The following is a 56568-nucleotide window of genomic DNA, read 5'->3' as shown; positions in this document are numbered from 1 at the left end:
AGTCGAAGAAGGCACCAAGAACACAGTGTTGCGCCAGTAGCCAGCAGGCTGCTCACTTCGCCGCCGCGCTCACCCGGTCCGCGGCAGCGGCCAGCACGGCGCGGTCGCCCTCCTCGTACAGGCGGCGGACGGCGATGGCGCTGACGCGCCAACCTTCGGGCGTCCGCACCAGCCGGTGGAGATAGCTGGCGCCGACCGTCCAGACCCGTGCGTCGATCCAGTGGCTGGCGCGGACATGGCTGCGCGCAACCGCATCGTTGCCCCCGCCTTCGACAACGATGTTGGTGATGAGGTGCTGGGTGGCGTCGAAGCCCGGCAGCAGGCCTTGCCACTGAGCAATCAACGAGTCGCGGTCGCTGGTCGCCGCCTCGCCACCGAAAAGGCTCGTATAGTCGGTCGTGACGCGGGCCGCGAGATAGGATTTGACCCGGTTCCATTCGCGCAAATCGGCATAAAGGCCGATCCCCGCCACTGCCTCGGCGATGGCGGTCCCGTCTTCGACCGTCAGCGCAGCCGTGGACTGCGTGGTGCTTAAGGCCGGCGCACAGGTGGCGGTAGACGTCGCGGCGAAAACTGCCGAGGCCAAGACCTGCCGGCGGGTGACGGGGCTCATTGTCCTGCCTCCCCTGCACTGCTCAGCGTGGCGCGGAAATGCGCGGCGACGGCATCGGTCGCCGCCTCCACCGGCGCGGCGCCGTCGTAGAAATCGAACTGGGTCACATTGTCGAGCCACAGTTCCTGCTTCGGCCCAGTCAGTCGCGCGTAAAATTTGTGCGCACCCTGCGGGATGGCAGCCGCCTCGCTATGCACCATCAGGAAGGGCTGATGCAGGCGCGGAGCAGCCTGGATCGCGTCGAATGTCAGCCAGCCGCGCCAGAAGGCCGGATCGGCCTCGTTGCGCCAGGCCGGGATCATGCCGCGATCGGGCTCGGTGTAGTAAGGCACCTTGAACATGATCGCCCGCTGGTCGGTCAGGCTGGCGGCGGGCAGGAATGCCGGCTTGCCGGTGCTGCGATACGCAGCCTCGGCCGCATTGCCCGCGGCTTCAAGCCTGGCGACCCCGTCCTTGCCGCCATAGGTCTGCTCGACCACCTCGGCATCGTGCAGCCAGGGCGCAACGAGGGCGACCGACTTGATCGCGGCATCTTTAGCGGCGGCAGTGACCATATAGCCGGAGCTGGCGCAAATGCCGAGCCCGCCGATGCGGTCCTTGCTGACCTCGGGCCGGGTTGCGAGATAGGCGACCGCCGCTTCGATCTCGGCGATCTTGGCGCTGGGGTCCTCGTATTGGCGACGTGCGCCGCCGCTTTCGCCCCAGCCGCGGAAGTCGAAGGTCAAGGCAACGAACCCACGGTCGGCCATCTCGCGGGCGTAGCGGGCCGGCATCTGTTCCTTCACCGTCATCCATGCGCCGGTCACGACCAGCGCGGGCCGAGCTTTCGCCGGGTCCATATCCTCGGGCAGATAGAGATCGCCGACGATCTGCTCACCGTGCGAGGCGAAAGTGACGCGCTCGACGCGCGGTGCGGCGAAGGCGCTGGAGCCGAGCGCGACGGCGGTTGCCGCGGCTAGCGTCAGGATTTTCAACATCGCAAGTCTCCTTTTGCTTGGAGCGAGAAACGCGGCGCGACGGATTTAGGAAGGCCGCCGTCTCAGCGGTCGTCCGCCAGTCTGCCGGGCAGTGGCTTCAGCGGGTAGTGCGTCCAGTAGAAGGCGTCCGACTGGTACATGTCGGTCAAGAAATTCTGTGCCTCGGCGATCTTGCCGTCCTTGATGCGAAACATCAGGGCGTAGAGCTGGTCGATCTCGGGACCTGAGCCGACGTTCGACCAGCCGCGATGGATGTCGACGACGAGATCGCCTTGCGCCTGGAAGAAGATCGGCTCAGCCCTAAATTTGCCGTCGGCCAGGCCGCGAAAGAAGGCGACCACTTCCTCCGGCCCGCGCTTGTCGCCGGCCAGCGGATGATGGCCGGGAATGCGCCACACGATGTCGGGCGCGAGGAAAGGCCGGACGGCCTGCGGGTTCCCGGTCGCGTAAGCTGCGTAATAGTCCTTGATCAGCTGGATGTTGCGGTCTTCCTGAGGACCGCCGCTCGCGGGGGCGGCGGACACCGCCAGGAGAGCGCCGGCGGCGAGCGAAGCGAGCCTGGTCATCAGTCCTGTCTCCCTTGCCTGTTCGAGCCGTCGCAACAGCGATGCCCATTCGTCGGAGCCAACATGAGGCTTTTTGTTCACCGGAAAAACCCGTATAGTTCGACAAGGCTATTTGGAATAACCTCACAATGCGCCTCGACCAGTTCAGTGGCATCGTCGCCTTCGTGAAGGTCGCTGAGGCCAAGAGCTTCACCCGCGCCGCGGCCGAACTCGGCGTCGCCCCTGCCTCTTTGAGCGAGGCGGTCAAAGGGCTTGAGGAGCGTCTGGGGGTGCGGCTCCTCAACCGCACGACCCGCAGCGTTGGCTTGACCGAAGCCGGCGCCCATTATTTCGACCATGTGCGCCCAGCGGCCGAAGAAATCCGGGCGGTTGGCGCGGCGCTGCGCGAGACCCGCGATCGCCCCGCCGGCACGCTGCGCCTGAGCCTGCCGTGGATCGCCGCGCCGCTGCTGATCGAGCCGCTGATGGGGCCGTTCATGGACGCTTACCCGGAAGTGCGGCTTAGCCTGATCTTCGACGACAGCTTCGTCGATATCGCCGCTCAGGGCTTCGATGCCGGCCTGCGGATCGGCGAACTTCTCGAGAAGGATATGGTCGGGGCGCGTCTGGGCGGGCCGCTGCAAACGGTCGTGTTGGGGAGCCCGGACTATCTGGCGCGTAACGGCACGCCGAAGCGACCCGCCGACCTCGCCGCCCACCGCTGCATCGCCTTCGCCTTCGCCCGCACCCGCGCCATCTCGCCCTGGGAGTTCGTCGTGGACGGACGCCAAGTCGAGTTGACGCCCGACGCACGCCTGGTCGTGAACACACTTCCGCTCTGCATCACCGCCGCCGCGCAAGGGCTTGGCCTAGCCTTTGCCGTCGAAGGCCTCGCTGCGCCGCTTCTCGCCTCAGGCGCGCTGGTCAAGGTGCTGGAGCCTTTCTGTCCCACCTACGAACCGCTCCACCTCTATTATCCCAGCCGCCGCCTCGTCCCGCCCAAGCTGCGAGCCTTCATCGACTTCGTGCGCGCGAACGCCCACAATTTGCGGATCTGATGCGCCGCCGCGAAAACCGACATATCGGCGAGCCGGCTCATCCCCAGGCGCCGACCATCTGCCTGGTGGCGGCGTTGAGGCGGTTGAAGGCGTTGATCAAGGCAATCTGGACCACCAGTGCGGCAAGCGCCTTCTCGTCATAATGCCGGGCGGCCTCGTCCCAGATCGCGTCCGGCACCGGGTCCGGCCGGTCGCAGAGCCGGGTTGTTGCCTCGGCAAGCGCAAGAGCCACGCGTTCAGCGTCGGTGAAGTAAGGCGTCTCCCGCCAGGCGGACACGTTGAAGATGCGCTCGTCCTTTTCGCCGGCCTTCTTCAATTCGCGCGCATGCATGTCGATACAGACGCTGCATCCGTTGATCTGGCTGGCGCGCAAATGGACGAGCTTGCGCGTCACATAGGGCAGGTCAGCCGTTTCCGTCGACTTGTCCAGCGCGAGCAGCGCCTGCAGGGCGCCGGGAATGAGAAGCACCGGGTTTTTCAGTCTTGCTTGCATGGCGGTCTCCTTGTTTTGCCGATTCCGGATGCCAATCATCCGGGTTTTTGGTTTTACTGTTCCGTTCGTCCTGCGGATCGGATCGGAGAGGGTTCGAAGAAATCATCGGCCGCGCTGTCCACGCCAAAACCCATAACTCGCTAGCTATTGATTGACCCATAACTCGTTGGTTATGAGTGTGTCAAGAGGGAAATTGGCGGCAATGCAAACGGCAGCGACCCGACGCGTTGAGCCGATAATTCCAGCTTTCGCGGCAAGGAGCCCGATGCTAGGGCTGCACGTCATGAATCCGCAACGGATCGCCCTGTGACCGACACCGAACGCCCTCGCCTGCCGCTGATCGAAATCTGTGTCGAAGGCATAGATGGCCTTCTGGCCGCGCAAGCCGCCGGCGCCGACCGGGTCGAGCTGTGCGCCAGCCTGGTCGAGGGCGGCATCACGCCGAGTTTTGGCACGGTGCGCGCAGCCCTCGAACTGGCGACGGTCCCGTTCCACGTCATCGTGCGGCCGCGCGGCGGCGACTTTCTCTACAGTGACGCCGAGTACGGTTCGATGCTCACCGATGTGCGCGCGCTGAGCGAGCTTGGCGTGGCCGGCGTCGTAGTCGGCTGCCTGAATGCCGACGGTACCATCGACGAAAAGCGCATGAGCGAATTGGTGCAGGCGGCAGGGTCCTTGAACATCACCTGCCATCGTGCCTTCGACATGACGCGCGATCCGGCCGAGGCGCTGGAAGCGCTGATCCGCAGCAAGGTCGGCCGCGTGCTGACCAGCGGCCAGCGCGACACCGCATTGGACGGCGTGGCCCTGCTGGCGGAACTCGTCCGGCAGGCGGGGAAGCGCATCATCATTCTCGGTTGCGGCGGGCTCGATCCCACGAACATCGCCGAGGTGCGGGAAAGAACCGGGCTGACTGAAATGCACTTCGCCGCACTCAAGGACGTGCCGAGCGCCATGCGCTACCGCAATCCTCAGGTTGGGATGGGCGGCACCGACCTTGACCGCGAATACCGCAACACGGTGACCAACGCGGCGCTTGTGGCTGCGACGATTGCGGCGGCGCGAGCATGATCCCGAAGGAAGCAAACATTTGACGCAAGCACGGTTGCCGATCGAAAAAGTCTCGCCGCAGGACGAGCCCGCCGTCCTCGCCCTCAATAACGAGCACGCGACCGAGCTGTCGTGGCTTGGGCCGGAACGCCTGTCCTTCTTGCTCGGCGAAGCGTTTTATGCGCGCCGCATCGGCGCACTCGAAGCCTTCATCATGACCTTCGACCAGGACGCCCGCTACGACAGTCCGAACTTCCTGTGGTTTCGCGAGCGCTACCAGCGCTTCGTCTATGTCGACCGTGTCGTCGTTGCGGAAGAAGCGCGTGGCCGCGGTCATGCCCGACGGCTCTATGAGGATCTATTCGACCATGCCTTGCGTGCCGGCCAGACCATCGTCACTTGCGAGGTGAATGCCGACCCACCCAACCCGGCCTCGGATGCCTTTCACGCAGCACTCGGCTTCGTCGAGGTCGGCGACGCGGTGATCCACGGCGGCAAGAAGGCGGTGCGCTACTATACCAGGCAGATCACCGGCTGAGACGACAGCCCTACCAGTTGCGGTTCAGCCAGCCACGGGCCGGCTTTTCGACGATGTAATAGCTGCACAAAGCGCAAGCGAACGCTCCGGCCAGCATCAGCAGCGGCGCACTGCCCTGCGAATAGACGAATTTGTAGAACGGCTGCTGCCACAGATAGAGCGAGTACGACCACAGCCCCAGCGTCGACATCGGCCAGGAGGACAGGAAACCGGTCAGGTACCGCGTACTGAAATCGAGCGAATTGACGGCGAGCGCCAACAGCGGCACCGCGACCAGATAATGGATCGGCGTCGGCACCGCATCCATGAACAGAAGAACCGCACCGGCAGACGCCGCAACCGCGACATGCGGCCCCTTGAACAAGGCCGGCAGCCTGCCGTCGGCCTTGAGCAGGCATATCACCGCCGACAGCAGGATCGAGGCGATGTGCACGTCGGTCCGCCAATAGGTGCTTTCGTAGTCCATTCCGAAGGCCCAGTACGAGATCGCGCCATTCGCCATGGCCAGCACCGACAGCGCGCCGAGCAGCATGACGACGCGGGTACGCCCCGAAACCACAAAGCTGATCAGCGCCAGGATTACATAGGCATGTTCTTCCACGCATAGCGACCAGATATGGTCGAGCGCGCCGGCGCGGCTGACGAGAATCCCGGCATAGTTGTAGGTGAATGTCAGCGCCGTCAGCGCCGCTTTCCATGCGAAGCCGACAAACGTGCCGGACAAGGCAGCCATCGAAGCGACGACGAAAACCAGCAGCGCCGGATAGATGCGGGAGAACCGGCGCTTGAAGAACGCCTTGAGCGGATAGCGTTCGACAAAGAGGATCTCGGCCATCAGCCGGCCGCTGAGCACGAAGAAGAACTCGACGCCCATGACACCGAGGTTGATACCGGGGACGGGAAAGAAGTGGCCGATCAGCACCAGCGCGATCGACAGGCCGCGCCATCCGTCGAGATAGGCGAGCCTTGTTCTCGACGATGTGTCGGCGGCAGACCGAGGCACGACAAGCTGCGTCGCGGAGATATCCGTCATACCGGTCCCTTCGCATTTGAACGATGCGAAGGGCTGCAGACTATGACTGTCCGCTCCGAGCCCCAGCCCGCATTCCTGCGCTCATATTGCAGTGCAATAGAGCGCTGTGCAAGTGCGAGATAACCACACCCTGGCACGGGCGGCGATCATACCCGAGAGCGACGAAAAAGGGCCGCGAAGGTCCCTTCTCCAAATGCCGACAATCCCAAGACCCGGCAATCGATACCTTCAGGCGTTGGCGGCAGCCACTGCGCGCTTGGCCATCACCGCGATCAGATTGGCCCGGTAGTCGGCCGAGGCGTGGATGTCGCTCATCAAATTCTTCGCCGAGATCTCCATGCCGTCGAGTGCGGCTGCCGTGAAACTCTTGGTCAGCGCCGCCTCGATTTCCTTCGAACGGAAGACGCCGTCATCCCCGGCCCCGGTGACGGCGACCCTGACGCCGTCCTTGCCCTTGGCCACGAACACCCCGACGATCGCATAGCGCGAAGCGGGATTGCGGAACTTTTCATAGGCCGCCTTGGCCGGCGCGGTGAAGGTCACGGCGGTGATGATCTCGCCGTCTTTCAGCGCCGTCTCGAACAGGCCTGTGAAGAACTTGCCGGCGGCGATCTCGCGCTTGTTGGTGACGATGGTAGCGTCGAGCGCCAGCAGTGCTGCCGGATAGTCGGCCGCCGGATCGTTGTTGGCGATCGAGCCGCCGATCGTGCCCTTGTAGCGTACCGCCGGATCGCCGATCCGGGACGCCATATGGGCGAGCGCCGGACACGCCTTCTTCAGCTTCTCGTCGCTGGCGACATCGTGATGCGTGGTGGCGGCGCCGATGGTGACGGTTTTGCCCGACACCTTGACGCCTTGCAGTTCCTTGATCCGCGACAGGTCGACCAGGTCGGAAGGCGCGGCAAGCCGCGTCTTCATCGCGGGGATCAGCGTCATGCCGCCCGACAAGAGCTTTGCATCGCCGCTCTTGAGCAGCTTGGCGGCCTCAGTGACGGAGGCGGCGCGGTGATAGTTGACTGAGTACATGGGATTCTCCCGTGAAATAAATACTTGGTAGTGAGTAGCGAGATAGTGAGTAGTGAGTAGTGAGTAGCTAGGTGCCGCCTTAGCGAAGCGCTTTTCTATTCACTATTCACTACTCACTACTCACTCCTTTCAGTGTTTCGTCGCCCGGATCGCAGCCCAGACCGTGGACGGCGATGCCGGCATGGCGATATCGGTGATGCCGATGGCGTCGGTGATGGCATTGATCACTGCCGGCGGTGAGCCGATGGCGCCGGCCTCGCCGCAGCCCTTGATGCCGAGCGGATTGCCCGGGCACGGCGTGTTCGAGGTCGAGACCTTGAACGACGGCAGGTCGTCGGCGCGCGGCATGGTGTAGTCCATATAGCTCGCCGTCAAAAGCTGCCCGCTGGCGTCGTAGCGAGTGCCCTCCAGCAAGGCTTGGCCGATGCCTTGTGCGACGCCGCCATGCACCTGGCCTTCGACGATCATCGGGTTGATGATGTTGCCGAAATCGTCGGCCGCGACGAACTGGACGATCTCGGTCACGCCGGTCTCCGGATCGATTTCAACCTCGCAGACATAGCAGCCGGCCGGGAAGGTGAAGTTTGACGGATCGTAGAATGAGGTCTCCTTCAGCCCCGGCTCCATGCCGCCTGGCAGGTTGTGGGCCGTGTAGGCGGCAAGCGCCATCTGGAACCATGGCACGCTCTTATCGGTGCCGGTGACCTTCAACGCGCCGTTTTCGATGACGATGTCACCCTCGTCGGCCTCGAGCAGATGGGCGGCGATCTTCTTGGCCTTGGCCTCGACCTTATCGAGCGCCTTGGCGACGGCCGACATGCCGACGGCGCCCGAGCGCGAACCGTAGCTTCCCATGCCCATCTGCACCTTGTCGGTATCGCCATGGACGATCGAGACGCTGTCTATCGGCACGCCAAAGCGCTGGCTGACCAGCTGCGCGAAGGTCGTCTCATGGCCCTGGCCGTGGCTGTGCGAGCCGGTCAGCACCTCGATGGTGCCGACGGCGTTGACGCGCACCTCGGCACTTTCCCAAAGGCCGACACCCGCTCCAAGACTGCCGACCGCCGCCGACGGCGCCAGGCCGCAGGCCTCGATATAGTTGCTCATGCCGATGCCGCGCAGCTTGCCTTTCTTGGCGGCGGCGGCCTTGCGCTCGGCAAAGCCGGCATAGTCGGCAGCCGCCATCGCCGCGTCGAGCGAAGCGGCATAATCGCCGGCGTCATAGTTCATGATGACCGGCGTCTGGTGCGGAAACGACGTGATGAAGTTCTTTCGGCGAAGCTCCGCCGGCGACACGCCCAACTCGCGTGCGGCGGTCTCCATGGTGCGTTCGAGCAGATAGGTGGCTTCCGGCCGCCCTGCCCCGCGATAGGCGTCGACCGGCGCGGTGTTGGTATAGACGGCACGCACATTGGCGTGGATCGCCGGAATATCGTACTGGCCCGATAACAGCGTCGCGTAGAGATAGGTCGGCACGCAGGACGAGAACAGCGACATGTAGGCGCCGAGATTGGCGATGGTGTCGACCTTCAGCCCGGTGATCCTGTTGTCTTTGTCGAAGGCCATCTCCACTGTCGAGACATGGTCACGGCCATGGGCGTCGGTGAGAAAACTCTCGGTGCGGTCAGCAACCCATTTGACCGGCACGCCGGTCTTCTTCGAGGCCCACAGGCAGATGATTTCTTCCGGATAGATGTAGATCTTCGAGCCGAAGCCGCCGCCGACATCCGGCGCGATGACGCGCAGCTTGTTTTCAGGCGCGACATTGTAGAAGGCGCTCATCACCAGGCGCGCAAGATGCGGGTTCTGCGAAGTCGTCCAGCACGTGTAGTGATCCTCGGCCTTGTCGTAATAGCCTAGTGCCGCACGCGGCTCCATGGCGTTGGGCACCAGCCGGTTGTTGACGATCTTCATGCGGGTGACGTGGGCAGCGGCCTTGATCGCCGCATTGGTCGCGGTGCTGTCGCCGAGCTCCCAGTCGAAAATCAGATTGCCTTCGGCTTCCGGATGGATCTGTGGTGCGCTCCTTTCGAGCGCCTTCGGAGCATCGACGACTGCCTTCAGTTCTTTGTAGGTGATGTCGACTGCTTCGGCCGCGTCGCGCGCCTGGCCCTTGGTTTCGGCAACCACCACGACCACCGCGTCGCCGACGTAGCGGACCCTGTCGAAGGCCAGCGGCGACCACGCCCCCATCTTCATCGGCGAGCCGTCCTTGGAATGGATCATCCACCCGCAGATGAGATTGCCGATGCCGTCGGCCTTGAGCTCCTTGCCGGTCAGCACACCGATGACGCCCGGCATCGCCTGGGCCTTTTTGACATCGATCTTCTTGATCTGTGCATGCGCGTACGGGCTGCGCACGAAGGCCGCATGCTTCATGCCGGGAACCACCATGTCATCAACATAGCGGCCGGCGCCGGTAATGAACCGCTTGTCTTCCTTGCGCGCTACACGAGCGCCAACACCTTCAATGCCCATCGCAGAAATTCCTCCCGAATTGCCGAAATAGTGAGTAGCAAAGTAGTGAGTAGTGAAAGGAAACCGGCAGTGAGCCATTCAGGCCGAACTACTCACTACTGACTACTCACTCTTCATCTCACGCAGCTTGCCTAGCCTTGCCCTTGGCGGCTCCCTTGGCCATCGTCTTCGATGCGGCGAGGATCGCTTTCACGATGTTGTGGTAGCCGGTGCAGCGGCAGATATTGCCTTCGAGCTCGGCGCGCACCGTGGCCTCGTCGAGGCCTTCGGGGTGACGGGCAATCATGTCGGTCGCCGCCATGATCATGCCCGGCGTGCAGAAACCGCACTGCAGCCCATGATGCTCCTTGAACGCCGCCTGCACCGGATGCAGGTCGGCGCCGTCCGCCAAGCCTTCGATCGTCACGATGGTCGATCCGGAGGCTTGCACCGCAAGCATCGTGCAGGATTTTACCGCCTTGCCATCGACATGGATCACACAGGCGCCGCATTGCGAGGTGTCGCAGCCGACATGCGTCCCGGTCAGGCCGAGATTCTCCCTCAAGAAATGAACCAGAAGCGTACGGTCTTCGGCAGTGCCGCTGACCCGCTTTCCGTTCACCGTCAACGATATGTCCGACATGAAACCTCCCTGGGTGCTACCTTGGTCGTTCTGGCGTCGGTGGTGCCCGAGCCCTCCATCTGTCCGCTATTCTTATACTGCATAAAGCACGGGGAAAAAGTGCCGCGGAATGCCGAGATTGCGAGAATGCAGTTCGTCCAAAAATCCGCCTATTGTACTTTCGGTCACGCAAAGACAGGAAACGGCGCAACGAAGCGAACCACGATCGCCGTGGCTGCCGCCTTTCGGCCATGCGCGGCCGAGGCTGGCCAAGCCGATTTCAGCCGACGCCGTGTTTTCTGAGAACCTCCTGCTCGTCGCCTGACACCCAGCCAAATATTTTAGGCTCTCCGCCCAGGTTCTGCACGAGGTAGTGGACGTCGAAATCGATCGTGACGTCCGGTCGGTCTTTGCGAGCGTAGGACGACGTCCAGGCGACGTGGGCAACGCAATGATGCCCGTCAATCGGCGAGATGCGAACATCGCGTATTCGCATCGCCTTCGTGCCGATCGCTCGATAGCGAGCATAGCCTTGTTCCATAACCTGCTTGAGCTGGTCGTCGTTCTTCCGACCATGACGCCGGCAGGCGACGCTGCAATGAAGGCGGAGGCATAGACGGTTGTGGCTTCGTCCATGTCGGCATCGCCGGCGAGGGATTTCTCGAAAAGCTGCTCGTACCTTTCGAATAGCTTCCTGACCTGCGCTTCCACGGATCACGCTACCTTCCGGTGTGGTTTGGATTCGAAGTTTCTCAGCGCTGATGCCGTCAAAATAGCAGAAACTTCAAATCCATCATGTTGGCTCATTGCCAAAGCAGCACTTGAAGACAACAATGACTTCGACGCCGGCGCGCCAGGAGCACAAAAAAGAGCCGCGCACAAAAAGAGCGTCGGAGGAATCGAGGAGGAAGCCGCTGGCCAGTTCAAGCACGCGCTATGCATGCGGCCTATCGGTGCTCACCACGGATGAGCCTGACGCCGATGCGTTCACCCGGGCGGTCGCGGCCGAAGCCGCAGCCATCGATGCCGGCTTCGCCCTGCTGTTTTTCTCCCAGAGCCTTGTCGATGCGGCGGCCCTGTCGGATGCGCTGAAGATCAACGCGCCGGCACTTGCCTATGCCGGCTGCTCCACCGCCGGCGAAATCACGCCGCGCGGTCTGGAGGAAGGCCAGATCCTCGCCTTGCTGCTTCCGTCAGCAGCGTTTTCGGTCGCAAGCACCATGGTCGACAGTCTCTCTTCGTCGGGCATGGACAGGATCACCGGTGAAGTCGGGGCGCTGCGGCGCTCGCTGCAGGGCCGCGTCGGGTACGAACGGTCCAACACCACCTTCGCGCTCTGCTTCATCGACGGGCTGTCCTATGCCGAGGAAGCGGTGACCTCCGCCATCCATTGGGGGCTCGACGATATTCCACTGATCGGCGGGTCGGCCGGCGATGATCTGAAATTCGAGACGACGCGGCTGATCTCGAACGGCAAGGTTACCTCCGACAGCGCCATCATCGTGCTGATCACCACGGAAATTCCTTTCCACGTGTTCAAGACCGACAATTTTGTCCCCACCGACGAGAAGCTGGTGGTGACCGCGTCCGATCCCGATCACCGCACCGTGCGCGAATTCAACGCCACCAATGCCGCCGAGGAATATGCCGCCTCGGTCGGCGTCATCCCGCAGATGCTGACGCCGCTGAGTTTCGCTTCGCACCCGGTGGTGGTGAAAGTCGGCGGCGAATTTTACTGCCGCTCGATCCAGAAGATGCGCGCGGACGGCTCGCTGTCGTTCTTCTGCGCCATCGACGATGGCGTCGTCCTGTCCATCGCCCGACCCAAGAACATGGTTGAATCGACGCGTGCCGCCTTCAGGGATGTCGAGGAAAGGCTTGGCGGCATCGACATGATCCTCGCCTTTGACTGCGTGCTGCGCAGGCTCGATGCGCGCAACCGCCAGGTCTTCCGGGAGATTTCGGAACTTTACAAGGTCAACAACGTCATCGGCTTCGGCACCTATGGCGAGCAGTACCGGTCGATGCATCTGAACCAGACGTTCACCGGCATCGCCTTCGGAGAGCGGCAGGCGGCGGAGTAGGAGGTTTTATGCCGCTCAGGGACATCAATGACCTGGAGAAGCTGAAGAAGATCAACGCAGCCCTTGTCAGCCGCGTCGAGCGATCGATGGATCAGCAAGGCAACGCGTTCTCGCTGTTCCAGACCGCGATTTCGCTCGAGAATCGAGTGCGTACGCGCACCGAGGAACTGCACTCGACACTGCGTAGATTGGAACAATCCAACATCGATTTGAGCGCGGCCAAGGAAAACGCCGAACTGGCGAACCTGTCCAAGACAAGGTTCCTGGCAGCCGCCAGCCACGACGTGTTGCAACCGCTGAACGCCGCGCATCTCTCCGTCTCGGCGTTGGCTGAAGTGCAGACCAGCGACGAAGGCAAAAAACTGGTCCGGCAGGTCGAGCGGTCGCTGGAGACGATGGAGGATCTGCTCCGCACCCTGCTCGACATCTCCAAGCTCGACGCCGGCGTCGTGCAGCCCGATATCGGCGACGTCAGCCTGGAGATGCTGTTTTCGTCGCTGCGCTCGGATTTCCTGCCGGTCGCCGAGTTGAAGGGCCTGACGCTAAAATTCCGGCCGGTCAACGCCGTCGTGCGTTCGGACCGCACCTTGCTGCGCCGCATCCTGCAGAACATCCTTTCCAACGCGCTGCGCTACACCCGCTCCGGTGGCGTGCTGGTTGGCACCAGGCATCGCGGCGACACGATCCGCATCGATGTCGCCGATACCGGCTGCGGTATCCCCGACGACCAGCGCGAGGCGGTGTTCGAGGAATTCCACCGCGGCACGATCCCCACCGATGCCGGGCTTGCCGGCGCCGGGCTGGGACTGGGCCTGGCCATCGTGCGCCGCATCGCCGCCGCACTCGGACATCCCGTGACGTTTTCGTCGAAGGTCGGGCACGGCACGATTTTCCACATCGACGTTCCGGTCGGGATCGGCGCCAGCGTCGATGCCATTGCCAGCAGCGCCGACATGGAGCGGCCGCGCGGCTACGGTCTGTTCGGCACAAAGGTGCTGCTGGTCGAGAACGACGTCGAGGTGCTGCAGGCGATGACATCCCTGCTCGAGCGCTGGCAATGCCTGGTGCGCCCCGCCACCTCGACCGATGCTGCGCTCGAGATGCTTGGCGATACGGACTGGGTGCCGGACATCGTCATCGCCGACCAGCATCTCGACGGCGGCGACCTCGGCACCACGACCATCGCCGAGGTCCGCGAGTATCTCAGCCGTGCCGTGCCGGCGCTGATCGTCACTGCCGACGGTTCGGAGACCGTCGCCAAAGCCGCCCGCGCGGCCGGCATCGAGCTGATGCGCAAGCCGCTGAAACCGGCGCAACTGCGCGCACTGCTGGCGCATCTCCTGGCTTGATGTCAACGACACGGCAGACGACCGCGAGCGACAAGGAAATGGGACTAAGTGAGAAGTATTTCTCTAACAGTCATCTGATCCGACGCGCGACTTTGACCAATCCAATAAAAAATCATTGCCTCTCGAACATCATCATCCTGCCTAAGGACAGCTTTAGCGTACTTGAGAATTTTGGGATTGGCTTCGCCTGCTTCGACCATTTCCTCGATCGAGGCGATCGTCAGCAAAGCCAAGGCACACTTCTCATCATAATTCAGACGGCTAATTGAGGCAGCTTTCAGCATTTCCTCGATGCGATTAGGATCGGCAAACTCGATCTCCCAATCCTGCTCCCGGCCAGAAGCCGGAAGCGACAAGAGTTTGTTTATTGAGCGCTGGGCCTCCCCTGTCGCCCCATAAAATTCCCGCGTCATCTCAAACTCCGAATGCACTGTCGCAGCCGCCGCTAAAACCCCGCCTGGCCGCGAAACAGCTCGGCGCTGTCGAGCTTGGAAACCTCGATGACGGCTTGCGTCCGGCTGTAGACGTTGAGCTTGCGCAGGATCTCGGAGACATGCGCCTTGACGGTGGTTTCGCCGACCTGCAACTCGTAGGCGATCTGCTTGTTGAGCAGGCCCTGGCGCAGCATCTGCAGCACCCGCAATTGCTGCGGCGTCAGTTTGGCAAGCCGCTGCACCATCTCGGCGCGGTCGGTGCTGTCGGCGTCGGGCGGCTGGCCTTCATAGGTTTCAGGCACGTAGATCGCACCTTCCATCACCGAGCGGATGGCGGCGGCCAGGTCGCTCTTGCGCGCCGATTTCGGGATGAAGCCGGCCGCGCCGTAGGACAGCGCCTCGGAAATGATCTTGGGCTCCTCATGCCCCGAAACGATGACCACCGGCAGGCGCGGATAGCGGGTCCGAAGCTGCAGCAGCCCGTCGAAGCCATGCACATCAGGCATGCTGAGGTCGAGCAGCGCGAGATCGAATGGCTTCGCATCCGCCAGAAGCTCAAATGCCTCGGTGATCGAACGTGCCTCGACAGTATCGACGTCCGGATAGGCCATTTGCACAGCGCTGTGCAGCGCCTCGCGAAACAGCGGGTGGTCGTCGATGATTAGAAACCTAGCGCTATCGTTGACTGCGGTCATTGGCGTTCGTTTCGGTTCAGGCAGGATAGAATAGCCCAGCAACCATGGCCAGATTATTGGCAAATAGTACATCCATGCCTTGCCCGGTCGTCCAAATCGGCCGAATGTGCCGCAATGAGCGACCTCGTCCTTCATAACTACTACCGCTCCTCCACCTCCTACCGGGTGCGGATCGCGCTGGAGATGAAGGGCCTGACCTACCAATATGTGCCGCATCATCTGCGCCACGGCGAGCATCTCGAGCCCGCCTATCTCTCAGTCAATCCGCAAGGACTGGTGCCGGCGCTGATCCTGGGCGACGGTACGCTGCTGACGCAATCGCTGGCGATCATCGAATTTCTCGACGAGACCAGGCCCGAACCGCCGCTTTTGCCGCAGGACGCACTTGGCCGGGCCCGCGTCAGGATGCTGGCGCAGATGATCGCCTGCGACATTCATCCGGTGAACAATCTGCGCGTGCTGACCTCACTGCGCACGCTGTTCGGCGCCGGCGACGAGGACGTCGCCAACTGGTTCCGGCACTGGGTGAACGAAGGTTTCCAGCCGCTTGAAAAGATTCTGGCTTCCTCCCCCGAAACAAAGACATTCTGCCATGGCGAAGCGCCGGGACTGGCCGACATCTGCCTGGTCGCACAGGTCACCAGCAACGCCCGGTTCGGCGTCGACATGGCGCCCTACCCGACGATCACACGCATCCACGCCGCCTGCATGGCGCTGCCGGCCTTCCAAAAGGCAGCACCCGAGAACCAGATCGATGCCGAATAGAGCAAGTTGGACAAAAGCATGAGGAATTGCCGATGAAAGCCGTCGTCTTCGAAAAGTTCGGCGAGGTGCCGACGATCCAGACCGTTGCCGATCCGGAGCCGGCACTGGGCGGCGTTGTCATCAAGGTCGAGGCGACCGGGCTCTGCCGCAGCGACTGGCATGGCTGGATGGGCCATGACGATGGTATCCGCCTGCCGCATGTGCCTGGCCACGAGCTTGCCGGCGTCGTCGTGGCCGCCGGCAAGCAGGTGACCCGCTGGAAGGCCGACGAGCGTGTCACTGTGCCGTTCGCCGTCGGCTGCGGCCGTTGCTTCGAATGCAGCTCCGGCAACCATCAGGTCTGCGAACACCAGTCCCAGCCCGGCTTCACCGGCTGGGGCTCGTTCGCCGAATTTGTCGCCATCGACCATGCCGACACCAATCTGGTCCGCTTGCCGGACGAGATGGAATTCGCCACCGCCGCCAGCCTTGGCTGCCGCTTCGTCACCTCGTTCCGCGCCATTGTCGACCAGGGCCGGGTGACGCCCGGCGAATGGGTGGCCGTGCATGGCTGCGGCGGCGTCGGCCTGTCGGCGATCATGATCGCCAGCGCCATGGGCGCCAACGTGATTGCCATCGACCTGACCGACGAGAAGCTGGACTTCGCCAGCAAGATCGGCGCGGTGGCGACCATCAACGCGGCCAAGACGCCGAACGTGGTCAAGGCGGTCAAGCAGATCACCAATGGCGGCGCGCATATGTCGATGGACGCGCTCGGCCACCCCACCACCTCGTTCAACTCGATCGCGAATCTGCGCCGGCGCGGCCGCCATGTGCAGGTCGGCCTGATGCTCGGCGATCACGCCAGGCCGCAGATACCGATGGACAAGGTGATCGCCTTCGAGCTCGAAATCCGCGGCAGCCACGGCATGCAGGCCCACCGCTACCAGGCGATGATGGAGATGATCCGCACCGGCAAACTCAAACCCGAACTGCTGGTCGGCAAGAAAATCAGCCTCGAAGAGGCGCCAGCCGCACTAATGGCGATGGGCGGCTTCGAAGGCATCGGCATTGGCGTGGTGACCAAGTTCTAGCCAAGTCGGCTCTCCCTTCTCCCCTTGTGGGAGAAGGTGGCCGCGAAGCGGTCGGATGAGGGGTGTTCCAGCTTGGCACGAGGGCGTTCCGGCCAGCACCCCGCTGCGCGCCAATCCACCTTCTCCCACAAGGGGAGAAGGAAGAAGGGCCGGCGCCTATCTCGCATATCTCTTCGCACCGACCACGCAAAGCACGACGGCAGCGGTGACGGCAATCATGGCGGGACTGACCGGCTCATGCAGCAGCGTTGCCGCCAGCCCAAGGCCGAAGAACGGCTGGAGAAGCTGCAACTGCCCGACCGCAGCGATGCCGCCTTGCGCCAGCCCGCGATACCAGAACACAAAACCGATCAGCATGCTGAACAGCGAGACATAGGCCAGGCCGATCCAGGCGGCGTTGCCGACGGGTTCGAGCGACGGTGGCATGGTGATGAGCGTCAGGGCCAGCATGACCGGCAGCGACAACACCAGCGCCCATGAGATCACCTGCCAGCCGCCGAGTTTGCGGGACAGCGTGGCGCCTTCCGCATAGCCCAGTCCGCACAGGATAATGGCGGCCAGCATCAGCATGTCGCCAAGCGGCGCGGCCGCCACACCTTGCGTCACTGCAAAACCGGCAACAAGGGCGCTGCCAAGGCATGAAAACAGCCAGAAAGCCGGTTTGGGGCGATCGCCGCCGCGAATGACGCCGAAGATTGCGGTCGCCAGCGGCAACAGGCCGACGAAGATGATGGAATGGGCCGAGGTGATGTGCTTGAGCGCCAGCGCGGTCAGCAGCGGAAAGCCGACCACGACGCCAAGCGCCACGATGGCCAGCGACAGCAGATCGCGCCGCTCCGGACGCTTCTGGCGAAAAGCGAGCAGGAGCGCGAGGCCCAGAATGCCTGCCGTGGCAGCACGGGCGACGGTTAGGAACGTCGGATCGAAATCCATCACCGCGACGCGCGTTGCCGGAAGCGATCCGCTGAAAATCAGCACGCCTACGAATCCGTTGATCCAGCCGCCCGCCGTCTTATCCATCGCACGCTCCTGATGTTCTCGCCCTCTATCGGGCCGGACATGTGGCGCCACCAGGGACAATGAGGTACAGTTTGATAAAACTGTTATGGTAGATTGAGCAGTACGGATGGACGAGCAGGCGACGGCAAATGAGGGCAGCGGGACGCTTGTCGAAAGCGTCATGGCGACGATCAGGCACAGGATCGCCGCGCGCAGCCTGACACCGGGAACCCGGCTGCCTTCGATCCGGGCTTTTGCGAAAACCATGCAGGTTTCGAAATCCACCGTGGTCGAAGCCTATGAGCGGCTTGCGGCGGAAGGCATCATCCGCTCGCGTCCAGGTTCGGGCTTTTATGCCGCCGGACCGCTGGCTCCTTTGTCGCTGGCCGAGATCGGCCCCAGGCTTGATCGAGCTGTCGATCCGCTCTGGGTTTCGCGCCAATCGCTAGAAGCCGGCGACGGCGTGCTCAAACCCGGCTGCGGCTGGCTGCCTGCCTCCTGGATGCCCGAGGCTGGATTGCGCCGGGCCCTGCGGACAATGGCACGCGGCGATGATGTCACGCTCACGGATTACGGCACCCCGCTCGGGCTGCCGCCGCTGCGTCATCTGCTCGCACGGCGCATGGCAGAGCACGGCATCGAGGCATCTCCCGACCAGATCATGCTGACGGAATCGGGCACCCAGGCCATCGACCTCCTCTGCCGGTTCCTGCTCGAGCCGGGCGACACGGTGCTGGTGGACGATCCCTGCTATTTCAACTTCCATGCCCTGCTGCGCGCTCACCGGGCCAAGGTGGTCGGCGTTCCCTATACGCCGTCGGGACCGGATATCGAGCTGTTTGGGCAGGCGCTGATCGAGCACCGGCCGCGCCTCTACATCACCAATTCCGCGATTCACAATCCAACGGGTGCAATTCTGTCGCCGGTCGTCGCCCATCGATTGCTCAAGCTCGCCGACCAATCGGATCTGACGATCATCGAAGACGATATCTTTGCCGACTTTGAACACACGCCCGCGCCCAGGCTGGCGGCGTTCGACGGTCTTAGTCGCGTCGTCCATATTGGCAGCTTCTCCAAGACGCTTTCGGCGTCGGTGCGCTGCGGCTTCATCGCGGCTCCGCGCGACTGGATGGAAGGGCTGACCGACCTCAAGATCGCCACGTCCTTCGGCAGCGGCAGGCTTGCCTCCGAACTGGTGCTGACGCTGCTGAAGGACGGCAGCTATCGCAAGCACGTCGATTTGCTGCGCACGCGGCTTTCACGCGCCATGGCTGAGACAAGCACCCGCCTGAGGGCGATCGGCATCATTCCGTGGATCGACCAGCCGACCGGCATGTTCTTATGGTGCAGCCTGCGGGAACGCTTGGATGCAGCTGAAATAGCCCGCCGCGCCTTGTCGGCCAATGTCGTGCTGGCGCCCGGCAACGCGTTCAGCCTGTCCCAAACTGCCAGCCGTTTCTTGCGCTTCAACGTCGCGCAGTCGGGCGACGAGAGAATTTTCAGGACACTCGAAGAGGCGATGTCGCGTTGATTTCGCTTTCAGGGAAATGCAGGCCTTGGCGCTTCGCCCCTCACGCCCCTGCCCGCCTGCGCCGCCGCTCATAGAGCATAACCAGCGTTTCGGCGGTCAGCGCCGGCTTCTGCTCACCTTCGATCTCGACGATGTTGGCGGCCTTCATCAGATACTGGCCGGGGCCTTTGTCCTCCATGGACAAAAGCGTGATGCGCAGCCTGATGCGCGCGCCGGCCCTGACCGGCGCCAGGAATCTCACCTTGTCGAAGCCATAGTTGAAGACGGCTTGCGTGTTTTCGGGCACGATGCCCATGTCGAGCGCCAGCGCGCCGATGATCGACAGCGTTAGATAGCCATGCGCAATGGTGGCGCGGAACGGGCTCTGCCGCTTCGCCCGCTCCGGATCGACATGAATCCATTGGCGGTCGCCCGTGCATTCGGCGAACTGGTTGATGCGGCTCTGGTCGACCGTCGTCCACTCCGACACGCCAAGCTCCTGCCCTGTCATCGTCCTGAGCTGTTCGTAGGTCGGCGGCGTCCTCAGCCGTGTTTGCGTCATTCCTGCTTTCCCGATCGCTTGCCCTGCCTCCGGACCACGAACCGGCCGCCTCTGTCAATTCGCTCCGCGCCTTCCGCTGCGGTATCCTCGGCCGGATCGCTTCGGTGCCGGTGTCCAGCGCCGGAAACAGCTTCATCCGGGCAAGCGGAACCCTGTGCGCCAGCGCCAAGGATCAAAAATACGGCTTTCAGGAGCCGGAAATGACGGGAGAAAAGTCCGCCTGCTTTGGCTTGGCAACAGCTTACTTCTTATCGTAGCTGCTGCGGATTTCCGCCATTGCCTCCTTGATACGCTCGCGCAGGATCTCGACCGATTCGGTCCCGGATTTCCTGGTCAGTTCGGCCACCTCGCCGGCATTCTTCAATGCGGTCTCGAAGGATTTCCTGGCGAACGCCGCTTGCTTGGCCATCAACTCCCGAGGATCGCCCGGCGCCCTGTAGTTCCGCGCCATGTCGGCGATTTCGTGCAGCGTGTCCTGCAGCATCTCACGTTGCCTGGAGAGCAGCGACGACGCTCCGGCGGCACTTGCCCTGGCTGATTTTTCCAGTGCCTCGATGTTCTTGCGATGATGGTTGAGGATCGCCTCGACATCGACGTTCGGCAGCTTCAGGTCGCGGCCGAACCTGCCGAAAATGTCCATGAAGGTGTCGGATTCCGGTCGCTTTGCCATGGTCGTCTCTCCCCTATTGCTGCGAATGCGGCAGCTGAAGAGAACAATAGGGCACTGGAGCCTCACGGTCCATTCGGCCGCGCAACACACCGCGCCTCAGCCGACGAGGAACAGCCGTTCCACCGTATGGAGCACCACGCCGGCAAGGCCGCCGATGACCATGCCGTTGAAGCGGATATATTGCAGGTCCCTGCCGATGTTCATCTCGATCAGCCTGGTGAGCTGGGCAAGGTCCCAGCGCTTGACCTGATCGGCGGCGTGTCAGTCGCTAGAGGGTCGTCGGATTTCGATTCGTCCGATTGGCTGACTTGCATTTCGGGGCCGGAGCCGGACAGCTGCCTGACGACGAACGCATAGAAGAGGAGGGATGATGCCGATCCCGCCCATCGGCCCCTTGTCAATTGCAGAATTCCAAGGCCGCCAAAGACGAGCGCAATGAATGGATTCTTGAGAATTTGTAGCGCACCGAACGCATTCCAGAAGTTTTCGGTGGCGGGACCCAATCCATGGCCTCGCGTCGCCCGGTAGGCGGCTAGACCCAACAGGCCGATTACGGTCGCTCTGCCCCCTTCCAACGCGGGGTTCCTGTCGTCCGCCTTGTCTCCGCTCGGAACGGGCGGCTCTCGGCGAGGCGGCGGCGAAAATGTCTCCTGCAGGTCGAACACTTCGCCGTCGGCCGCAATTTTGCGAAGCGAGGGCAGATCCGTCTTGTGCTCGATGATAAAGCTTCCGGTCATCGGGTTCGCCCTCAAACCGGCAATCTCCGGATAGTTCGAGAGCTTCTCGATTGCCGAGCGGAAATAGGAGATGTCGCCGCGGAAATCGGAAACTTTCACCCGAAGGCGCCCCGGCATGGTGTGTTCGACTGTCGCTTTGGGAAGCATGACTCGCCTGCTCGTTGGAACCCTGTTTGCGCCCCCGATGCCAGCTGGTCTTTTCGCCGCACTCCTTTGTATTGCCTTCAGCCTCGCATATCGAGGAGTCTTGCACCAGAGCACTGTGCTCACTGATTATACAGGAGTCTCGGTATGCCGGTAGATTCGTCCTCTCCCCTTTCAATCTCCGAACAAGCCACTGACGCGAGCGCCGGGGACGACCAAATCGCCGTCCGGCGCCAGCGTCGCAACCGCGCCTTCGCCAACGGTCTCCTTGGCTCAATGGCAGCAATCGTCGTAAGCACGCATTGGGTCGATAATCCGGGCTTCGCCACATTGCTGCTGCGGTCAGGCGCTGAGGCTGGCCTGGTCGGAGGGCTGGCGGACTGGTTTGCCGTCACGGCGCTGTTTCGCCACCCTTTAGGTGTCCCGATTCCGCATACCGCTATCATCCCGAACAGCAGGGATCGCATTGCCACAACGCTCGGGCGCTTCATAGAGCGGCATTTCCTTACGGCGGACACTGTCCTTGCCAAGTTGCGCAGTGTTGGCGTCGGACACCGCTTCGCCACCTGGATTGCTCTTCCTTCCAGTGCCGATGCGATCGCCGATACGATCGTCGACGCACTACCATACCTGATCCGATCTGCGGGAAGCCCCGACCTGCTGAATTTCGCCCATCGCACGCTTGGCGAGCAGCTTCGGCAAGCCAACTTTACGCCTGTCCTCGGTCGCGTTCTTCATGCGCTGACGGTCAGCGGAGAAGCCGACGTCGTATTCGACCGCGCCATCCAAGTTGCCGAGAAATTACTCCAGGAGAACAGCGGCCAGATCGAAAAACTTGTGCAGGAACGCAGTCGCTGGTGGATTCCGAAAGCCATAGACCGTCGGATAGCTGCTGCGCTTATTTCAGGTGTGATCGAAGTATTGCACAAGCTGCAGGAGCCAGAAGGTGACGCGCGGCTGAAATTCCGGAAAGCAATTTTGGACCTTGTTCACACCCTGCAAACATCTCCCGAGCAGCGGGAACAGATAAATGCAGCCAAAAACCGTTTGCTCGAGCATCCCGGCATTCAGGCATGGCTCGGTTCAATTTGGACCGAGCTGTCAGAGCTTGCTCTACAGGATTTGCAAACGCCATCGTCGAAGACGCGCGCCAGCCTTCAGCGTGGGCTTTCCCTGTTCGGACAGGCGCTTGCAACCGATGAGGCAATGCAGAAACACCTCGACTCTGCGCTGGAACGCTTGGCGCTTTATATCGTCACGTGGCGCGGCGAGATCAGCTCCTTCTTCAGCGACGTCGTCAGGAACTGGGACACGAAAGCTCTATCGGACCGCCTCGAACTGGTTGTCGGGAGCGATCTCCAATACATCCGCATGAATGGAACCATTGTAGGCGCGCTCGTCGGATGCCTCCTCTATCTCGGAACATGGGCGATTTCCTAAGAAATCGCGCCGCCCAGCAAAGCCTGCGACTGTCATCAAGCTTTTGTAAAAATCTCCTATCTCGCTCGCGAATGGTCGCCTTGGCGGCATGAAAGTGAGCGAATCGAGATGCGTCTTCAAAAAACCGCCCGTGTCGTTCACCGCACAGCGGGCCGTCTACGGATCAAAATTCCCGCTGCGCGCTATCAGGTCGCGTTTTTCGCCAATCTGCAGCGAGAGCTTCTCGGCGCGGAGGGCATATCCAGCGTCACCGTCAATCCCACGGCCGCAAGCCTGGTGATCGTGCACGATAATAGTATCGATCCGTTGGCTGCCTGCCGTGGCATTCCGTATCTGACGGTCGAATCGACTTTTCATCCGCTCGTCGTGACGAACGGTCGGGCTGACGGCATGAGCGGGCGCGAACTGGACCTGGTGTTCCTGCTGGCAAAGTTTCTGCCTCTCGTCTTCGCGAGGCATCCTGCTGCCCAACTGGCAGAGGTCCTGGCCGAACCGGTACTTCGTGCGGTTGTCGGCACCATGATGCGACCTCAGTCGCATCGATCGTCGACTGTAGCGCATGAGCAAGCCGAAGAACCTATGCCGATCGCAGCATAAGGCCGGGGGGCTGCAATTACACCGGTGCCGGAAGGTTCGTCTGCTCCTTTGCACGGGTCCAGACCAACTCGCCGTCGGCGGCATCACGTCGCGATTTCATCCATTCCATTGCCAGGAAGGGAAGAGTTCCACCGGCGAGGGTAATGATGGCGTCTGTTCCTGTGATCGGTGCTATCCCAAGAAGCCTTCTGAAAAACGGTATTAAGAGGCAGCCGGCCTGAACGGCCATCGACCCACCAATGATCAGCGAGAGCGCGTGATTGGGCGGTCGCGGGCTGCGATCAAAGATGCTGTGCCTATCGGAACGCGATGTAATGGCATGAAGAAGCTGGGCCATCACCAGGCTTTCGAAAGTCATAGTCCTCGTGATTGGAGAATCCAATCCATAGCGCGTGGCGCCGAGAAGGCTCACCGCCATCGCTCCGCCGCTTATGATCGCAGATTGAGCGGCAAGCCGCCCGATTTCACCGCGCCGCAATATCGCCGTGTGGTCTTCTTTCGGTGCCTGCCGAAGAATGTCGGGTTCAGGCGCTTCCATCGCCAATCCGATGCCGGGCAGCACGTCCGAGATCAGGTTTATCCAGAGGAGCTGCATCGGCGAGAGCGGTGCTCCGATGCCGACCGAAGTACCTGCCAAGACCAGCAGCACCTCGCTGAGATTAGTGCTAACCAGGTAGCGAATGGTTTTCCGAATGTTGCGGTGGGTCGTGCGGCCTGTTTCGATGGCGGTGGCGAGACCGCCGAGGCCACCAGTGTGGATGATGACATCCGCGATTTCCCTTGCGGCATTCATGCTCTGCTGCTGGCCGATCGCAACGCCCACGTCTGCAGCCTTCAACGCAGGGCCGTCGTTCACTCCGTCACCAACCATTGCTACGGTTACACCTGCTTCCTGAAGGGAGCGAACGATTTGCAGCTTTTGCGCCGGGCTGACCCGACTGAACGCATGCGCGCGACGAGCGGTCTGGGCAAGCTCGCCCGAAGACATTTCTTCGAGGTCCGCGCCATCGACGATTTCCACCTCGCCTCGACCGTTCAGCCCGATAAGCTCGCTAACGGCAGCCGCCGTTGCCTTCTGATCACCCGTGAGCATAATCGTCTGAATGCCCGCCTCGTGCAGCTGGCTCAGCAGTTCGCTGGTACCCGGACGCACCTGATCCGCCATCCCAATAAGCCCGAGCCAGGCAAGATCTCGACCATTGTGCCCATTCGGCTTGGAACCTGTGGCCTGTCCACGCGCGACACCCAGTACGCGAAGAGCCTGAGATGCCATTTCGAGATTTACTTTCCCGATGGCGCCGCGCCGCTCCGGAGTGAGTTCTCGCTCGGTGCCGTCCGGCAAGATTTCGATGCGGCAACGCGCCAGGACCTCCTTAGGGCTCCCTTTCATGGCAGTCAGCGTCCCATCTTCCATTGCATGTTGCGTCACCATGAAGCGATACGTTTCGCTCCTGCGCTGCACCGATATCCGTGCAAAGCGCTTACGCAGAGATGCAACGTCCACGCCACGGTCGAGGGCGGCCTGGACGAGGCAGCTGTCGGTAGGCGAGCCGTTCAAACGCAATCCTTCTTCCGTCTGAGCAATCTCGGCATCGTTGCACAGGCAGCACACTTCCAGCAGACTGCGCAACGCGTTCTGCGCGCCCCAATCCTCACTGATCGAGTAGGAATTGTCGCCAATCCTGATCGTATCGACATCGATGTGGCCGAGGGTCAGCGTTCCCGTCTTGTCGAAGCAAACAACCCGCGCTGCCGCAAGCGTCTCGACAGCATCCAGCTTGCGGATCAGAACACCTTCACGACGCAGTTTCTCGATGCCAAGAGCAAAGGTGGTCGTCGCCACCATCGGCAGACCTTCAGGGACTGCTGCGACGGCAACGGACATCGACGAGCGGGCCATCTGGAGAAGACCGATGCCGCGCAGCCAGCCTAGAGAGAACAGGACTGCGCAAGTGCCCAATGTCAGCCAGCCGAGCCGCTGTCCGAGGTTCTTGAGTTCCCTTTGGAGCGGCGTTTCAGGGGCGAAGGTTGCGCCGACCAGCCGCTGTATTCGTCCCGCTTGCGTGAGCGAACCTGTTGCCACCACGATCGCGCGCCCGCCGCCTCCTGTTACGATCGTTCCGCGATAGATCATGTTTGAACGGGACCCAAGAGGCACGTTCACCCGTTCGATAGCACCGACAGTCTTCTGAATGGGTGCGCTTTCGCCCGTCAGCAGGGCTTCACTAATTGTCAAAGCCTCCTCATTCAGCAGACGCGCATCGGCCGGAACAACGTCTCCCCGTTGCACCGTAAGAACGTCCCCGGGAACGATCTGCTGAACTGGGACAGTGGCAATGACGCCTTCGCGCATAATCTGGGCGGTTCGGGGCCCCTTCGCTCCCAAACTTTGGATCGTCCGTTCCGCACGGCTTTCGGTTTGGTAGCCGATGACGGCGTTCAAGCCGACAACTGCGAGAATCACGGCGGCTTCGAATGCGCCGCCGGTGAGAATGGAGACCGATGCGGCACCAAGAAGCATCGCGACCGGCAGGCTTTGAAATTGGTCCGCAAGAATGCTCGCGCGCGACCGTGGCTGAATGGTTTCGAGGATGTTGGGGCCGGTGCTTGCCAACCGCCGCAGAGCTTCATCTCCCGGCAGGCCGGCGTCTGCCGAAGCCTCCAGCTTGAAACACGATTGTTTTGGCGAAAGCGTATGCCACTCCGGCCCGGCATCGGGCATCTCGCCCGGTGCGATGATCTCACCTCGCAATAAAGCTGCGAGATAGTCGATGATGGAATCAAGGCCTGACGTAACGTCAAATTGGACGACGACATTTCCGGTCAGATCGCTGGCGGTGATGCTGGACACGCCAGGCGCCGCGTAGCCTCCCCGCTCCAGCAGAGTCTTGACTGAACTTGAGCCTTGCAATCCGCCGATTTTCAGCCTGGCCCGACCCGGGACTGATGTATGGATCCGGGTAATGGACACGGCGCTGCGACTATTGGACGACTCGGGATTCCCCGACTCGGCATGCATCCCACGGCACCCTTAAGCTGACTGTTGTACCGAACTCCACCGCAAGAGCTTGCTGGGCAAAACGACTGTGCCCGCGGTGGAATCCTTTGAGGCGACGGGTGGATGGCTTGGCGTGATGCAAAGCCCTCACGCCGGTCATGACCCGTTTCAGACGAGTATTGATGCTTAGCTGCTGGGAGACTTTTCTGCAGCTTCGCTCTTACGGGCGCGACGCGCGCCGGTTTCGCTGCTGCCTCCATTGCCCGTTTCCTTGGTCGCTTCGGCCATCTCTGTTCTGGCTTCAGCAACCAAGTCGGACGTCATTTCATTCATCTCAGCAACGGCAACTCGGCCTTGGTCGTAAGCAATCAGACCGGCCTTGAGGACCGCTTTCGAAACAGGGCGCAGCACGGATACGGCAAGCGGGGCCAAGAAGGCCGCTCCAACTCCGAAGGCCAGACCCGTTGCTAAGTTGCCGCCTTTAAATGCGTCTTCGAGTATCGCCATTGAACTTGCTCCTTGTTGGTGCCCCCATTTTTGTTACAGGTACAAACGAACTCCCAAGACTCGCAAACCTCCCAAGACTCGAGCCCCAAGACTCCAATTCGACAGCCGCATGTGGATGTCAGGATTGGTCCGCGGATTTCGGTTGCTCAGCCGCGGCTTTACGCGCTTCTTCCACTTCAGCCCGAGCCTCGGCCATGACGTCGCCGGTTCGCTCATTGAGTTCGGCGAAGGCAACTCGCGCTTGATCGTAAGCCACCAATCCAGCCTTGATAGCCGATTTGGCAAATGGCTTGAGAATGGGCGCAAGCATGGGGGCAATGACACCTGCTCCAATGCCAATCGCCAAACCCGTGACGATATTGCCACCCTTCAACAACGCCATGGTCCTACTCCTTGGAGCTTTGTCACGACGCGACTGGAGCGCGTAAGGATGGTCCAACGATTTGCCACCGGGATGGTTCCGCGCGAATATCGAAAATTGTCATCAATTTGTCACCCTCCCGTTACATTCAAGACGGTCCTGCAAAACGGTCTCTGCAACGAGGGCGGCGACGAAGCCCAGCCAGGCAAAACCGCCGTCGAACGACTCGGCGAGAGCAAGATGAGGACACAGAGCCCAGCGCCGCGGTAGCCACGAACTTGGTGCGCCTTGGCATCGTATCAGCATCGAATCGGGCGGCGGTCATGGCGGAACCGATTGTGACATGAGATCGCTACTGATCGGTCTCGCGTCTTTTATTACGACCACTTCCGGCCAAATGCCCGCCCACTGGCTGCCGCCTCACGCTTTCCGCGGTCACGCATGCAAAGTTGACGAGTTTATTCAGCTATTATGCGCTGCCAGTCTGGAATTATTCCAAGGTATAGGCCATATTAGGCCTAAGCTACTGCTTCGTGAGGACACAATGCGGCTGACACGCCAGACCAACTACGCCATGCGCATCCTGATGTATTGCGCCGCGAATACCGACCGGCTGAGCCGCATCCCGGAGATCGCGGCCGCCTACTCGGTGTCTGAACTTTTTCTCTTCAAGATCCTGCAGCCTTTGGTCGAGCATGGTCTGGTCGCGACGGTGCGCGGCAGGAACGGCGGTGTCAGGCTCGGCCGCCCGGCCGAATCGATCACCCTGTTCGACGTCGTGCGCGTGACCGAAGAGAGCTTCGCCATGGCCGAATGCTTCGAGAACGAGGCCGCCGAATGTCCGCTGGTCGACAGTTGCGCACTGAATTCGGCGCTGCGCGAGGCGCTCAATGCGTTCTTCGCCGTGCTCGAGCGCCATACGATCGCCGACATGGTGGCGGCGCGCCCGAACGTGCGCCATCTGCTCGGCATCGACATGCTGGTGCAACGAGCGCCGGCCGCCTGAATTTGCCCTTTACGCTCTCCGAGCGTTTGCGCTGCCCCTCACCTGCCTGCCGGCATCCTCTCCCCGTATAGTGACGGGGAGAGGGACGATGTCATCGACGGTTTCGCCAATCTCCATCGTTGCAAAAAGGCCGGCAGGGCGATGAGGGGCAGCGCCGACCTTGCAAGTTGGAACTTACGCCGATGACTGCGGCAGGACGAACGGCATGTCTCCGGCCGGCAGCATGCCGACCCTCAGCCGGCAATCGAATACTTTTTCGATCAGATCGTCGCTCAGCACGTTCTGCGGCGAGCCGGTGGCGGCAAGCCTGCCGCGGTGCATGACGAAAATTCGGTCGGCATACATGGCCGTCAAATTAAGGTCGTGCAGGATAGCGACCACGCCGCCGCCCCTTCTGGCGAAATCGCGGGCGATGTTCATGATGATCAATTGGTGCTTGATGTCGAGGCTGGAAACCGGCTCGTCGAGGAAGAGATAGCGCGGTTTTCCGTCGAGGACCGGCGCCCAGACCTGGCAGAGCACACGGGCCAGCTGCACGCGCTGCTGTTCGCCGCCCGAAAGCTCGTGGTAGAAACGGTCGGCAAAGCCATCGAGATCGACCCGCGCCAGCGCCCGTTCGGGCAGGCGCTCGTCCTCGCCGGGCAGCGCGCCCGAGCGCCCGCCGAGCAGGCCGAGCCTGACGATCTCGCGCACCGTGAAGGGAAAGGACAGCGTCGTCGCCTGCGGCAGCACGGCGCGCAGCATGGCTGCCTCGACCGGCTTCATCACCGACAGGTCGCGGCCGTTGATGGTGACCTCTCCCGAATAGGCAAGATCGCCGGATAACGCTTTCAGGAAGGTCGTCTTGCCCGAACCGTTTGGGCCGACGATGGCCGCGATTTCGCCAGGCTGCACCTTGCCGCCGATCGCCACCGAGACATCCCGCGCTTCGATCATGCCCGCACTTCGATCATGAAAAGTCCTCTCACAGGTCCCCCTCTCCCAGGTCAATGACGCCACGCTTGCGCAGCAGGATCCAGAGGAAGAAGGGAGCGCCGGCGATCGCGGTGACGATGCCGATCGGCAGCTCGGCCGGCGCCACGATGGTGCGGGCGACGGCATCGGCCAGAAGCAGCAGGCAAGCGCCAAGCAAAGCCGAGGCCGGCAGCAAATAACGGTTGTCGGGGCCGATAGCCAGGCGCAGCAGATGCGGCACGACGATGCCGACAAAGCCGATGCCGCCGCTGACGGCAACAGACGCCCCGACCGCCGCCGAAACGCCGATAATGGCCGTGTATTTCAGCCGCTGCACCGGGATGCCGAGATGGCCGGCGGTGGCTTCGCCGAGCGCCAGCGCGTTGAGGCCGCGCGCCAGGAACGGCATCGCCGCCAGCGCCAGCACGATCACAGGCCCGACGGAACCGATCTTTTGCCAGGTCGCGCCGGCGAGCGAGCCGAGTTGCCAGAAGGTCAGGTCGCGCAACTGCCGGTCGTCGGCCATGAAGATCAGGATACCGGTCAGCGCCATGGCAAGGGCCGCCAGCGCAATGCCGGCAAGCAGCATGGTGGCGACCGAGGTTCGGCCGTGCCTGGTGGCGACCTGATAGAGCACCAATGTCGTCGCCAGCCCGCCGCAGAACGCCGCCAGCGGCAGGGCGAGTGTGCCCAGCACCGCAATTACCGGCGCCAGCACCGTGGCGCCAAGCACGATGACGGCCACCGCGCCGAGGCTCGCTCCCGCCGAAACACCGATGAGACCGGGATCTGCCAGCGGATTGCGGAACAGCCCTTGCATCACCGCGCCGGAGACGGCAAGCGCTGCGCCGATCAGCACACCGAGGGTGACGCGCGGCAGGCGGATATCGTAGACGATCAGGCGGTCGCGTGCGCTCAGCGCCTCGTTGCCGGGTGCTGCACCCAACAGCCAGTCGCCAACGACGCTGACGGCCGAGGCATCGGATGCGCCTGAGGTCAGCGACAACAGGACGGCAACGGCAAGCCCCAGGCACAAAAGCAGGATGGCGATACGCGCGCGCCCCGAACGGTCACCGTCGGATGCTGCCGCCATAGTGCCCGCACCAGCGATCGATTGATCCACCATTGGGCGCCCGCTCAGTCCGCGGCCTGCCCGCCATAAAGCGAGGCGGCAAGATCGCGGATGACGTCGGCGGTGCGCGGCCCGAAGCCGAGCAGATAGCCGCCATCCATGCGGATCACCTTGCGCGCCGCACCCGCCGGTGTCGACAATATGGCCGGGTTCGCGAACAATTCATCATCCGATGCGGCAGGGCCGGCGTTGTTCATCATCAGGATCACGTCGGGCTTGGCGGTGATAACAGCCTCGTCGGACAATTGCTTGTAGCCGGAGAAGCCGTCAACCGCGTTGACGCCGCCCGAAAGCTTGATGATGCCGTCAGCGGCAGTCTTGCTGCCGGAAGCGAGGATCTTGCCGCCCTGCATCGACAGCACGAACAGGACGCGCTTGCGGTCCTTGATCGAAACGGTCTGCTTTTCGGCGGCCTTCAGCTTGGCATCGATCTCGGCTGCCAGCGCATCGGCCTTGGCGTCGGCGCCAAGCGCCTTGCCGACGATGCGGATCTTTTCGAGAATGCCTTCATGGTCGTAGCGCTCGGGCACCTCGATGAACGGGATGCTCGTCTTCTTCAGCACATCGACGGTTTCCTTCGGCCCGCTGCCGTGCAGTGCCAGGATGCCCGACGGATTGACCGACAGCACACCTTCCGGCGACAACTGGCGCATGTAGCCGACGTCAGGCAGCTTGAGCGCCGCCTCGGGATAGCGGCTGGTCGAATCGCGAGCGACCAGCCGATCCTGCTCGCCGAGCGCAAAGACGATCTCGGTGATCGAACCGCCGATGGCCGCTATCTTCGACGGGTCCGCAAAGACCTCCATGCCATCGGTGGCACGGGCCGGCAGCAATGCGGCAAAGGCCAGGGAAAGGCCGATCGCGGCCCCAAGCGCCATTCTGAAAACACCCGCCCGTTTAAGCAAAGGAGCCATTGTCGTTGTCCTCAGGCTGCGGTCGGACTTGGAATGCGCGGCAGGTTCTCTGCCAGAAACCGCCAGTCCTCGCGTTCGCTTTCGCCTTCATGGCGCTTGCCGAAGAACTGGATGATCATCTTGCCGTCGGCGCCATAGGCTTCGAGAGACGTGACATGGCCGTCCTTGGTCGGCTTGCGCACGGCCCAGACCTCTTGGATGTGGTCGGTTCGCAGATGCAGGCGGAAAGTCTCATCCAGCACGTTAATCCATGGCCCCATCGGCTTGATCGACTTGATCGGGCCCGAATGGATCTGGATGCAGCCGCGATTGCCGACAAAGCACATGATCGGCATCTCACCCTCGGCGGCGTGATGAAACATGGCGTTCACGGCATCGTTGTCGAGCAGCCAGGCGTAATCCTGGCCGACCATGCGCATCGCCTGGCGGCGGTCGAGCTTCAGCGTCTTCAGCATGCCGAAGAACTGATGCACATCGGTCAGCCGGCTCCAGCGGTCGCGCAGATCGTCGACATCAGCGGAAGCGTCGGAAGTCTCGGCCTCGTCGGCAAATCCGCCTTCTGAAATCGCAACGGTCGGCTCCTGGTTCGGCGATTCGAGTTCTGCCACCAGCTTCTGATAGGAATAGAGGTTGGACGCGAGCCGCAGATGCACCTTGTGCACCGGCTCGCCTGACGCGTCGAAGAACTGCAGACTGCGCCTGATATCGCCGCCGTCGCGCTGTTCGACGGCAAAGCCGTGCGCCCAGACTTTCGGGAAGATGCGTAGGTCGATGTTCTCGCCAAGCACCATCGCATTGTGGTTGCCGGTGACGACTTTGTCGTAGACGCCGATCTTCTCGTGCACAGCGCTTTCGTTGCGGGTCAGCGCCATGACCTCGCCGACGGCCTCGAGGCCGGTAAGAAGATCGTTGACGCGCGGCTCGACGCGGACGACGCCGTCGCCGCAATGTGCGGCGACCAGCTCGGCCTCCGAAATGCCGAGCTCGGCGGCGAGATCGCGCTCGCGCGTCCTCGGATTGTCTGCCCGCGCCCGCCGGATCTCGTGCGGTGTGGCTTTTACGCGCTGGTCCATATCTTACTACCTACTTGTTGAGGATGAGCTTGCCCTGGCGGGTGATCTTCAGCCGGTAGAGCGCTCCGTGATGCTCGATGCCGATCTCGTGCTCGCCCTGGAACAGCGTGTTGCTGGACAGGGTTCTCACCGTCAACGGGACCCGATCGAAACGAGCTGAATTGTCGTCGGAACGGCGGACGCGATAGCGAAAGTCACTGGGATTGTGCGTGTTCATCTGGTTCGATTCCTTTCCTGGGCCGGGCGTCTGGCTAGGCGTTGCGTAGATGCCGATCTATTTCTTGACTTTAATAATCATGTTTATTAGTCAGTGCAATACAGGACTAAATGAGTCAAGATTGAAGACGCCGGACACCACGAAAAATGCCAGCATGCGCCAAGCCAGCCAGCATCGAACCTGGAATTTTGGAGTTGGGGCATGGGGTGGGCGAATTGGGGACGGCTGGGTCTGGCGCATCGAGGTCCGGCGCATCGATCGATGGCAAAGGGGATAGCCGCATTGCTGGCAGGTGCTGCGGCGATCGCGTTGCTCACCCCGTCGGCCAGTGCTCAGTCGGCCAGTGCTCAGTCGGCCAATGCTCAACAGGCCGCCCAACCGGCAACGGAACAGCAGCAGGCCGAACAAGCGCAGACGCCTGAAGAGGCTGTGCCGGCCCCGGTAGGCGCGACGCTGCTCGACCAGATCCTGGTCATCAGCCGCACCGGCGAGACGGCGATCGATTCCCTGGCTTCGGCCAGCCATGTCGATCAGGAGCAATTGGAACGCCGCATGGCGACGACGCCTAACGAAATGCTGTTCGGTGTGCCAGGTGTAGCGGTCCAGTCAGACGCAAGGCGCGTCAGTTCCTCAATCAACATCCGTGGCCTGCAGGACTTCGGCCGTGTCGCGGTGATCGTCGACGGTGCGCGGCAGAATTTCCAGCGCTCCGACCACGGCACGCAATCGACCTTCTATATCGACCCGGAACTCGTCAACTCCGTCGACGTCATCCGCGGCCCGGTCGCCAACATCTACGGCTCGGGCGCCATTGGCGGCGTCGTCTTGTTCGAGACCAAGGACGCGGACGACTTTCTTCGCGACGGTGAGACATGGGCGGCATCCGCGACCGGGGGCTACGAGAGCAATGGCGAAGGCTGGACGACCAGCGCCGCTGGCGCCTACCGTTTCAACGAGAACTGGGATGTCCTCGGCAACATCGTCTACCGCGACTATGACGACTACAAGGATGGCGGCGGCGATACGGTGAACGGCACCGGCTTCGATGTTTTGAGCGGCCTGCTCAAGACGACCATCCGCCCCAGCGACAACAGCGAGTTGAAGCTTGGCTGGGTGGGCTCAAGCGACGGGTGGAACGAGGTCAGCGGCGGCACGCCGGTGAATGACGTCGACCTGGAGGCGAATACCTTCACGGCGCGCTACAACATCACCGATGAGGACAAGAGCTGGCTCGATCTCCACGTCAACGCCTCTTACAACAAGACCAATTTGGAGATGACAAGCCTCGTTCCGCAAAACCGGTTTGATCCAGTCACCGGTCTTCCCATCGTCCTGCCTGTGGGTTCGATGTCGACTTTCGATATCGGCACTTCGGGCATCGACATCTGGAACACCTCGCGGTTCGAGACCGCCGGCATTGCGCACGAGCTGACCTATGGTGGCGACTGGGTTGGCGACGACGTCGAGACGGGTGGCGCCGCAGGCGGCGCCAGTTTCTACACCCCTTCGGGCAAGCGAAACGTCTCCGGCGCCTACATCCAGGACAAGCTCACCTGGGACTGGCTCGAAGTCATCGCCGGGCTGCGTTACGACAGCTACAAGCTCGAAAGCGATGTCGGCGAAACTTCCGGCGACCGGCTGTCGCCGCGCATCACCGTCGGCGTCTCGCCGTTCGAAACCGCCAGCCTTTCGGGACTGCAATTCTACGGCACCTATGCGGAGGGATATCGCTCTCCGTCGCTGTCGGAAACCCTCATCAGTGGCAACCACCCGGCAGGCGTCAGCTTTCCGTTTCTCCCCAATCCCGATCTGAAGCCTGAAATCGGCAAGACCGTCGAATTCGGTGTCAACTACAAGCAGGACGACATCCTCGACGCCGGCGACGCGTTTCGTTTCAAGGCGGCCTACTTCAACAACGACGTCGAAGACTACATCGACGGCGTCACCCTGTCGGCATTCGACCCGACCAGCGGCTGCCCATTCGGCCCCGGCATCCCGATCTGCTTCCAGTACCAGAATTTTGCAAAAGCCAAGATCCGCGGCTTCGAAATGGAAGGCGTCGTCTATGACGCCAGCTGGGGTTTCGCCGGGCTTTCGGCGTCGATCATCGATGGCTACACCATCTCATATGACGGCGAACGGGCAGACCTCGTCACCGTCCCATCTTCCCAGGTCACCGCGCAGCTCGGCTTCCGCTTTCTGGAGGACAAGCTGACCGTCGGCGGCGAGGTGCAGTACAATGGCAAGCCGAAGGGCAATCCAGTGGCCAAGGACTACACGCTGGTCAACGCCTTCGCCAGCTACCAGGCGACCGACAATTTCAAGGTCGATTTCCGCGCCGACAATTTGTTCGACGTCAAATACACCAACCCGTTGAATGCATCGGCCACGAGTGTAATTTACGAGCCCGGCGTCACGCTCAAGCTGGCGGCGACAATGCGGTTTGGAGGCTGACGACAATGAAACGCTTGACGGCATCGCTTCGCCTGCTGACCTCGGTGCTGGCGATGCCGCTTGTGCTGGGTCCGGCGTGGGCGCAACAGTCCGCGCCGGCCCCTGCTCTCACGCTTGAACTCAATGGCGCACAACCTTCCGACAAGGGCTGCCGTCTGACCTTCGTGGTCAACAACACGCTCGGCGCCGACCTCTCGAAGGCGGCGTTCGAGATCGCGCTGTTCAACGAGGCCGGCGTCGTCGACCGGCTGACCGTGCTCGACTTCAAGGACCTGCCGGCGGGCAAGACCAAGGTGACGCGTTTCGATCTTGCCGGCGCCGACTGCGCCAAGGTCAGCCGCGTGCTGATCAACAGCGCGACCGAATGCGCCGGCACCGGCATCCAGCCGGACGCTTGCATGCGTGGACTGAAGACCGAGACCAGGACCGGCATCGCCTTCGGGGTCTGAGAAGGCAGTGGGACTGGAGCCCGCACCCGCACGAAACATAGTGGTGTGGTCCGCTGCCTGTTGCCGCCAGGGCAAATGATGTTGATTTGACAAGTCCGCGCCGGTTGCGGCAGGTCTCGCCGCGAGCCATGCAGAACATCAGTCCCCTCCCCGACGCCGATGGCGAACTGGCGATTGCGCCGACCGGACCGCTTGCGCCTGCCCGACCGTCAGCCATGAGCCGCAAATGGACGGCGGCGATCGTCGCCTCCTGCCTGTTTCATGCTGCGGTGGCGGCCGCTTTTCTCATCGCACCTGCCGGCACGTTTGATGCCGGGGACGCAATCGAGATGGAAGGCGCCGATCAAACCGGCGCCAACGTGGTCGGCAGCGACTTGGATAGTCAGGTCCCGGGCGCGCTGACCGTCACCCTGGTGCCCGACCCGCGGCCGGCCAAGCCTGAGGTCAAGCCCGAGGCGCGTGCCGAACGGCCCACCGGGGACCGGCCCATCAGGGAAGTGGCCGCACAGCCCCCCGCGCCCTTGCCGCGGATTGTTGAACAATCCACTGCCGCGCCAGACATGTTGATGGCCGACACCCCTGACGAGCAGAGCGTGGCTCCGAAGATCGAAACGCCGGCAGAGCCGGCTGCTCCGGCCGAAAGCACCGAGGCGCCCCCTGTCGATGTCGGACAGCCGCCGATCCCGACGCCAAGGCCGAGCCCGACACCAGGTCCTGGCGGAGCCGACGAAACGAACGAGGCCCGCGGCGCGGCGGATGGCGAGGAACGCGCCGCGGTGGCTTCCAGCAAGGGCAGGGAGCAGGCAGCGGCAGGCAATGCGATAGAATCCCGCTACAGCGGTGAAGTTCAGAAGAAGCTTGCCCGCGCCAACCGTCGTGTTTCGAAAGCGATACAGGCGAGCGCTCGCAACAATGCCAGGGTCGTTTTCGTTGTCATGGCCGACGGCAGCATCAGCGACATACAGCTTGCCGAAAGCTCAGGTTCTGCGGAGCTTGATCAATTCGCGTTGACACTGGTGCGCAAGCAAGCGCCGTTCCCTCCCATTCCAACCGAAACCGGCAAGTCAAGCTGGGTGTTTAAAGCGCGGATTGGTCCATTTTAACACCCTGCGCCTCATCGTTTCAGGCATTCCAACACACATCATAAACTGCAGTCACGAAAGGACGGCCAATGTACATCGCCATGAATCGCTTCAAGGTCCACAATGGCTCGGAAGCCGCTTTCGAGGACGTCTGGAAGAACCGTGATTCCAGCCTGTCGGAAATGAAGGGTTTCAAGGAATTTCATCTGCTGCGCGGTCCGGTCAACGAGGCCGAAGGCTACACGCTGTTCGCCTCGCACACCCTGTGGGCAAGCCATGAGGATTTTGTCGCCTGGACCAAATCCGAGAACTTTCGCGCCGCGCACCGCAACGCCGGCTCCACCAAGGTGCACTATCTCGGCCATCCGCAGTTCGAAGGCTTTTCGGTCGTCGAGGGCGCGTGAGTAGACGCCGTCGGTGAAGCTGCCGATCTCCCCCGCAAGGGGGGAGATCGGCCGTCATCTCGGCCTTCGCCAATCGCGGGAACGCAGGCGAACAAGGGGCAAATTCAAACCTGAAGCGATTGCCACGACGCCTAAGAGCAACGAAGGGTCATGGGCTGGACCTCACGCTGCGGCCAGCAGGCTGGCATTGCCGCCCGCAGCCGTGGTGTCGACGCAGACGGCGCGCTCATGTGCATAGGCCGCCGGGTTGAGCACTTCGCTGACCAGCGGCACGATCGGGCCGGCGCGGTCGGCGATCACCTTGCGCACGATACGCGCGGCCTCGGACGTGCCGGAAAAGGCAACGACGTCGACGCGCAGCGCGCGCGCCTCGACCGGGTCGGGTCGGCCGTCAATGGCCGCCAGCGGCAGGCCCTTGCCGGTCAGCGGCGACAGTGCCGCTGGCGCGCCGGGCGCGACGGCCAGCACCGCATTGCCGGCCGCCAGCGCCTGGATGGTCTGGGCAAGCAGCGTGTCGGCATCCGGTCCGAGGCAGAGCACGCGGCCGCGCGGCGACAGCGACAGCGTGTTGGCCTCGCCGGTCGGTCCGGGCAAATCGACCTGGCCGAAATCGATGCTGGCGGCGGCACCGATGGCCGCAGCACCCTTGCCGCGCAAATGCTTCCTCAGCACCGCCACCCGGTCCGCCCGCGTCGACCAGCCGCCCAGCGCCGGGTTCGGCAGATTGTCGGCGAGTTCGGTCGCCGTCACCTTGCGGCCGTTAGGAATAGGCGTGCCCGCCTGCGGCCCCTTGCGGAACCGCCTGAGATAGTGCGGCCCGCCGGCCTTCGGTCCGGTGCCGGAAAGCCCTTCGCCGCCGAACGGCTGCGAGCCGACGACGGCGCCGATCTGGTTGCGGTTGACATAGATGTTGCCGGCATGGATGCCGTCGACGAAATGCTGGGCGCGGCCTTCGATGCGGGTGTGCAGGCCGAAGGTCAGGCCATAACCCTTGCGGTTGATCGCGGCGATGACCCCGTCGATGTCGTCGGCGTCGAAGCTGGCGACATGCAGCACCGGCCCGAACACCTCGCGCTCCATGTCCTCGATCCCCTTGACCCGAAAGACATGCGGCGCCACGAAGCGGCCATCCTTCGGCGTTTCGAGTTTGGCGATCAGCCGGCCCTGCAGGCCCATGTCAGTGCAATAGTCGCGGATCGATTTTTGTGCCTCGTCGTCGATGACCGGGCCGACATCGGTCGATATCCGCCAGGGATCGCCGAGGCTGAGCGCTTCCATCGCGCCCTTCAGCATCTCCAGCATCTTCTTCTCGACGTCCTTCTGCACATAGAGCACACGCAGGGCCGAGCAGCGCTGGCCGGCACTCTGGAAGGCCGAGGCAAGGATGTCGCGAACCGCTTGTTCGGGAAGCGCGGTGGAATCGACGATCATGGCATTCAACCCGCCGGTCTCGGCGATCAGCATGGCATCGGGCGCTGCAGTCTCGGCCAGTTGCTTTTCGATCAGCTTGGCGACCTCGGTCGAGCCGGTGAAGCAGACGCCGGCAATGCGTGGGTCGGCGGTCAGCGGGCCACCGACCGAGGGGCCGTCGCCGGGCAGAAGCTGGATGACGTCTTCCGGCACACCGGCTTCGCGCAGCAATTCGACCGCGCGGAAGGCGATCAGCGGCGTCTGTTCGGCCGGCTTGGCGATGACCGAATTGCCGGTCACGAGTGCTGCCGCGATCTGCCCGGTGAAGATGGCGAGGGGAAAATTCCATGGCGAGATGCAGGCGATCGCGCCGCGCGCTTCCGTGCCGGGTTCGGCATTGGCAGCCTCGGCGGCATAATAGCGCAAGAAGTCGACCGCTTCGCGCACTTCGGCGACACCGTCGGCCAGCGATTTGCCGGCCTCGCGGCTGGCGAGCGCGAAGAATTCGACGGCATTGGCCTCATAGAGGTCGGCGGCGCGGTTGAGGATGGCGGCGCGCTCGGCGACGGCGCGCTTCGCCCATGCCGGCTGTGCCTCCACCGCGATGCGCACGGCGGTCGCGACCTGCTTGGCGGTGGCCTCGCTGACCGTGCCGACCACTTCGTCGGGCTTTGCCGGATTGACCACCGGACGTTGCTTGCCGTAGCCGGCGGCACGGGTGATCGGCTTGGCGTGCCAGCGGTCCGGGCCGGCAAACTCGGTCTTCGCCTTGTCGATCGCGGCCAGCGTCACCGGATCGGTGATGTCGAACCCCCTCGAGTTGCGGCGGGCAGGACCGAAGATCGCCGACGGGCTGGGGATCGCCGGATTGGCGGCGGGACCCTGTTTCTCGACCGTCTCGAGCGGGTCGCGAGCAATATCCTCCGGCTCGACCTCCTCGTCGGTGAGCTGGTGGACGAAGGAAGAATTGGCGCCGTTTTCGAGCAGCCGGCGGACCAGATAGGCAAGCAGGTCGGAATGGGCGCCGACCGGCGCATAGATGCGGCAGCGCGTACCCTCGGCCCGCCGCACCGTCTCGTGCAGCGCCTCGCCCATGCCGTGCAGGCGCTGGAACTCGAAGGAGTCACGATCCCCGGCCATCGACAGGACGGCGGCGACGGTGTGGGCGTTGTGGGTGGCGAATTGCGGATAGATGCGGTCGGTCATCGACAGCAGCTTTTTCGCGCAGGCGAGGTAGGACACGTCGGTGTTGGTCTTGCGGGTGAACACCGGATAGCCGTCGAGCCCGAGCGTCTGCGCTCGCTTGATCTCGGTGTCCCAATAGGCGCCCTTGACCAGCCGCACCATGATGGTGCGGTCGTGCTTCTTCGCCAGCGCATAGAGCCAGTCGATGACGAAGGCGGCGCGCGGACCATAGGCCTGGACGACAACGCCAAAACCGTCCCAGCCGGCGAGTTCCGGCTCCGCCAGCACCCGCTCGATTACGTCGAGTGACAGGTCGAGGCGGTCGGCCTCCTCGGCGTCGACATTGAGGCCCATGCGCGAATGGCGCGCCGCCAGCGCCAGCGACAAAAGCCGCTCGGCCATCACGGGCAGCATCTTTTCCTTCTGCGTCACTTCATAGCGCGGATGCAGCGCCGAAAGCTTGACCGAGATGCCGTGGTTCTGTCGGATGTCGGGACCATTGGCGCCGGCATCGAGCGACGAGATGGCGTCGGCATAGGCCTTGAGATAGCGCAAGGCGTCGGCCTCGGTGCGAGCCGCTTCGCCCAGCATATCGAAGGAATAGAGATAGCCTTTCTGGGTCATTGGCCGGCCGCGCTTGACGGCCTCGGCAATGGTGCGGCCGAGCACGAACTGCTCGCCCATTTCGCGCATGGCGGCAGCGACCGCCCTGCGGATGACCGGCTCGCCCAGCCGGCGCACCATGGCGCGCAGCGTGCCTTCGATGCCGTCCTCGCCTTCGTCGAGCACTCGACCGGTCAGCATCAGCGCCCAGGTCGACGCATTGACGAAGATCGAGCTCGAGCCGCCCGAATGCGCCGACCAGTCATGCGGCGCGATCTTGTCGGCGATGAGGTCGTCCATCGTCTCGGTGTCGGGTACCCGAAGCAGCGCTTCGGCCAGACACATCAGCGCCACGCCCTCCTTGGTGGAGAGGCCGTAGGCGGACAGGAAGACCTCCATCAACCGCGGATCGGACGAGCCGCGCACCGCCCGCACCAGATCGGCGGCGCGGGCCGAGATTGCCCTCCGCTCTTTCGTCGAAAGCCCTGTCGCCTCGGCCAACCGCTTCACGGCCTCGTCTTCGTCGGGCAAATAATTGGCACGGATCTGCTGGCGGATGGCATCGAGCGCTGGCATGACGGTCCTGTAGAGCGAGCATCAGAGAGCGGTCCGGCGGTCACCGGACCGAATGGCGCAAGCTAGCACAAAGCGTGGTTTCGGTCGGTCCAAAGAAATCGACACGGCAGGTCGATTGAACTATCATGGGCCGGATTTTCCCCCAACTTGACCACAGAATCGATGAACGAAGACCAATTGGACCGCATCGACAGGAACATCCTGTCGGCGCTGGGCAGCGACGGCCGGCTTTCCATGTCGGAACTCGCGGCCAAGGTCGGCCTGTCGAAGACGCCGGTGCAGGCGCGGGTCAAGCGGCTGGAAAAGGACGGTATCATCCGCGGCTACCAGGCGATCATCGATCGCGAGCGCATGGGCGAAGGCCATGTCGCCTTCGTCCAGGTGAAATTGTCCGACACCCGCTCGGCCGCGCTCGACGCCTTCAACCGCGCCGTGCAAACGGTGCCGGAGATCGAGCAATGCCACATGATGGCGTCGAGCTTCGACTATCTCCTGAAAGTCCGCACCACCGACATCGCCGCCTACCGCCGCGTGCTCGGCGAGCGCATCTCGGCCCTGCCCCACGTCGCCCAGACCTCGACCTTCGTGGCGATGGAGACGGTGAAGGATCGGTAGGCATTCACCGAGCTCGTCAGTTCATCCGGCTCGTTCAAGACGCTCCTGAATCTGCCCCTCGATTGCCCTCAGGAAATGGTCGGACGTCGATGTCCATCCAAAGAGTATCTGCACGAGCGTAATCGAGGCGTCATGGTTGCTCCTTGGGGAGTCCAACGCGATGGGCTCGCTCGTGCAATCCGTCAGCAGGATGCAGTGATAGTCCCTGAAAAAGGCGTCCCGAATTGTCGACTCCACACACACGCTGGTCGTGCATCCTGTCACGATCAGCTGTTTGATGCCTGCGGTCTTCAGAACAGCATCGAGTTCGGTCTCGTAGAAGCCGCTGAACCGGGTTTTGTAGAGGACAACATCCCCCGCCTCCGGCTTTAGGTCGCTGACGATATCCGTTCCCCAGGTGTCGCGGATCAGAATCCGGCTCTCGCTGCCGTCCGGCGCTGTCATGCTCTCACCGACCCCAAAGATCTGGAGATGTCGGAGACGATTGGGACTATCCGATGTCCCGAGATCCGAAAGGTCGGAATGATACCCCATCTTCAGATAGATGATGGGCAGTCTCAATTTGCGAGCGGCCGCTATTACGCTTGCAGTAGGGCCGACAGCCCGTTGAATCCCGGAGATATCGATGCCGGCTCTGTCGAACATCCCGCCTTTCGAGCCGAAGTCATTCTGCATGTCCACGACGAGAACTGCAGTCTTGGCCGGATCAATTGAAACAGGTTGAGGCTTTGCGTCGATGACAAATGGCTGCATTTTTATCCTCCCACAGCCTGAGGTGTCGCACTTTGCGCCTTGGTTATCATGATCAGCGACCCTGCATTGTGTCAACAAAAGGGGGCTACATCGGTGCTTGGCGGCCCAGACAGTGGTCCGCTCTTGTCGAAAACAAACCCAACGTCACTCCGCCAGCGTCTTCAAAAACGCCACCAGCGCCGCGAGCTCGCGGTTCGAAAGCTGCAGCGGGTGGACCTCGGATACACCCTCGACACTGGCCGGCGCTTTCGAATAATGCGCCACCACCTCCTCGAGCGAGGAAAATTGCCCGGCATGCATGTAGGGCGCACGGGTGGCGGCGCCGCGCAGCGACGGCGTCTTGTAGGCGCGGACGAGTTCCGGTCCGGCCTTGACCATGAAGCGCAGCTCGCCACAGGCGCTGGCGTCGCCATCGCGAAACGCGCCGAAACAGTTGAACGGATCGGCCTCGACCTGCGCCACCGCGTCTATGCGGCCGCGATCCGGCGGCAGATTCGCCACCGGCGGCACGCCGGTGCTGTGAAAACCGCCGTCGGTGAAACGCGGCCCGGTATGGCACGTCACGCAATTGGCCTTGCCGATGAACAGTTTTAGCCCGAGGATTTCTTCGGGCGACAAGGCATCGTCGCCCTGCGGCGCCTGTATACCGGTATCCAAAGCGGCGGCGAACCGGTCGAAGCGCGTCTGCGGTGGCGCGATCGATCGCTCGAAGGCGGCGATCGCCTTGCCGATATTGGCGAAGACGCGGTTGACGTCCTCGGCTTGCGCATCGGACATGGCATTCCAGGCAGCCTTCTCGGCATCGCTGCCGAGCGGACTGGCATTGGCCGGCACATTTGAAAGATCGGGCAGCGGCCCGAAGATGCGCTCGTAGCGCTCGCCGAATCGCGCCTTGATATAGTGCGCGTAGGCGGCGCGGTTGCCGGCCTGCTCCAGCGGATTTTCCAGCGGCGCCAGCGCCTGCGCCCAGAGACTGTCGCGCCGCCCGTCCCAGAAGAACCATGCGTCATGCGCAACGCTGGCCAGCGGCATGGTGCGCCGGTTGGTGCGGCCGACACCAACCGCTCGCGGCAGATCGTCCTGGAACTGCCGGTCGATCTTGTGGCAGGTCGAGCAGGAAACCTTGCCGTCGCCGCTCAGCCCGACGTCGAAGAACAGTGTCGCGCCGAGCGCGGCGGCGGCCGGCACATCGGCGAAGCGATTGGTGGTGTCGATCTTCAGCGGCGGCAGCGCTGACAGCGCCAGCGAGGCGATGGTCTTCTTTTCGGCATCGGAAAACTCAGGCTTGCCGCAGCCGGCAAGCAGAGCCATCGCCAGCAGCGCAAAAAGTCGCGAAAAGCGGCTCATCTTGCTCCAGCGCTCAGAGCAACACATTGAAGACCACCGTGTCGGATCCGGCCGCCGCGGAAATGGCGAAATGCAGTTGCCACAATCCGCTCATTGTGAATTTCACCCCGCCGATGCGATAGCGGCCATCGCCCAGATAATCGGTCGCATGCGGGCTGGTCGGCAGACCGTGCCTGTGCTGCGGCATGCCGCCGGAAATCGTGATCGCAGCGCCCTCCACCGGGGTTCCCGCACCTGTCTTGAGGGTCAGCAGCCAGGATTGCAGTTCGCCTTGACGGACAACGCCCCGCTCCGGTTCGAAACTGGCCACGAACAATCCGTTCGCCGTCCTTTTCGAGTGGCCAATTTCGGAACCGGCAAGCCGGGGCGCTTGCGGCGCGGTCAGAAAGACGGCGGCGAGAATGCCGGCCAGCAAGGCAGCCAGACCAAGACCTGCCAGAACATAACGCCATAACGATGCCAAACCGTTTCCTCTTCCGGAGATAACGTCTCGCTGCGCAGCTTGCGTCCCGCCGTCCGCATGAGAAAACGCCGCTGGCGCAAAAATCCACCATGGCCAAGCATGGCGCTGCCGCTCACAAAAAGCTACAGCACCGGGTCTTGGTTTTGTGCATGTCGTTATCCCAAAACCGCTGCGCAAGCTTTGGGCGACATGCACCAGGAGAGAGATCCATGACAGGAAACGGCGTCGCCTCGATCGGTGAATGCATGCTCGAACTTTCAGGCCAGGCGGGGCCGAACTGGCGCATGGGTTTTGCCGGCGACACGTTCAATACGCTGTGGGCGCTGCATGCGCTGAGCGGCGACCGGCCGGCGACCTATGTGTCGGCTTTCGGCGACGACCCGTTCTCGCGCGACCAGATCGGTTTCTTTGCGCAAAACGGCATCGGCATCGGCGCCAGCCCGATCATAACAGGCGCACGGCCCGGCCTCTATGCGATCACACTGACCGGCGCCGAACGCTCCTTCACCTACTGGCGCGGCGATGCGGCCGCAAGGCAGCTTGCCTCCGACGCGGCTGCCTTGGCGAAAAGCCTTGAAAATCAGTCGCTTGTTTATTTTTCCGGAATCACTTTGGCAATTCTGGATGACGCCGCGCGCAACACGCTGCTGACCGCGGTGGCCAAGGCGCGCGCCGCCGGTTCGCTTGTCGCCTTCGATCCCAACTACCGGCCGCGGTTGTGGCGCCGGCGCGAGGAAGCGCAGACCGCGATCCTCGATGCCCTCGCAGTCACCGACATCGCGCTGCCGACCTTTCCCGACGAGCAGATGCTGTTCGGCGACGCAGCGCCGCAAGCAACCGCGCAACGGCTGGGCAAGCTGGTCGGCGAAGTCGTCGTCAAGAACGGCGAGGAGCCGGCGCTGATCGCCGCAAACGGGACCCCGCAACCCGTTCCGGCCGTGCATGTCGCCGCCCCCGTCGACACGACCGGCGCCGGCGATTCCTTCAATGGCGCCTATCTCGCCGCCCGGCTTGCCGGCCATCTCCCGACCGAGGCGGTGCTGCGCGCGCATCGCGTCGCCGCAGCCGTCGTCCAGGTGCGCGGCGCGCTGGCGCCATTCGAGACGTTAAGGGCGGCGTTCGAAGATTAATGCATGTCGCGCAAAAGCTTGCCCTCGGGCCCGACCCAGGGCCCGACCCGAGGGTGCGCAGCGGTTTTGCGATAACGACATGCATAAAAACAAGAACTAAAGCGCGTTGCATGAATCCATTCAAACGCGACACGCTTTAGGATCAAAACGCAATCAGACTGGCTGCCGCCAACGGCTGACAAGCTTGCAGCCAAAGGCGATCGCTATCCGCGCTTTTCAATGACGCCGTACAGGACGTTGCGGTTCTCGCCAAAGAACACCTGCGCCTCGACGGTGTTGCGGTCGACGCTGGCGTTGATGATGTTCCACATATCGACTTCCGACCGCAGCAGCAACACCCAGTTCATGAACGTCTCCCGGTAGCCGGCGTCAGGGTTGCCCTCTGCATAGTTCGCGAAAAGGAACGTCCCGTTCGGCTTCAACATCTGCAGGCAGGTTTTCGTGAGCTTCACGGCGACGTTGTGCGCAAGGTAGTCGTAGAGGCCGGAGGCGTAGATGAAGTCGAACTTGCCAAGCTTGTGACCCCGCATGAGCACGGTTCGTACCGAACCGTCGATGGCCTCTACCGCGGTGCCCTGGAAGTCGCGCGTGATCAATCCAACGCTCTGAGGATCCTGATCGAGCGCAACCCAGCGCTTGAGACGGCCCTCCTGCAAGGCGGTCGAGCGATTGGCCTCCCTTAAATGGCCGGCCGCAATCGCCAGGACCTCGGCTTCTGGTCCATTCCTGGTCGCAATCTCATCGACATATCGGGTTAAAAGATCGCGTCGTTCCCGGGCCGCGACGCACGACGGTACATCCTTGGTATGGCTATAGAGCGCCTTGCCGATTTCCGAGGCGTTTGCCACGCTCTCGGCCACGTGCGGATCACAATAGATGTAGTCGAGCAACTGCGCGTCGCCAGAATAACCTCTGGGCTTGTCATGGGACCACCGCGTAAGCGGATCCTCAAGAAAGTACTCCAGGACCGGGTGATTCCGCACTACCGGTATCAATGCTTGCCAAACTTCAGGATGAACCTTGGAACGCATTGCTTCGAGATACGACATCAGACGGCGAATGATCTCCGCGGGGTCCTTTCGTTGCTCGACTTGCTGGTGCGTCGTGTGGAGAATGAGCGCAAGCTCTACGCGAGCGGTTTCGAACGCTTCGCTGTGAGGCTCGAGCTTTCTTCGAGGGAGACTGGCGGCGATCATCTCGGCAGTAATCAGACTTTTGCCATCGAGGATGGTTGCCACCACATAACTCCATAGTTACAATTAACTAGATATTAGCTAGATATTGCGTAAAATTTTATCTTTGCCAAGCCACATCTCCAGCATTTTAGCGATGTCGTTAATTTCCCGCCAACCATGCTGGTTCTTTGGACGCCTTGCGGGTCGGATTCCGGATACGAGTTAACGAAAACCTATTTGCGCGACTGCATATTGTTGCGAGGCGCCGCAATCGCTGTCGCGCCCGAGGAGTCGGCCGGCATTGGGGGCAGAAGCTAGAAATGAGTTCGGAATACAAAGCCCCGTTCAAATGGGGTTTGTGGTGACGAACGAATGCGCGTCATCCGCATTGGCCGATATAGCCCATGCGGAACCGTTCGAACCGCGCTACGAGCCGCGGTCCGACGAGCTCCGCAACCTCTACCGAGAGGAAGGCCAAGCGAAGCGAAGAATGGACGCCAGGCCAGGGCTTTGGATCGCCGTTGCCATCTATCTGCTGTTTTCGGCAACGGATCTGCTGCTGATTCCGGACGTGGCACTCTATACGATCACGGCACGCTTCGCGGTCGGAGTGACTGCACTCTCGATCCTGGAAGCACAACTTCGCCAGGGAGTCGGAACGGAATGGATTGACGTGACTTGCGCTGGAGCCATCATCTTTGGCTATGTTGGGTGGCTGTGCCCAGCGGTCATGGGTGCGGACAAGGAAAGCGTCTCGTATTATATGGTCTTTGGCACCATCTTCATGATGAGCGCCAATCTCTTCTTCACGTTTAAATTCAGCCTGTCTATTGTAACTTCTGCAATAATTTTGGTAATATTGTATGTCGTAAACTATTTTGTGCCGTCTACATTAATGTACAAAATGGTATTTGGAGCTTTCTACATTTCATGCTTCACATTTACGTCTTACGTAAACTGGAAGCTGAACGAGGAACGCTACAACGTCTTCCTGAATGCCCTTGAAGCCAAAATCCAGCACAAGGAGGCCACCGAGCGCGGACAGGCGCTGTTGAATCTGTCGAGAACCGATCCGCTTACGGGTCTGGAGAATCGGCGGGCGATTGACGAGAAGCTGCGGGACTACTGGAGCGACTGGCAAAGGTCTGGCAGAAGTTTTGTGGCGATCCTCATCGACGTGGACTTCTTCAAAAGGTTCAATGACTATTACGGACATCAAGAAGGCGACCGCTGCCTGATTCTTGTCGCCAATGCCCTTGCCGAGATGATTAAGCAGTACAATGGCTCAATCGGCCGCTACGGCGGTGAGGAATTCATTGTCCTGGCTCGCATGGAGAAAAGAGAACAGGTCGCGGATATTGCCGAAGCCATTCGAAGCACGGTGGAGAACCTCGCGCTTCCCCACGAGCAGCGCAGAGACGGTATCTCGGTTGTGACGGTGAGCGTTGGCGCTGCAGTCACCAGGCCGCAGATTGGCGCCAAGCTGGAAAAAATCATCCACGAGGCCGATCGCGCGCTCTATCTGGCAAAAGCAGGCGGTCGAAATTGTACCTGGCTGTTCGATCCAAACGATCCCCAGAGCAGCGACGAGAGCGAGAATATTGCGGCTTTGCTGAAGATCGCGATCGGCCAGGATCTCGTTTCACTCGTTTACCAGCCTATCCAGAATATCGCGTCGGGCCGAGTTGAAGCCGTCGAGGCTCTGATGCGCCTTAAAATGCTGGACGGTACATCGGTTCCGCCGAGCCTATTCATTCCCGTCGCGGAACGAACTGGTGCGGTCCTGGCGCTCGGGCGCTGGGCAATAAGGACAGTATGCACTGAGCTTCTGGCGGACGATCACGTCCGTGTCGTCAGCGTCAACGTCTCTCCGATTCAGCTCAAGACGCCCGGCTTCGCGGCTTCTGTTGCGACCATTTTGAGCGAGACTGGCGTAGCCGGCAGCAGGCTCGCCCTCGAAATCACCGAAGGGCTGGAGATGGAGATGCACTCCGGCATTCTTCGCTGCATCAGCGACCTGAAGCTGCTGGGGATCAGGATATGGCTTGATGACTTCGGGACCGGCTTCGCTGGCCTGTCGTGGCTTCGTCTCATCGATTTCGATACGGTGAAGGTCGACCGCTCGTTTCTCCATGACTGCGGCACCCCGAGGGGCAAGGCGATGCTGCAAGACATTATTGCGCTGGTCCGAAATCGCGGCCATAAAATCCTGGTCGAAGGGGTCGAAACCGACGAGCAGATGGCCCTTCTACGCGAATTTGACATAGATAAAATCCAGGGCTTCCACGTCGGCCGCCCTGCTCCCGCCGCCAGTTTCCGGGCGAGACCGATCACCTACAAACGCCCATTTTCGGTCGTTAAGTCCGCATGAACAGCGGCGGAGCGATCTGCGCTCCTGCAAGCGATCACCCCGCGCTCCCTCTGCAGATGATCCAGCGGCTGGCCGAGAATCTTGCCGTTTGAAATCGGCCGGCGGGAACGAGCACAGGGCGCCATTAGCGGTCGTTGCTGACCCTCTCATTCAATGTCGACAGTTCGTGGAGAAGCCGTCGTTCCAGGTCCGTCTTAGTGCTTTGCTCAACGTGGCCAGCGGTCGACTTCGCAACAGAAGCATGATTGTGAGTCGCGATGCGAAGTGGTTGTTCCCGTTGGTTGCTTGTAAGGAGCAAATTCGCACCACATCAATTTGCCGACGGCCCCTCCCCGAATAGATGCAGTTCGATTGCGAAACAATCCGATTGGTGCTAATGCAAATCATTCTCATTTGCATTTGTGGTGGCGATTATGTCCGAGGTCAGCATGTGGTTCCGCGAAAAGATCAGCAGGCGTGGGCTGCTGTGGGGCGGCCTGGCGGCGGCCGGAGGCTCGGCGATAGCGGGAACGGCGGCTGGCCAATCGGTCCATTCCGGCCATGGGGCCACGTCGGCCGCGGGCGCTGAACCGCCTCAAGCGCATTTGGCCGCCCACGGATCGATGATCACCGTCGGAGACGTGGACAACGAGCGCAACGGTTTCGATCCTTCCCGGATCGTGACGGACTGGGAAACGGGCTCGGTGTCGACGCTTCCCGACGGACGAATCCTTCGGACTTTCGAGATCGAGGCGGTCGACAAAGAAATCGAAATCGCGCCGGGGATCATGTTCCCGGCCTGGACCTACAACGGGCGGGTGCCCGGGCCTGCGCTCAGGGCGACCGAAGGCGAGCACCTGCGGATGGTCTTCCGCAACTCCGGCTCGCATCCCCACTCCATGCACTTCCACGGCATCCATGCCGCAAGGATGGACGGCGTCCCCGGTGCAGGCTTGATCGGTCCGGGAGAAGAATTCGTCTACGAGTTCGATGCCAGGCCCTTCGGCTGCCATCTCTATCACTGCCATGCGCTGCCCCTGAAGCGGCATATCCACAAGGGCATGTACGGCCTTTTCGTCATCGACCCGGATCCGGCCCGCCATCCGGAGCTTGCCGATGTCGCCCGTTCCCGCTTGCTCGGCACGCCCGAGAACGCCGAATGGCAGGAATTCGCCATGGTGATGAACGGCTTCGACACCAACTTCGACAACGGGAACGAAGTCTATGCGGTGAATACCGTCGCACACGCCTACATGAAGCGGCCGATCAGGATCGTCCGCAACCGCCCAGTCCGCATCTATCTGGCCAATGTCGTCGAGTTCGATCCCATCAACTCGTTCCACTTGCACGCCAACTTCTTCGACTATTTCGAACAGGGGACGACGCTCACGCCGACCTTGAGGACGGTCGACTTGATCACTCAGGTGCAGGCGCAGCGCGGAATCCTCGAGTTTACCTACAAGGATCACGAGACCGGTCTCTACATGTTCCACCCGCATCAGTCGGAGTTCACCGAACTCGGCTGGACGGGCATGTTCGACGTGGTGGAGGCGGTCGCATGAACGAGGTCTCGCACATCGCCGCCGCCGACCCGACCGCTCCCGTCGGCTCCGGAAAATCGCGCGCCGCTTTGCTGTGGCTGATCCTGCCGCTTGCCGCCCTCGGCCTGGCGATCGCCTGGCTGCTGGTCTCTGACCCGCTCAGAAACTTCGGGAACGGCGCTCCGCCTGTGGAGAGCCTGACTTTCGAGCGGACGATCCTTTCGTCCGACGGCATCCGCGTCCTCGTCCGCGCCGGCGGCTCGGAGCCGATGACGATCGCCCAGGTCCAGGTTGACGACGCATACTGGCAGTTCACGCAGGAACCCGCAGGACCGCTCGCCCGCGGCGCTACGGCATGGATCCACCTGCCCTTCCCCTGGGTGCTGGGGGAGGCGCATGCCATCAACATCGTCACCAACACCGGAGCGACGTTCGGGCACGAGATCACGGTCGCCGTGCCTACCCCGACGCGGGATGCAAGGAGCCTCGCCTCCCAGGCGCTGCTAGGCGTGTTTGTCGGCCTTGTTCCAGTCGCCATCGGAATGATGTTTTTTCCAGCGCTGCGCGGAGTCGGCCGCAACGGCATGAATTTCCTGCTCGCCCTGACTGTCGGCCTGCTGGCGTTCCTGTTAGTCGACGCCACGGCTGAAGCTTTCGAACTGGCGGCCGAGTCCGCCGCAATATTCCAGGGACAGGCGATGGTCGTCCTCGCAGCCGCTGCGAGTTTCCTCCTGCTGATGGCGGCCGGCCGCCGGGACGGAGTGCCGACCGGACTTGCGCTGGCCACCTTTATCGCGCTTGGAATCGGCCTGCACAATCTTGGCGAGGGGCTGGCCATCGGCGCTGCGTTCGCGGCAGGCGCGGCCGGATTGGGCACTTTTCTGGTGTTGGGCTTCATGCTGCACAACATCACCGAAGGCATCGGCATTTCCGCGCCGATGCTGAAAAAGCGCCCGTCTCTGTGGACCTTCGTCGGCTTGGCGCTTCTGGCGGGCGGTCCCGCCGTCATCGGACTTTGGATCGGAAGCCTGGCCTATGCGCCGCAGTGGTCGGCGCTGGCTCTCGCGGTCGGAGCGGGAGCCATTCTGCAGGTCATCATCGAGGTCACTGCGTACCTGATGAGGTCGGACGGGAGAGGCCCTGCGGCGCTTACAGCGCCAGCCACGATGGCGGGATTGGCCGCAGGCGTTTCGTTCATGTATGTGACCGCTATGCTCGTCAAAGTCTGATCTGCCGCGGCGACAGCTTTGCCCGGTCGCTCCTGCCGGATTGTCGCCTGTGAACTGCGGGCGCGGAGATCGGTTGCGGCAGTTGAAAAAGGTCGGCTTGGGTCCAACGTGCGTCGTCCCGGCTACCCGGCGTCAAACCACCGACAACCTTGCACCTTGCCATTTGAATCCGATCAGCGGGCACAGAGCGCCGGTTCCGGACATTCGCGACCGCTCTTCGTCTCAGCGCTTCGCGCTACGGTCGATCGGGGCCCTCAGACCGACCGTCGTCGCCCGTCGGACCCACCGGACCACGTCTGGCTCATTGCTTCGTGCTCGCCTCCCGGAACGCCGCCTCTCCGGCGTCCGACACCTCGGCCCACTTCTTGTCGGCCGCTGGATCCGCGGCGTAGCTGTCGTGCCAGTTCCACCACTTGTAGGTCGGGGTCTGGGGATAGCCCTCGGGCGAGTCCTCCCAGACCTCCTGCCGGCCCAGCGGGGTGATGTCGAGATAGTTCCAGGTGCTCCCCATCTGCTCGTCGCCGCGGTTGTTGATGAAATAGGTGCGGAACACGCGGTCGCCGTCGCGGATGAACACGTTGTGGCCGTGCCACTCGTCCACGCCGAAGTCGGCGTCGAAGCTGTCGGTGAGCGTGTACCACGGCATCTCCCAGCCCATCCGCGCCTTCAGCCGCGCGATATCAGCCTGAGGCGCACGCGAGACGAAGACAAGGGTGGTGTCACGGGCGTTCAGGTGGGCGACGTGGGCGACCTGGTCGGCCACCAAGGAGCAGCCGCGGCAGGCGTGGTCGGGCCAGCCGAACACTCCCGGCTCGAAGAAGGCGCGGTAGACGATCAGCTGACGTCGGCCGTCGAACAGGTCGAGCAGGCTGGCCGTTCCGTCAGGCCCTTCGAAAGCATAGGTCTTCTCCACCGCCATCCACGGCATCCGCCGCCGCTCGGCGGCCAGCGCGTCACGGGCGCGGGTCTGGGCCTTTTCCTTCACGAGCAGCTGCTCGCGGGCCGCCTCCCACGCCTGCGGCGACACGACCGGTGGTGTGCGCATGGCAGGCTGTCCGCTTTTCCGTCGGCTCTCGGCTGATGAAGTCATGGCTTTGATACCTCCTGATCTGGGCGAATTCCCGCGCCTCATGGCTGAAGCGCGGTTCATTCGCTGCTCATCGCTCGTTGCTGGGCATAAGATAGTTTGGCACCGGAAAGCGAACAGTGGGAGTAACAAGTGTGACGCTATTGCGATGGAGTCGCCGATTACAGCCGCGGCGTGCGCCCGAAGCGGGTGATCCCCTCGGCGCGTTGAGCCGCGTGGCGTTGCGCGACGGCGCTCCTGCCGGCAGTGTCCCGGTGCGCTGACGCCATTCAAAACGTTGAGGGCAGCGTTCGAAGATTGGGCTCAAACTCAATCAGACTGGCTGCCGCCAATGGCCGAGAATCTTGCTGCTTGAACCCGTCAGCGGGAACTAGCAAAGAGCGGCCAAAACGGGATATCCGACCCTGAACGCCAGAGCGCACGTTGGCTCTGTTCTCCGCTACGATGCAGGCTGACGTCCCGTCATCAACCCCTCCAATCTACGGTCCACCGGGCTATGTCGAAGACGAACGGTGGAGATCGACTCGCGCCACGGCGAAGGCGTCAAGCGAGATGAATTGGTCGCCCAGCTGTCTTCCGGAACTTTCCATGAAGTTCGGATCGGCTGCCGCCCGCTCGAATTGGTCGGCAGCAAGAAGGGCAATGCGGGCGCTGATCGGCGTATCCGAAAGCTGCACTGATTGCTTTTTGGCAGTGAGATTCGAGAGCCACAGCGTCGTGCGCCCGTCTTTTTCGGCCGCGATCGCCGCGATGCTGTCAGCTCCGGAAGTTCCTACGGACAGCAAGGTGGCGCCGTTGAGCTTTGAGAGGCCTGCCATGACATGGAAAGCGGGATACACCATTCGACCATGCTGTTGGTCAAACCACGGCTGCACGAAATCGGCCTTCCTATAGACGTATCCGAATGGGCCAGTGAAGTCGCCGAATGCGACGGCCTCGATTCCCTCGCGCGCGCAGGCCGCGAAATAGCCGACTGTCCAAGCCGCATTGAACAGGCCGCGCTGCCGAGGATCGATGCGGCTCAGACAGACGCGACCGTTCGCTTCATTCGGCGCAGTGGACTTTCCGTAGGGGTTCTCGCGGCAGCCGAGCTGACTGGGACCTATGCGCAGGGGCAAGCGGTCGCCCATGAAAGCACGGGTAGAGCGGATCAGATGGGGGATAGCCTGAAGCGTCTCCATCACGGAGACATCATCTGCTGCGTGCACGTTTGGACAGGTGGTGAAGGTTACGTAGTCGAGCGCTCCGGTTGGCGGACGCTTGCGGTTGAGCTCGGTGAAGTATGCCGCCATGCCGCCGCCCAGCGGCACCCTGGGGAAAGCCCGGCGAGCGGCGGAGTAGTTTTGCTCGAAGGTGGGCATCGCCGGCCACGGTGCTCCCGGCTGCACCGACTTCATGTCCTGCGCCGGAAAGACGGAAACAGCTTCCAGGTCGAGGCCAATGGTGTGGACAGCCGCCCCAATCGGCTCCAATTCGCCGAAGGGATCGAGCGTGCCCTTGGTGATGATCTCAAGTACAACGCCAGCACCGGTCAACTGTGCCAGGGCGTCGCAACTTTCAAGTTCATCCTGGCCGTGCCCGAACCGGAGATCGACTTGGCAGACCATCCACTGCGGAGCCAATCGTCGAATGAACTCCGGGGCTTCAAGCGCGTGCTTCGCCTCGTCGGCAGCGACGCCGACGCCAATGCGGGGCACTCGACCGATGGCTCTGCCGATCGTCAGGTTGATGGATGGATTGGGCTTTTTGGAAGACCCGGCAGGCAGCGTTCCCAACAGCTGGAGTCGGACGGCCTGCGTGAATTTCTCGCCTTTCGGCAATCTGTAGGGCCACGGGCGACGCAGGGGACGGACATAGGTTTTGTAGGAGGCGTCGGACCAATTGCGCTGATCCTCCATCTCAAAGGCGTCACCTTCCATGGTGCATGTGGCCCAGATTCCAGGCACGATCTCATGCGAGAGCGCGCGAATGTCGGTGAACGGACATTTAGGATCGATGTAGTCCGGAAAAAGCGAGAGTTTTTCGCGACCGTCCTCGTGCAGCACCTTTACCGGCTTGCCGGCCAAATCCTCGATCGGATGCAGGACGACGAAGCCGGTTCTGTTGGTCAATACGTCGGTTTCGGGCTCTGCCTCCACCACAAACGACAGCGCACCGTCGCTCCCGCCTGCGATCCGCGCCTGGTAGACCAGCCGACCGGACGCGCCAGCGCATGTTCCACGAAAGGCGACGCTGAACGCATCCGGCTTTTCATCGATCTGGAGGTCATCGAGAACGGGCGTCTCGGTTCCCCAGTTCTCGTCCCGTACGAGAAATGAGATCCCGCGCAGAACCTCGACCCCGCCGATACGCACATAGCGTATCGCCCCATTGTCAAACTCGACCGACAAGGGTCCCGCGCGCAGTGTCCGCAACTGCGGATCGACCTGTTCGGTCCCACATAAGCGGATTGCTCGAGATGCTGCCGTGCTCAAATCGCTCTCTCGGTCTTGGCATCGAAAATCGAGGCCCGGTTCATGTTGATGTCGATCGGCAGCCTCTCGCCGGGACGACTGACGTCGTGCGCCTGCAGTTCCGCCATCACCGGCGCGCCGGCCAGGCGGAAGGTCGCATAGCTGCGCGAGCCGGTCGGCTGCAGCAGGTCGATCGTTGCGTCGTAGCGAAACGTGCCCTGCGCAGGTGTCGCAGCATGAGCGCGCGTCAGATGTTCTGGCCGCAGTCCAAGCAGCACCGCCTGTCCGTCAATGGCGCCATTCAGGCTCCGGCCTGGCGCGATCGGAAGCAGCGTTTCGGAGAGCCGGATGGCGGCAGCGCTGCCGTCCAATGTCAGCGTGCCCGGCAGGAAGCTCATGCGCGGCGAACCGAGAAAACCAGCGACGAAGGTTGAGGCGGGGCGCTCGAACAGCTCAAGCGGTGCGCCCTGCTGCTCGATCATCCCGTCGCGCATCAGCACAATGCGGTCGGCCAGAGTCATCGCTTCGATCTGGTCATGCGTGACGTAGATCATCGTTGTGGCAATGTCCTGGTGAAGGCGCTTGATCTCGCCGCGCATCTCGTCGCGAAGCTGCGCGTCGAGGTTGGACAGCGGCTCGTCGAACAGGAAAATGCGCGGGTTGCGGACGATGGCGCGGCCGATGGCGACGCGCTGGCGCTGCCCGCCGGACAATTGACGCGGAAAGCGCCCGAGCAGCGGGGTGATGCCAAGCATGCGCGCCGCCTCGGCAACGCGCGCCTCCACCTCTGGCTTCGGCATCTTGCGGGCCTTCAGGCCAAAGCCGATGTTCTTCGCCACGTTCATGTGCGGATATAGCGCATAGTCTTGAAACACCATCGCCACGTCGCGGTCGCGCGGTCGGAAATCGTTGACCACTTCGCCGCCGATCTCGATCGTGCCTTCCGAACTCTCCTCCAGCCCTGCGATGGTCCTCAGCAGCGTACTCTTGCCACAGCCGGACGGGCCGACCAGCACAGTGAACTCGCCGTCGCGAATGTCGAGGTCTATGCCACGCACGGCATGGAAGGCGCCATAGCGCTTATGCAAGCCGGTGATCCTGACTTCGGCCATACCGACCCTTTCTATCCGCGAACGGCGCCGAGCGTCAGCCCGCGCACGAGATGTCGTTGAGCAAGTACTCCCAGCGCGATCGACGGCAGGAGGGAGACGATGGCCAGGGCTGCCGCCTCGCCATATTGCGCGCCCTGGAAACCAATGAAGGCGCGAAACACCGTTGGCAGGGTGAAAGCAGTGCGGCTGGTCAGAATCAGCGCGAAGAAGAACTCCGTCCAGCAGGCGATGAAGGCGAAGACCGCGGCCGCGACGATGCCTGGCGCGGCGAGCGGCACGGCGACGCGCCAGAACGCCTCCCAGCGCGTGCAGCCGTCGACAAGGGCCGCCTCCTCCATCGATTTCGGCATGCCGCGGAAGTAGGCGAACATCATCCAAACCGAGACCGGTAGCGTAAACACCGTATAGGCGATGATCAGGCCGATATGCGTGTCGTAGAGGCCGACACCGCGGTAGATCAGGAACACCGGCAGCACGATGCCGATGGGCGGCAGGAAGCGCTGCGACAGCACCCAGA

The 56568-nt window shown here is 62.3% G+C and carries 52 protein-coding genes and 2 pseudogenes (2 of these 54 running past the window's edge); 21 read left to right on the top strand and 33 right to left on the bottom strand.

Annotated features, from left to right (window positions below; all coding sequences use genetic code 11):
- On the top strand, positions 1–40 hold the 3' end of the coding sequence (locus AC0L3L_RS14480; RefSeq protein WP_473489232.1) for a cupin domain-containing protein. Its footprint begins 395 nt before the window's first position; the window shows 40 of its 435 coding nt (coding positions 396–435); its start codon lies beyond the left edge, outside the window; the stop codon is at positions 38–40.
- A 12-nt stretch (positions 41–52) separates the two neighbouring features.
- Here AC0L3L_RS14480 and AC0L3L_RS14475 read toward each other — a convergent pair whose 3' ends face one another.
- From AC0L3L_RS14475 to AC0L3L_RS14465, 3 genes are all read right to left on the bottom strand, one after another.
- The gene (locus AC0L3L_RS14475; RefSeq protein ID WP_473638084.1) at positions 53–613 is read right to left on the bottom strand and encodes a nuclear transport factor 2 family protein; all 561 of its coding nucleotides are present in this window, start codon (positions 611–613) and stop codon (positions 53–55) included.
- A complete protein-coding gene (locus tag AC0L3L_RS14470; RefSeq protein WP_473638083.1) occupies positions 610–1590 on the bottom strand; it encodes an alpha/beta hydrolase in 981 nt (326 codons plus the stop codon). Before AC0L3L_RS14470 ends, AC0L3L_RS14475 begins: the two co-directional genes overlap by 4 nt.
- A 62-nt stretch (positions 1591–1652) precedes the next feature.
- A complete protein-coding gene (locus tag AC0L3L_RS14465; RefSeq protein ID WP_473638082.1) occupies positions 1653–2156 on the bottom strand; it encodes a nuclear transport factor 2 family protein in 504 nt (167 codons plus the stop codon).
- 128 nt (positions 2157–2284) lie between these two features.
- Here AC0L3L_RS14465 and AC0L3L_RS14460 point away from each other — a divergent pair, with 128 nt between their 5' ends.
- On the top strand, positions 2285–3193 hold the full coding sequence (locus AC0L3L_RS14460) for a LysR family transcriptional regulator (protein ID WP_473638081.1): 909 nt from the start codon (positions 2285–2287) through the stop codon (positions 3191–3193).
- Between the two features lie 37 nt (positions 3194–3230).
- On the opposite strand, the gene AC0L3L_RS14455 is transcribed toward AC0L3L_RS14460, so the two are convergent.
- Positions 3231–3686, bottom strand: a complete 456-nt coding sequence (locus tag AC0L3L_RS14455; RefSeq protein WP_473638080.1) for a carboxymuconolactone decarboxylase family protein — start codon at positions 3684–3686, stop codon at positions 3231–3233.
- Positions 3687–3992: 306 nt separating this feature from the next.
- On the opposite strand from AC0L3L_RS14455, the gene AC0L3L_RS14450 reads away from it, so the two are divergent.
- Positions 3993–4757, top strand: coding sequence for a copper homeostasis protein CutC (locus tag AC0L3L_RS14450; protein WP_473638079.1), 765 nt, complete (start codon positions 3993–3995; stop codon positions 4755–4757).
- Between the two features lie 19 nt (positions 4758–4776).
- Complete coding sequence (locus AC0L3L_RS14445) at positions 4777–5274, top strand: GNAT family N-acetyltransferase (RefSeq protein WP_473638078.1); 498 nt, start codon at positions 4777–4779, stop codon at positions 5272–5274.
- Positions 5275–5284: 10 nt separating this feature from the next.
- Here the strand turns inward: AC0L3L_RS14445 and AC0L3L_RS14440 are convergent, their stop codons facing one another.
- The 5 genes and pseudogenes from AC0L3L_RS14440 to AC0L3L_RS14420 all read right to left on the bottom strand — a co-directional run bounded on the left by AC0L3L_RS14440 (position 5285) and on the right by AC0L3L_RS14420 (position 11123).
- Positions 5285–6307, bottom strand: a complete 1023-nt coding sequence (locus AC0L3L_RS14440; protein WP_473638077.1) for an acyltransferase family protein — start codon at positions 6305–6307, stop codon at positions 5285–5287.
- A 228-nt stretch (positions 6308–6535) separates the two neighbouring features.
- The gene (locus AC0L3L_RS14435) at positions 6536–7333 is read right to left on the bottom strand and encodes an FAD binding domain-containing protein (RefSeq protein ID WP_473638076.1); all 798 of its coding nucleotides are present in this window, start codon (positions 7331–7333) and stop codon (positions 6536–6538) included.
- A 129-nt stretch (positions 7334–7462) separates the two neighbouring features.
- Positions 7463–9811: a xanthine dehydrogenase family protein molybdopterin-binding subunit gene (locus tag AC0L3L_RS14430; RefSeq protein WP_473489224.1), complete on the bottom strand. Its 2349-nt coding sequence runs from the start codon at positions 9809–9811 to the stop codon at positions 7463–7465.
- A 118-nt stretch (positions 9812–9929) separates the two neighbouring features.
- Positions 9930–10433 carry a (2Fe-2S)-binding protein gene (locus tag AC0L3L_RS14425; RefSeq protein ID WP_473638075.1) on the bottom strand — a complete coding sequence of 168 codons (504 nt, stop codon included), beginning with the start codon at positions 10431–10433 and terminating at the stop codon, positions 9930–9932.
- A gap of 259 nt (positions 10434–10692) precedes the next feature.
- Positions 10693–11123, bottom strand: a pseudogene (locus AC0L3L_RS14420) (nuclear transport factor 2 family protein).
- Between the two features lie 242 nt (positions 11124–11365).
- On the opposite strand from AC0L3L_RS14420, the gene AC0L3L_RS14415 reads away from it, so the two are divergent.
- Both AC0L3L_RS14415 and AC0L3L_RS14410 read left to right on the top strand, forming a co-directional pair.
- Positions 11366–12496, top strand: a complete 1131-nt coding sequence (locus AC0L3L_RS14415; RefSeq protein WP_473638074.1) for an FIST N-terminal domain-containing protein — start codon at positions 11366–11368, stop codon at positions 12494–12496.
- 8 nt (positions 12497–12504) lie between these two features.
- A complete protein-coding gene (locus AC0L3L_RS14410; RefSeq protein WP_473527632.1) occupies positions 12505–13845 on the top strand; it encodes an ATP-binding response regulator in 1341 nt (446 codons plus the stop codon).
- A 44-nt stretch (positions 13846–13889) separates the two neighbouring features.
- Here AC0L3L_RS14410 and AC0L3L_RS14405 read toward each other — a convergent pair whose 3' ends face one another.
- Both AC0L3L_RS14405 and AC0L3L_RS14400 read right to left on the bottom strand, forming a co-directional pair.
- Complete coding sequence (locus AC0L3L_RS14405) at positions 13890–14258, bottom strand: hypothetical protein (protein ID WP_473527633.1); 369 nt, start codon at positions 14256–14258, stop codon at positions 13890–13892.
- A 32-nt stretch (positions 14259–14290) separates the two neighbouring features.
- The gene (locus tag AC0L3L_RS14400) at positions 14291–14974 is read right to left on the bottom strand and encodes a response regulator (RefSeq protein ID WP_029353323.1); all 684 of its coding nucleotides are present in this window, start codon (positions 14972–14974) and stop codon (positions 14291–14293) included.
- A gap of 114 nt (positions 14975–15088) precedes the next feature.
- Between AC0L3L_RS14400 and maiA the strand changes: the two genes are divergently transcribed.
- Both maiA and AC0L3L_RS14390 read left to right on the top strand, forming a co-directional pair.
- Entirely contained in the window at positions 15089–15739 is a 651-nt protein-coding gene (gene maiA, locus AC0L3L_RS14395) for a maleylacetoacetate isomerase (protein ID WP_473489217.1), read from the top strand.
- Between the two features lie 32 nt (positions 15740–15771).
- Positions 15772–16812: a zinc-dependent alcohol dehydrogenase family protein gene (locus AC0L3L_RS14390; protein ID WP_473638073.1), complete on the top strand. Its 1041-nt coding sequence runs from the start codon at positions 15772–15774 to the stop codon at positions 16810–16812.
- Between the two features lie 156 nt (positions 16813–16968).
- Here the strand turns inward: AC0L3L_RS14390 and AC0L3L_RS14385 are convergent, their stop codons facing one another.
- On the bottom strand, positions 16969–17832 hold the full coding sequence (locus AC0L3L_RS14385; RefSeq protein ID WP_473527635.1) for a DMT family transporter: 864 nt from the start codon (positions 17830–17832) through the stop codon (positions 16969–16971).
- Positions 17833–17938: 106 nt separating this feature from the next.
- Here AC0L3L_RS14385 and AC0L3L_RS14380 point away from each other — a divergent pair, with 106 nt between their 5' ends.
- Entirely contained in the window at positions 17939–19342 is a 1404-nt protein-coding gene (locus tag AC0L3L_RS14380) for an aminotransferase-like domain-containing protein (RefSeq protein ID WP_473638072.1), read from the top strand.
- A 40-nt stretch (positions 19343–19382) separates the two neighbouring features.
- Here AC0L3L_RS14380 and AC0L3L_RS14375 read toward each other — a convergent pair whose 3' ends face one another.
- The 4 genes and pseudogenes from AC0L3L_RS14375 to AC0L3L_RS14360 form a co-directional block, all read right to left on the bottom strand.
- Positions 19383–19883 carry a MaoC family dehydratase gene (locus AC0L3L_RS14375; protein WP_473638071.1) on the bottom strand — a complete coding sequence of 167 codons (501 nt, stop codon included), beginning with the start codon at positions 19881–19883 and terminating at the stop codon, positions 19383–19385.
- A gap of 241 nt (positions 19884–20124) precedes the next feature.
- Positions 20125–20553: a phasin family protein gene (locus AC0L3L_RS14370; RefSeq protein ID WP_473638070.1), complete on the bottom strand. Its 429-nt coding sequence runs from the start codon at positions 20551–20553 to the stop codon at positions 20125–20127.
- A 96-nt stretch (positions 20554–20649) separates the two neighbouring features.
- Positions 20650–20808: pseudogene (locus AC0L3L_RS14365) on the bottom strand (DUF445 family protein); the annotation flags it as partial.
- Complete coding sequence (locus AC0L3L_RS14360; protein ID WP_473638069.1) at positions 20763–21437, bottom strand: hypothetical protein; 675 nt, start codon at positions 21435–21437, stop codon at positions 20763–20765. The gene AC0L3L_RS14360 and the pseudogene AC0L3L_RS14365, both read right to left, overlap by 46 nt.
- A 144-nt stretch (positions 21438–21581) precedes the next feature.
- Between AC0L3L_RS14360 and AC0L3L_RS14355 the strand changes: the two genes are divergently transcribed.
- On the top strand, positions 21582–22874 hold the full coding sequence (locus AC0L3L_RS14355; protein ID WP_473638068.1) for a DUF445 domain-containing protein: 1293 nt from the start codon (positions 21582–21584) through the stop codon (positions 22872–22874).
- A gap of 108 nt (positions 22875–22982) precedes the next feature.
- A complete protein-coding gene (locus AC0L3L_RS14350; protein WP_473638067.1) occupies positions 22983–23471 on the top strand; it encodes a hypothetical protein in 489 nt (162 codons plus the stop codon).
- Between the two features lie 16 nt (positions 23472–23487).
- On the opposite strand, the gene AC0L3L_RS14345 is transcribed toward AC0L3L_RS14350, so the two are convergent.
- The 3 genes from AC0L3L_RS14345 to AC0L3L_RS14335 form a co-directional block, all read right to left on the bottom strand.
- Positions 23488–26322: a cation-translocating P-type ATPase gene (locus tag AC0L3L_RS14345; protein WP_473638066.1), complete on the bottom strand. Its 2835-nt coding sequence runs from the start codon at positions 26320–26322 to the stop codon at positions 23488–23490.
- 333 nt (positions 26323–26655) lie between these two features.
- Positions 26656–26976 (bottom strand): DUF5132 domain-containing protein, encoded by a 321-nt coding sequence (locus AC0L3L_RS14340; protein WP_473638065.1) that lies wholly within the window; start codon positions 26974–26976, stop codon positions 26656–26658.
- Positions 26977–27094: 118 nt separating this feature from the next.
- Complete coding sequence (locus AC0L3L_RS14335; protein WP_095494486.1) at positions 27095–27358, bottom strand: DUF5132 domain-containing protein; 264 nt, start codon at positions 27356–27358, stop codon at positions 27095–27097.
- 523 nt (positions 27359–27881) lie between these two features.
- On the opposite strand from AC0L3L_RS14335, the gene rirA reads away from it, so the two are divergent.
- Positions 27882–28343, top strand: coding sequence for an iron-responsive transcriptional regulator RirA (rirA, locus tag AC0L3L_RS14330; protein ID WP_473638064.1), 462 nt, complete (start codon positions 27882–27884; stop codon positions 28341–28343).
- A gap of 174 nt (positions 28344–28517) precedes the next feature.
- Here the strand turns inward: rirA and AC0L3L_RS14325 are convergent, their stop codons facing one another.
- Genes AC0L3L_RS14325 through hemP form a run of 5 tightly spaced genes read right to left on the bottom strand, consistent with a single transcriptional unit; the run spans position 28518 to position 32633 of the window.
- Positions 28518–29279, bottom strand: coding sequence for a heme ABC transporter ATP-binding protein (locus AC0L3L_RS14325; protein WP_473638063.1), 762 nt, complete (start codon positions 29277–29279; stop codon positions 28518–28520).
- 28 nt (positions 29280–29307) lie between these two features.
- Positions 29308–30423: a FecCD family ABC transporter permease gene (locus AC0L3L_RS14320; protein ID WP_473638062.1), complete on the bottom strand. Its 1116-nt coding sequence runs from the start codon at positions 30421–30423 to the stop codon at positions 29308–29310.
- Between the two features lie 11 nt (positions 30424–30434).
- Positions 30435–31343, bottom strand: a complete 909-nt coding sequence (locus AC0L3L_RS14315) for a heme/hemin ABC transporter substrate-binding protein (RefSeq protein WP_473638061.1) — start codon at positions 31341–31343, stop codon at positions 30435–30437.
- 11 nt (positions 31344–31354) lie between these two features.
- A complete protein-coding gene (locus AC0L3L_RS14310; RefSeq protein WP_473638060.1) occupies positions 31355–32416 on the bottom strand; it encodes a hemin-degrading factor in 1062 nt (353 codons plus the stop codon).
- A gap of 10 nt (positions 32417–32426) precedes the next feature.
- A complete protein-coding gene (hemP, locus tag AC0L3L_RS14305; RefSeq protein WP_095486642.1) occupies positions 32427–32633 on the bottom strand; it encodes a hemin uptake protein HemP in 207 nt (68 codons plus the stop codon).
- 261 nt (positions 32634–32894) lie between these two features.
- On the opposite strand from hemP, the gene AC0L3L_RS14300 reads away from it, so the two are divergent.
- The 4 genes from AC0L3L_RS14300 (at position 32895) to hmuQ (ending at position 37022) form a co-directional block, all read left to right on the top strand.
- Entirely contained in the window at positions 32895–35087 is a 2193-nt protein-coding gene (locus AC0L3L_RS14300; RefSeq protein ID WP_473638059.1) for a TonB-dependent hemoglobin/transferrin/lactoferrin family receptor, read from the top strand.
- A gap of 5 nt (positions 35088–35092) precedes the next feature.
- Positions 35093–35536, top strand: a complete 444-nt coding sequence (locus AC0L3L_RS14295) for a hypothetical protein (RefSeq protein ID WP_473638058.1) — start codon at positions 35093–35095, stop codon at positions 35534–35536.
- A gap of 329 nt (positions 35537–35865) precedes the next feature.
- Positions 35866–36639, top strand: coding sequence for an energy transducer TonB family protein (locus AC0L3L_RS14290; RefSeq protein WP_473638056.1), 774 nt, complete (start codon positions 35866–35868; stop codon positions 36637–36639).
- A gap of 68 nt (positions 36640–36707) precedes the next feature.
- The gene (gene hmuQ, locus AC0L3L_RS14285; RefSeq protein WP_473638055.1) at positions 36708–37022 is read left to right on the top strand and encodes a heme-degrading protein HmuQ; all 315 of its coding nucleotides are present in this window, start codon (positions 36708–36710) and stop codon (positions 37020–37022) included.
- Positions 37023–37184: 162 nt separating this feature from the next.
- Here hmuQ and putA read toward each other — a convergent pair whose 3' ends face one another.
- Complete coding sequence (putA, locus tag AC0L3L_RS14280; protein WP_473638054.1) at positions 37185–40796, bottom strand: bifunctional proline dehydrogenase/L-glutamate gamma-semialdehyde dehydrogenase PutA; 3612 nt, start codon at positions 40794–40796, stop codon at positions 37185–37187.
- Between the two features lie 162 nt (positions 40797–40958).
- Between putA and AC0L3L_RS14275 the strand changes: the two genes are divergently transcribed.
- Positions 40959–41411: an Lrp/AsnC family transcriptional regulator gene (locus AC0L3L_RS14275; protein WP_123150538.1), complete on the top strand. Its 453-nt coding sequence runs from the start codon at positions 40959–40961 to the stop codon at positions 41409–41411.
- A gap of 21 nt (positions 41412–41432) precedes the next feature.
- On the opposite strand, the gene AC0L3L_RS14270 is transcribed toward AC0L3L_RS14275, so the two are convergent.
- The 3 genes from AC0L3L_RS14270 to AC0L3L_RS14260 form a co-directional block, all read right to left on the bottom strand.
- Complete coding sequence (locus AC0L3L_RS14270) at positions 41433–42164, bottom strand: cysteine hydrolase family protein (protein WP_473638053.1); 732 nt, start codon at positions 42162–42164, stop codon at positions 41433–41435.
- Positions 42165–42308: 144 nt separating this feature from the next.
- Positions 42309–43511 (bottom strand): cytochrome-c peroxidase, encoded by a 1203-nt coding sequence (locus AC0L3L_RS14265; RefSeq protein ID WP_473638052.1) that lies wholly within the window; start codon positions 43509–43511, stop codon positions 42309–42311.
- Between the two features lie 13 nt (positions 43512–43524).
- Positions 43525–43974, bottom strand: a complete 450-nt coding sequence (locus AC0L3L_RS14260; RefSeq protein WP_473486627.1) for a FixH family protein — start codon at positions 43972–43974, stop codon at positions 43525–43527.
- 209 nt (positions 43975–44183) lie between these two features.
- Between AC0L3L_RS14260 and AC0L3L_RS14255 the strand changes: the two genes are divergently transcribed.
- Complete coding sequence (locus AC0L3L_RS14255; protein WP_473638051.1) at positions 44184–45104, top strand: sugar kinase; 921 nt, start codon at positions 44184–44186, stop codon at positions 45102–45104.
- 203 nt (positions 45105–45307) lie between these two features.
- Here the strand turns inward: AC0L3L_RS14255 and AC0L3L_RS14250 are convergent, their stop codons facing one another.
- Positions 45308–46342: a class I SAM-dependent methyltransferase gene (locus AC0L3L_RS14250; RefSeq protein ID WP_473638050.1), complete on the bottom strand. Its 1035-nt coding sequence runs from the start codon at positions 46340–46342 to the stop codon at positions 45308–45310.
- A gap of 286 nt (positions 46343–46628) precedes the next feature.
- Between AC0L3L_RS14250 and AC0L3L_RS14245 the strand changes: the two genes are divergently transcribed.
- The 3 genes from AC0L3L_RS14245 (at position 46629) to AC0L3L_RS14235 (ending at position 51399) form a co-directional block, all read left to right on the top strand.
- Entirely contained in the window at positions 46629–48650 is a 2022-nt protein-coding gene (locus AC0L3L_RS14245; RefSeq protein ID WP_473527665.1) for a putative bifunctional diguanylate cyclase/phosphodiesterase, read from the top strand.
- Positions 48651–49063: 413 nt separating this feature from the next.
- On the top strand, positions 49064–50191 hold the full coding sequence (locus tag AC0L3L_RS14240) for a multicopper oxidase domain-containing protein (RefSeq protein WP_473638049.1): 1128 nt from the start codon (positions 49064–49066) through the stop codon (positions 50189–50191).
- Positions 50188–51399, top strand: coding sequence for a ZIP family metal transporter (locus AC0L3L_RS14235; protein ID WP_473638048.1), 1212 nt, complete (start codon positions 50188–50190; stop codon positions 51397–51399). The genes AC0L3L_RS14240 and AC0L3L_RS14235 overlap by 4 nt, the downstream gene beginning before the upstream one ends.
- Positions 51400–51700: 301 nt before the next feature.
- Here AC0L3L_RS14235 and AC0L3L_RS14230 read toward each other — a convergent pair whose 3' ends face one another.
- The 4 genes from AC0L3L_RS14230 to AC0L3L_RS14215 all read right to left on the bottom strand — a co-directional run.
- Positions 51701–52489, bottom strand: a complete 789-nt coding sequence (locus tag AC0L3L_RS14230; RefSeq protein WP_473638047.1) for a DUF899 domain-containing protein — start codon at positions 52487–52489, stop codon at positions 51701–51703.
- A gap of 491 nt (positions 52490–52980) precedes the next feature.
- Positions 52981–54960 carry a D-apionate lactonase family protein gene (locus tag AC0L3L_RS14225; protein WP_473638046.1) on the bottom strand — a complete coding sequence of 660 codons (1980 nt, stop codon included), beginning with the start codon at positions 54958–54960 and terminating at the stop codon, positions 52981–52983.
- Positions 54957–56051: an ABC transporter ATP-binding protein gene (locus tag AC0L3L_RS14220; protein WP_473638045.1), complete on the bottom strand. Its 1095-nt coding sequence runs from the start codon at positions 56049–56051 to the stop codon at positions 54957–54959. The genes AC0L3L_RS14225 and AC0L3L_RS14220 overlap by 4 nt, the downstream gene beginning before the upstream one ends.
- 11 nt (positions 56052–56062) lie before the next feature.
- A protein-coding gene (locus tag AC0L3L_RS14215) for a carbohydrate ABC transporter permease (protein ID WP_473638044.1) crosses the window boundary here: on the bottom strand, positions 56063–56568 show its 3' portion. 343 nt of this gene lie beyond the right edge of the window; only the last 506 of its 849 coding nucleotides appear in the window; its start codon lies off the right edge, out of view; the stop codon is at positions 56063–56065.

It is taken from the genome of Mesorhizobium sp. WSM4849 (assembly GCF_055811385.1).
The sequence above is the reverse complement of the archived record's forward strand: the minus strand, read 5'-3'. Positions and strand labels throughout refer to the sequence as shown.

Bases quoted from the DNA above. Each gene is read 5' to 3' on its own strand.
- putA (WP_473638054.1), bottom strand. From the start codon at position 40,796: ATGCCAGCGCTCGATGCCATCCGCCAGCAGATCCGTGCCAATTATTTG.
- AC0L3L_RS14400 (WP_029353323.1), bottom strand. From the start codon at position 14,974: ATGACCGCAGTCAACGATAGCGCTAGGTTTCTAATCATCGACGACCAC.
- AC0L3L_RS14465 (WP_473638082.1), bottom strand. From the start codon at position 2,156: ATGACCAGGCTCGCTTCGCTCGCCGCCGGCGCTCTCCTGGCGGTGTCC.
- maiA (WP_473489217.1), top strand. From the start codon at position 15,089: ATGAGCGACCTCGTCCTTCATAACTACTACCGCTCCTCCACCTCCTAC.
- AC0L3L_RS14325 (WP_473638063.1), bottom strand. From the start codon at position 29,279: ATGATCGAAGCGCGGGATGTCTCGGTGGCGATCGGCGGCAAGGTGCAG.
- AC0L3L_RS14390 (WP_473638073.1), top strand. From the start codon at position 15,772: ATGAAAGCCGTCGTCTTCGAAAAGTTCGGCGAGGTGCCGACGATCCAG.
- AC0L3L_RS14275 (WP_123150538.1), top strand. From the start codon at position 40,959: ATGAACGAAGACCAATTGGACCGCATCGACAGGAACATCCTGTCGGCG.
- AC0L3L_RS14470 (WP_473638083.1), bottom strand. From the start codon at position 1,590: ATGTTGAAAATCCTGACGCTAGCCGCGGCAACCGCCGTCGCGCTCGGC.
- AC0L3L_RS14475 (WP_473638084.1), bottom strand. From the start codon at position 613: ATGAGCCCCGTCACCCGCCGGCAGGTCTTGGCCTCGGCAGTTTTCGCC.
- AC0L3L_RS14425 (WP_473638075.1), bottom strand. From the start codon at position 10,433: ATGTCGGACATATCGTTGACGGTGAACGGAAAGCGGGTCAGCGGCACT.
- AC0L3L_RS14320 (WP_473638062.1), bottom strand. From the start codon at position 30,423: ATGGTGGATCAATCGATCGCTGGTGCGGGCACTATGGCGGCAGCATCC.
- hemP (WP_095486642.1), bottom strand. From the start codon at position 32,633: ATGAACACGCACAATCCCAGTGACTTTCGCTATCGCGTCCGCCGTTCC.
- AC0L3L_RS14460 (WP_473638081.1), top strand. From the start codon at position 2,285: ATGCGCCTCGACCAGTTCAGTGGCATCGTCGCCTTCGTGAAGGTCGCT.
- AC0L3L_RS14300 (WP_473638059.1), top strand. From the start codon at position 32,895: ATGGCAAAGGGGATAGCCGCATTGCTGGCAGGTGCTGCGGCGATCGCG.
- AC0L3L_RS14385 (WP_473527635.1), bottom strand. From the start codon at position 17,832: ATGGATAAGACGGCGGGCGGCTGGATCAACGGATTCGTAGGCGTGCTG.
- AC0L3L_RS14245 (WP_473527665.1), top strand. From the start codon at position 46,629: ATGGGGTTTGTGGTGACGAACGAATGCGCGTCATCCGCATTGGCCGAT.
- rirA (WP_473638064.1), top strand. From the start codon at position 27,882: ATGCGGCTGACACGCCAGACCAACTACGCCATGCGCATCCTGATGTAT.
- hmuQ (WP_473638055.1), top strand. From the start codon at position 36,708: ATGTACATCGCCATGAATCGCTTCAAGGTCCACAATGGCTCGGAAGCC.
- AC0L3L_RS14235 (WP_473638048.1), top strand. From the start codon at position 50,188: ATGAACGAGGTCTCGCACATCGCCGCCGCCGACCCGACCGCTCCCGTC.
- AC0L3L_RS14310 (WP_473638060.1), bottom strand. From the start codon at position 32,416: ATGGACCAGCGCGTAAAAGCCACACCGCACGAGATCCGGCGGGCGCGG.
- AC0L3L_RS14380 (WP_473638072.1), top strand. From the start codon at position 17,939: ATGGACGAGCAGGCGACGGCAAATGAGGGCAGCGGGACGCTTGTCGAA.
- AC0L3L_RS14265 (WP_473638052.1), bottom strand. From the start codon at position 43,511: ATGAGCCGCTTTTCGCGACTTTTTGCGCTGCTGGCGATGGCTCTGCTT.
- AC0L3L_RS14255 (WP_473638051.1), top strand. From the start codon at position 44,184: ATGACAGGAAACGGCGTCGCCTCGATCGGTGAATGCATGCTCGAACTT.
- AC0L3L_RS14290 (WP_473638056.1), top strand. From the start codon at position 35,866: ATGGAAGGCGCCGATCAAACCGGCGCCAACGTGGTCGGCAGCGACTTG.
- AC0L3L_RS14335 (WP_095494486.1), bottom strand. From the start codon at position 27,358: ATGGCGTTGTTGAAGGGTGGCAATATCGTCACGGGTTTGGCGATTGGC.
- AC0L3L_RS14360 (WP_473638069.1), bottom strand. From the start codon at position 21,437: ATGCTTCCCAAAGCGACAGTCGAACACACCATGCCGGGGCGCCTTCGG.
- AC0L3L_RS14410 (WP_473527632.1), top strand. From the start codon at position 12,505: ATGCCGCTCAGGGACATCAATGACCTGGAGAAGCTGAAGAAGATCAAC.
- AC0L3L_RS14295 (WP_473638058.1), top strand. From the start codon at position 35,093: ATGAAACGCTTGACGGCATCGCTTCGCCTGCTGACCTCGGTGCTGGCG.
- AC0L3L_RS14315 (WP_473638061.1), bottom strand. From the start codon at position 31,343: ATGGCTCCTTTGCTTAAACGGGCGGGTGTTTTCAGAATGGCGCTTGGG.
- AC0L3L_RS14405 (WP_473527633.1), bottom strand. From the start codon at position 14,258: ATGACGCGGGAATTTTATGGGGCGACAGGGGAGGCCCAGCGCTCAATA.
- AC0L3L_RS14350 (WP_473638067.1), top strand. From the start codon at position 22,983: ATGCGTCTTCAAAAAACCGCCCGTGTCGTTCACCGCACAGCGGGCCGT.
- AC0L3L_RS14370 (WP_473638070.1), bottom strand. From the start codon at position 20,553: ATGGCAAAGCGACCGGAATCCGACACCTTCATGGACATTTTCGGCAGG.
- AC0L3L_RS14240 (WP_473638049.1), top strand. From the start codon at position 49,064: ATGTCCGAGGTCAGCATGTGGTTCCGCGAAAAGATCAGCAGGCGTGGG.
- AC0L3L_RS14355 (WP_473638068.1), top strand. From the start codon at position 21,582: ATGCCGGTAGATTCGTCCTCTCCCCTTTCAATCTCCGAACAAGCCACT.
- AC0L3L_RS14340 (WP_473638065.1), bottom strand. From the start codon at position 26,976: ATGGCGATACTCGAAGACGCATTTAAAGGCGGCAACTTAGCAACGGGT.
- AC0L3L_RS14375 (WP_473638071.1), bottom strand. From the start codon at position 19,883: ATGACGCAAACACGGCTGAGGACGCCGCCGACCTACGAACAGCTCAGG.
- AC0L3L_RS14430 (WP_473489224.1), bottom strand. From the start codon at position 9,811: ATGGGCATTGAAGGTGTTGGCGCTCGTGTAGCGCGCAAGGAAGACAAG.
- AC0L3L_RS14455 (WP_473638080.1), bottom strand. From the start codon at position 3,686: ATGCAAGCAAGACTGAAAAACCCGGTGCTTCTCATTCCCGGCGCCCTG.
- AC0L3L_RS14270 (WP_473638053.1), bottom strand. From the start codon at position 42,164: ATGCAGCCATTTGTCATCGACGCAAAGCCTCAACCTGTTTCAATTGAT.
- AC0L3L_RS14440 (WP_473638077.1), bottom strand. From the start codon at position 6,307: ATGACGGATATCTCCGCGACGCAGCTTGTCGTGCCTCGGTCTGCCGCC.
- AC0L3L_RS14230 (WP_473638047.1), bottom strand. From the start codon at position 52,489: ATGACTTCATCAGCCGAGAGCCGACGGAAAAGCGGACAGCCTGCCATG.
- AC0L3L_RS14435 (WP_473638076.1), bottom strand. From the start codon at position 7,333: ATGTACTCAGTCAACTATCACCGCGCCGCCTCCGTCACTGAGGCCGCC.
- AC0L3L_RS14220 (WP_473638045.1), bottom strand. From the start codon at position 56,051: ATGGCCGAAGTCAGGATCACCGGCTTGCATAAGCGCTATGGCGCCTTC.